55 protein-coding genes (1 of these 55 cut by a window edge) are annotated in these 55,105 nt (G+C 65.6%); 28 read left to right on the forward strand and 27 right to left on the reverse strand.

Annotation, left to right across the window (positions count from 1 at the left end; genetic code table 11):
• The 4 genes from AC3WJD_RS08810 to AC3WJD_RS08825 all read left to right on the forward strand — a co-directional run.
• The coding region (locus AC3WJD_RS08810) for a hypothetical protein (RefSeq protein WP_492746232.1) at positions 1-242 on the forward strand (242 nt) is incomplete at its 5' end.
• A 76-nt stretch (positions 243-318) separates the two neighbouring features.
• Positions 319-1,392: a DNA polymerase IV gene (dinB, locus tag AC3WJD_RS08815; RefSeq protein ID WP_492746233.1), complete on the forward strand. Its 1,074-nt coding sequence runs from the start codon at positions 319-321 to the stop codon at positions 1,390-1,392.
• Between the two features lie 110 nt (positions 1,393-1,502).
• Entirely contained in the window at positions 1,503-3,131 is a 1,629-nt protein-coding gene (locus tag AC3WJD_RS08820; RefSeq protein ID WP_492746234.1) for an NAD(P)/FAD-dependent oxidoreductase, read from the forward strand.
• 396 nt (positions 3,132-3,527) lie between these two features.
• Entirely contained in the window at positions 3,528-4,358 is an 831-nt protein-coding gene (locus AC3WJD_RS08825) for an alpha/beta fold hydrolase (protein ID WP_492746235.1), read from the forward strand.
• A gap of 57 nt (positions 4,359-4,415) precedes the next feature.
• Here the strand turns inward: AC3WJD_RS08825 and AC3WJD_RS08830 are convergent, their stop codons facing one another.
• The 3 genes from AC3WJD_RS08830 to AC3WJD_RS08840 all read right to left on the reverse strand — a co-directional run bounded on the left by AC3WJD_RS08830 (position 4,416) and on the right by AC3WJD_RS08840 (position 7,135).
• A complete protein-coding gene (locus AC3WJD_RS08830) occupies positions 4,416-5,072 on the reverse strand; it encodes a response regulator transcription factor (RefSeq protein ID WP_492746236.1) in 657 nt (218 codons plus the stop codon).
• Between the two features lie 37 nt (positions 5,073-5,109).
• Positions 5,110-5,475: a response regulator transcription factor gene (locus AC3WJD_RS08835; RefSeq protein WP_492746237.1), complete on the reverse strand. Its 366-nt coding sequence runs from the start codon at positions 5,473-5,475 to the stop codon at positions 5,110-5,112.
• Between the two features lie 73 nt (positions 5,476-5,548).
• The gene (locus AC3WJD_RS08840; protein ID WP_492746307.1) at positions 5,549-7,135 is read right to left on the reverse strand and encodes a sensor histidine kinase; all 1,587 of its coding nucleotides are present in this window, start codon (positions 7,133-7,135) and stop codon (positions 5,549-5,551) included.
• A gap of 346 nt (positions 7,136-7,481) precedes the next feature.
• On the opposite strand from AC3WJD_RS08840, the gene AC3WJD_RS08845 reads away from it, so the two are divergent.
• The 4 genes from AC3WJD_RS08845 (at position 7,482) to AC3WJD_RS08860 (ending at position 10,130) form a co-directional block, all read left to right on the forward strand.
• Complete coding sequence (locus tag AC3WJD_RS08845) at positions 7,482-8,288, forward strand: alpha/beta fold hydrolase (RefSeq protein ID WP_492746238.1); 807 nt, start codon at positions 7,482-7,484, stop codon at positions 8,286-8,288.
• On the forward strand, positions 8,285-9,004 hold the full coding sequence (locus tag AC3WJD_RS08850; protein WP_492746239.1) for a hypothetical protein: 720 nt from the start codon (positions 8,285-8,287) through the stop codon (positions 9,002-9,004). The genes AC3WJD_RS08845 and AC3WJD_RS08850 overlap by 4 nt, the downstream gene beginning before the upstream one ends.
• 109 nt (positions 9,005-9,113) lie before the next feature.
• On the forward strand, positions 9,114-9,281 hold the full coding sequence (locus tag AC3WJD_RS08855) for a hypothetical protein (RefSeq protein ID WP_492746240.1): 168 nt from the start codon (positions 9,114-9,116) through the stop codon (positions 9,279-9,281).
• A gap of 471 nt (positions 9,282-9,752) precedes the next feature.
• Positions 9,753-10,130: a winged helix-turn-helix transcriptional regulator gene (locus AC3WJD_RS08860; RefSeq protein WP_492746241.1), complete on the forward strand. Its 378-nt coding sequence runs from the start codon at positions 9,753-9,755 to the stop codon at positions 10,128-10,130.
• 59 nt (positions 10,131-10,189) lie between these two features.
• On the opposite strand, the gene AC3WJD_RS08865 is transcribed toward AC3WJD_RS08860, so the two are convergent.
• Positions 10,190-10,813, reverse strand: coding sequence for an FMN-dependent NADH-azoreductase (locus tag AC3WJD_RS08865; RefSeq protein ID WP_492746242.1), 624 nt, complete (start codon positions 10,811-10,813; stop codon positions 10,190-10,192).
• Between the two features lie 97 nt (positions 10,814-10,910).
• Here AC3WJD_RS08865 and AC3WJD_RS08870 point away from each other — a divergent pair, with 97 nt between their 5' ends.
• Positions 10,911-11,825, forward strand: a complete 915-nt coding sequence (locus tag AC3WJD_RS08870; protein WP_492746243.1) for a LysR family transcriptional regulator — start codon at positions 10,911-10,913, stop codon at positions 11,823-11,825.
• Between the two features lie 19 nt (positions 11,826-11,844).
• Here the strand turns inward: AC3WJD_RS08870 and AC3WJD_RS08875 are convergent, their stop codons facing one another.
• A complete protein-coding gene (locus AC3WJD_RS08875) occupies positions 11,845-12,378 on the reverse strand; it encodes a hypothetical protein (protein ID WP_492746244.1) in 534 nt (177 codons plus the stop codon).
• A 338-nt stretch (positions 12,379-12,716) separates the two neighbouring features.
• Here AC3WJD_RS08875 and paoA point away from each other — a divergent pair, with 338 nt between their 5' ends.
• The 3 genes from paoA to paoC are packed head-to-tail and all read left to right on the forward strand — an operon-like array spanning position 12,717 to position 16,510.
• Positions 12,717-13,349 carry an aldehyde dehydrogenase iron-sulfur subunit PaoA gene (paoA, locus tag AC3WJD_RS08880; protein WP_492746245.1) on the forward strand — a complete coding sequence of 211 codons (633 nt, stop codon included), beginning with the start codon at positions 12,717-12,719 and terminating at the stop codon, positions 13,347-13,349.
• The gene (locus tag AC3WJD_RS08885) at positions 13,346-14,296 is read left to right on the forward strand and encodes an FAD binding domain-containing protein (protein ID WP_492746246.1); all 951 of its coding nucleotides are present in this window, start codon (positions 13,346-13,348) and stop codon (positions 14,294-14,296) included. The genes paoA and AC3WJD_RS08885 overlap by 4 nt, the downstream gene beginning before the upstream one ends.
• A 3-nt stretch (positions 14,297-14,299) precedes the next feature.
• The gene (paoC, locus tag AC3WJD_RS08890; RefSeq protein ID WP_492746247.1) at positions 14,300-16,510 is read left to right on the forward strand and encodes an aldehyde oxidoreductase molybdenum-binding subunit PaoC; all 2,211 of its coding nucleotides are present in this window, start codon (positions 14,300-14,302) and stop codon (positions 16,508-16,510) included.
• Positions 16,511-16,525: 15 nt separating this feature from the next.
• On the opposite strand, the gene AC3WJD_RS08895 is transcribed toward paoC, so the two are convergent.
• A complete protein-coding gene (locus AC3WJD_RS08895) occupies positions 16,526-17,119 on the reverse strand; it encodes a nucleotidyltransferase family protein (protein WP_492746248.1) in 594 nt (197 codons plus the stop codon).
• Between the two features lie 48 nt (positions 17,120-17,167).
• Here AC3WJD_RS08895 and AC3WJD_RS08900 point away from each other — a divergent pair, with 48 nt between their 5' ends.
• Complete coding sequence (locus AC3WJD_RS08900; protein ID WP_492746249.1) at positions 17,168-18,160, forward strand: XdhC family protein; 993 nt, start codon at positions 17,168-17,170, stop codon at positions 18,158-18,160.
• Positions 18,161-18,212: 52 nt separating this feature from the next.
• Entirely contained in the window at positions 18,213-20,000 is a 1,788-nt protein-coding gene (locus AC3WJD_RS08905; RefSeq protein WP_492746250.1) for a monovalent cation:proton antiporter-2 (CPA2) family protein, read from the forward strand.
• 4 nt (positions 20,001-20,004) lie between these two features.
• Here AC3WJD_RS08905 and AC3WJD_RS08910 read toward each other — a convergent pair whose 3' ends face one another.
• The 3 genes from AC3WJD_RS08910 to AC3WJD_RS08920 form a co-directional block, all read right to left on the reverse strand.
• Positions 20,005-20,184, reverse strand: coding sequence for a hypothetical protein (locus AC3WJD_RS08910; protein WP_492746251.1), 180 nt, complete (start codon positions 20,182-20,184; stop codon positions 20,005-20,007).
• A gap of 160 nt (positions 20,185-20,344) precedes the next feature.
• Positions 20,345-21,295, reverse strand: coding sequence for a helix-turn-helix domain-containing protein (locus AC3WJD_RS08915; RefSeq protein WP_492746252.1), 951 nt, complete (start codon positions 21,293-21,295; stop codon positions 20,345-20,347).
• A gap of 149 nt (positions 21,296-21,444) precedes the next feature.
• Positions 21,445-22,293: an oxidoreductase gene (locus AC3WJD_RS08920; protein WP_492746253.1), complete on the reverse strand. Its 849-nt coding sequence runs from the start codon at positions 22,291-22,293 to the stop codon at positions 21,445-21,447.
• Between the two features lie 312 nt (positions 22,294-22,605).
• On the opposite strand from AC3WJD_RS08920, the gene AC3WJD_RS08925 reads away from it, so the two are divergent.
• From AC3WJD_RS08925 to AC3WJD_RS08935, 3 genes are all read left to right on the forward strand, one after another.
• Positions 22,606-23,418: an SDR family oxidoreductase gene (locus AC3WJD_RS08925; protein ID WP_492746254.1), complete on the forward strand. Its 813-nt coding sequence runs from the start codon at positions 22,606-22,608 to the stop codon at positions 23,416-23,418.
• A 67-nt stretch (positions 23,419-23,485) separates the two neighbouring features.
• Entirely contained in the window at positions 23,486-23,899 is a 414-nt protein-coding gene (locus AC3WJD_RS08930; protein ID WP_492746255.1) for a GlcG/HbpS family heme-binding protein, read from the forward strand.
• Positions 23,900-23,919: 20 nt separating this feature from the next.
• Complete coding sequence (locus AC3WJD_RS08935; protein ID WP_492746256.1) at positions 23,920-24,441, forward strand: nuclear transport factor 2 family protein; 522 nt, start codon at positions 23,920-23,922, stop codon at positions 24,439-24,441.
• A gap of 50 nt (positions 24,442-24,491) precedes the next feature.
• Here AC3WJD_RS08935 and AC3WJD_RS08940 read toward each other — a convergent pair whose 3' ends face one another.
• A complete protein-coding gene (locus tag AC3WJD_RS08940) occupies positions 24,492-25,076 on the reverse strand; it encodes an FMN-dependent NADH-azoreductase (RefSeq protein WP_492746257.1) in 585 nt (194 codons plus the stop codon).
• Positions 25,077-25,204: 128 nt separating this feature from the next.
• Between AC3WJD_RS08940 and AC3WJD_RS08945 the strand changes: the two genes are divergently transcribed.
• Together AC3WJD_RS08945 and AC3WJD_RS08950 are read left to right on the forward strand one after the other, a co-directional pair.
• Complete coding sequence (locus AC3WJD_RS08945; RefSeq protein ID WP_492746258.1) at positions 25,205-25,543, forward strand: winged helix-turn-helix transcriptional regulator; 339 nt, start codon at positions 25,205-25,207, stop codon at positions 25,541-25,543.
• A 38-nt stretch (positions 25,544-25,581) separates the two neighbouring features.
• Complete coding sequence (locus AC3WJD_RS08950) at positions 25,582-26,226, forward strand: glutathione S-transferase family protein (protein ID WP_492746259.1); 645 nt, start codon at positions 25,582-25,584, stop codon at positions 26,224-26,226.
• A 2-nt stretch (positions 26,227-26,228) separates the two neighbouring features.
• On the opposite strand, the gene AC3WJD_RS08955 is transcribed toward AC3WJD_RS08950, so the two are convergent.
• On the reverse strand, positions 26,229-27,101 hold the full coding sequence (locus AC3WJD_RS08955) for a LysR substrate-binding domain-containing protein (protein WP_492746260.1): 873 nt from the start codon (positions 27,099-27,101) through the stop codon (positions 26,229-26,231).
• A gap of 96 nt (positions 27,102-27,197) precedes the next feature.
• Here AC3WJD_RS08955 and bla point away from each other — a divergent pair, with 96 nt between their 5' ends.
• Positions 27,198-28,127 (forward strand): class A beta-lactamase, encoded by a 930-nt coding sequence (gene bla, locus AC3WJD_RS08960; protein WP_492746261.1) that lies wholly within the window; start codon positions 27,198-27,200, stop codon positions 28,125-28,127.
• Here bla and AC3WJD_RS08965 read toward each other — a convergent pair.
• A complete protein-coding gene (locus AC3WJD_RS08965; RefSeq protein WP_492746262.1) occupies positions 28,099-29,037 on the reverse strand; it encodes a LysR family transcriptional regulator in 939 nt (312 codons plus the stop codon). The genes bla and AC3WJD_RS08965 overlap by 29 nt on opposite strands.
• A 100-nt stretch (positions 29,038-29,137) precedes the next feature.
• On the opposite strand from AC3WJD_RS08965, the gene AC3WJD_RS08970 reads away from it, so the two are divergent.
• Positions 29,138-30,310: an MFS transporter gene (locus AC3WJD_RS08970; protein ID WP_492746263.1), complete on the forward strand. Its 1,173-nt coding sequence runs from the start codon at positions 29,138-29,140 to the stop codon at positions 30,308-30,310.
• Positions 30,311-30,313: 3 nt separating this feature from the next.
• Here the strand turns inward: AC3WJD_RS08970 and AC3WJD_RS08975 are convergent, their stop codons facing one another.
• Positions 30,314-30,778 carry an Lrp/AsnC family transcriptional regulator gene (locus AC3WJD_RS08975; RefSeq protein WP_492746264.1) on the reverse strand — a complete coding sequence of 155 codons (465 nt, stop codon included), beginning with the start codon at positions 30,776-30,778 and terminating at the stop codon, positions 30,314-30,316.
• A 120-nt stretch (positions 30,779-30,898) separates the two neighbouring features.
• Here AC3WJD_RS08975 and AC3WJD_RS08980 point away from each other — a divergent pair, with 120 nt between their 5' ends.
• Complete coding sequence (locus AC3WJD_RS08980) at positions 30,899-31,975, forward strand: Leu/Phe/Val dehydrogenase (protein WP_492746308.1); 1,077 nt, start codon at positions 30,899-30,901, stop codon at positions 31,973-31,975.
• A 1-nt stretch (position 31,976) separates the two neighbouring features.
• Positions 31,977-32,225, forward strand: a complete 249-nt coding sequence (locus AC3WJD_RS08985) for an ACT-like domain-containing protein (RefSeq protein ID WP_492746265.1) — start codon at positions 31,977-31,979, stop codon at positions 32,223-32,225.
• Between the two features lie 145 nt (positions 32,226-32,370).
• On the opposite strand, the gene AC3WJD_RS08990 is transcribed toward AC3WJD_RS08985, so the two are convergent.
• The gene (locus tag AC3WJD_RS08990) at positions 32,371-33,654 is read right to left on the reverse strand and encodes a sugar MFS transporter (protein ID WP_492746266.1); all 1,284 of its coding nucleotides are present in this window, start codon (positions 33,652-33,654) and stop codon (positions 32,371-32,373) included.
• Between the two features lie 202 nt (positions 33,655-33,856).
• Between AC3WJD_RS08990 and AC3WJD_RS08995 the strand changes: the two genes are divergently transcribed.
• Both AC3WJD_RS08995 and glk read left to right on the forward strand, forming a co-directional pair.
• Positions 33,857-35,911 carry a glycoside hydrolase family 97 protein gene (locus tag AC3WJD_RS08995; RefSeq protein ID WP_492746267.1) on the forward strand — a complete coding sequence of 685 codons (2,055 nt, stop codon included), beginning with the start codon at positions 33,857-33,859 and terminating at the stop codon, positions 35,909-35,911.
• Positions 35,912-35,996: 85 nt separating this feature from the next.
• On the forward strand, positions 35,997-36,968 hold the full coding sequence (gene glk / locus AC3WJD_RS09000) for a glucokinase (RefSeq protein WP_492746268.1): 972 nt from the start codon (positions 35,997-35,999) through the stop codon (positions 36,966-36,968).
• A 110-nt stretch (positions 36,969-37,078) separates the two neighbouring features.
• Here the strand turns inward: glk and AC3WJD_RS09005 are convergent, their stop codons facing one another.
• From AC3WJD_RS09005 to AC3WJD_RS09040, 8 genes are all read right to left on the reverse strand, one after another.
• The gene (locus AC3WJD_RS09005) at positions 37,079-39,061 is read right to left on the reverse strand and encodes an acetyl-CoA carboxylase biotin carboxylase subunit (RefSeq protein ID WP_492746269.1); all 1,983 of its coding nucleotides are present in this window, start codon (positions 39,059-39,061) and stop codon (positions 37,079-37,081) included.
• Between the two features lie 130 nt (positions 39,062-39,191).
• Complete coding sequence (gene bioB / locus AC3WJD_RS09010; protein WP_492746270.1) at positions 39,192-40,184, reverse strand: biotin synthase BioB; 993 nt, start codon at positions 40,182-40,184, stop codon at positions 39,192-39,194.
• Entirely contained in the window at positions 40,181-40,747 is a 567-nt protein-coding gene (locus tag AC3WJD_RS09015; RefSeq protein ID WP_492746271.1) for a hypothetical protein, read from the reverse strand. Before AC3WJD_RS09015 ends, bioB begins: the two co-directional genes overlap by 4 nt.
• Positions 40,744-42,891, reverse strand: a complete 2,148-nt coding sequence (gene scpA / locus AC3WJD_RS09020; RefSeq protein WP_492746272.1) for a methylmalonyl-CoA mutase — start codon at positions 42,889-42,891, stop codon at positions 40,744-40,746. The genes AC3WJD_RS09015 and scpA overlap by 4 nt, the downstream gene beginning before the upstream one ends.
• A gap of 101 nt (positions 42,892-42,992) precedes the next feature.
• Positions 42,993-43,784 (reverse strand): enoyl-CoA hydratase-related protein, encoded by a 792-nt coding sequence (locus AC3WJD_RS09025; RefSeq protein ID WP_492746273.1) that lies wholly within the window; start codon positions 43,782-43,784, stop codon positions 42,993-42,995.
• A gap of 197 nt (positions 43,785-43,981) precedes the next feature.
• A complete protein-coding gene (mce, locus tag AC3WJD_RS09030; protein ID WP_492746274.1) occupies positions 43,982-44,401 on the reverse strand; it encodes a methylmalonyl-CoA epimerase in 420 nt (139 codons plus the stop codon).
• 6 nt (positions 44,402-44,407) lie between these two features.
• Positions 44,408-44,641 carry a hypothetical protein gene (locus AC3WJD_RS09035; protein ID WP_492746275.1) on the reverse strand — a complete coding sequence of 78 codons (234 nt, stop codon included), beginning with the start codon at positions 44,639-44,641 and terminating at the stop codon, positions 44,408-44,410.
• A 14-nt stretch (positions 44,642-44,655) separates the two neighbouring features.
• Positions 44,656-46,182, reverse strand: coding sequence for an acyl-CoA carboxylase subunit beta (locus AC3WJD_RS09040; RefSeq protein WP_492746276.1), 1,527 nt, complete (start codon positions 46,180-46,182; stop codon positions 44,656-44,658).
• A gap of 135 nt (positions 46,183-46,317) precedes the next feature.
• On the opposite strand from AC3WJD_RS09040, the gene AC3WJD_RS09045 reads away from it, so the two are divergent.
• A complete protein-coding gene (locus tag AC3WJD_RS09045) occupies positions 46,318-47,709 on the forward strand; it encodes a helix-turn-helix domain-containing protein (protein ID WP_492746309.1) in 1,392 nt (463 codons plus the stop codon).
• A gap of 10 nt (positions 47,710-47,719) precedes the next feature.
• On the opposite strand, the gene AC3WJD_RS09050 is transcribed toward AC3WJD_RS09045, so the two are convergent.
• Both AC3WJD_RS09050 and AC3WJD_RS09055 read right to left on the reverse strand, forming a co-directional pair.
• Complete coding sequence (locus AC3WJD_RS09050; RefSeq protein WP_492746277.1) at positions 47,720-50,032, reverse strand: thiamine pyrophosphate-binding protein; 2,313 nt, start codon at positions 50,030-50,032, stop codon at positions 47,720-47,722.
• Between the two features lie 43 nt (positions 50,033-50,075).
• Positions 50,076-50,981 carry a DUF4440 domain-containing protein gene (locus AC3WJD_RS09055; RefSeq protein ID WP_492746278.1) on the reverse strand — a complete coding sequence of 302 codons (906 nt, stop codon included), beginning with the start codon at positions 50,979-50,981 and terminating at the stop codon, positions 50,076-50,078.
• A gap of 203 nt (positions 50,982-51,184) precedes the next feature.
• On the opposite strand from AC3WJD_RS09055, the gene AC3WJD_RS09060 reads away from it, so the two are divergent.
• Entirely contained in the window at positions 51,185-51,310 is a 126-nt protein-coding gene (locus tag AC3WJD_RS09060) for an entericidin A/B family lipoprotein (protein WP_492746279.1), read from the forward strand.
• Positions 51,311-51,323: 13 nt separating this feature from the next.
• Here AC3WJD_RS09060 and AC3WJD_RS09065 read toward each other — a convergent pair whose 3' ends face one another.
• Positions 51,324-52,001 (reverse strand): DUF938 domain-containing protein, encoded by a 678-nt coding sequence (locus AC3WJD_RS09065; RefSeq protein ID WP_492746280.1) that lies wholly within the window; start codon positions 51,999-52,001, stop codon positions 51,324-51,326.
• Positions 52,002-52,072: 71 nt separating this feature from the next.
• On the opposite strand from AC3WJD_RS09065, the gene AC3WJD_RS09070 reads away from it, so the two are divergent.
• On the forward strand, positions 52,073-52,543 hold the full coding sequence (locus tag AC3WJD_RS09070) for a methyltransferase family protein (RefSeq protein WP_492746281.1): 471 nt from the start codon (positions 52,073-52,075) through the stop codon (positions 52,541-52,543).
• A gap of 1 nt (position 52,544) precedes the next feature.
• Here the strand turns inward: AC3WJD_RS09070 and gcvPB are convergent, their stop codons facing one another.
• A complete protein-coding gene (gene gcvPB, locus AC3WJD_RS09075) occupies positions 52,545-54,110 on the reverse strand; it encodes an aminomethyl-transferring glycine dehydrogenase subunit GcvPB (protein WP_492746282.1) in 1,566 nt (521 codons plus the stop codon).
• A protein-coding gene (gcvPA, locus tag AC3WJD_RS09080) for an aminomethyl-transferring glycine dehydrogenase subunit GcvPA (RefSeq protein ID WP_492746283.1) crosses the window boundary here: on the reverse strand, positions 54,107-55,105 show its 3' portion. It continues 357 nt past the right edge of the window; only the last 999 of its 1,356 coding nucleotides appear in the window; the start codon falls outside the window, past its right edge; its stop codon occupies positions 54,107-54,109. The genes gcvPB and gcvPA overlap by 4 nt, the downstream gene beginning before the upstream one ends.

A 55,105-nucleotide genomic window follows, 5' to 3' on the forward strand; every position in this document is an offset into this window, starting at 1 on the left:
CCGACCCCGAAGACGACCATGCACCCGGCAAACGATCAACCAGAAAGGACTTGCGTTATAGCGCGCGATTAGACGACTTCATCTGGCTCAATTTCCTGTTGAGCTATGCGAGCCGGATACCGGATCCGACGCGTATGCATATCGGCCTCGTCTTCGTGCCGATCGTGCTCGCCGCGCTGGGACTGCGCATCGCCGCTCGCCTGGCCGCGCGCCGTTCGCCGAAGCAGGCGCAGACGGCGTGAAGGACTCAGCCAACCCATCGGCCATCGGGCGCCGCCGATTGAATGCGGCTGCGCGCTCGTCCAATGTCCCGGCGGCATGAACGAACGCAAGATCATCCACATCGACATGGACGCCTTCTTCGCCTCGGTGGAGCAGCGCGACGATCCGGCACTGCGCGGTCTGCCTGTGGCCGTGGGCGGCGTGGGTCCGCGCGGCGTTGTGGCCGCCGCCAGCTATGAAGCCCGCAAATTTGGCGTGCGCTCGGCGATGGCCTCGGTGACTGCCAGGCGCAAATGCCCGGAACTCGTGTTCGTGCCGCACCGCTTCGACGTCTATCGCGCGGTCTCGCGGCAAATTCGCGGCATCTTTGCCGACTATACCGACCTCATCGAGCCGCTGTCGCTCGACGAAGCCTATCTCGACGTCACGGAGGATCGGCGCGGCCTCGGCTCCGCTACCGCGATCGCGCAGGAGATCCGCGCCAGAATCCGCGAGGAAACGCAGCTCACCGCGTCCGCCGGGGTCTCATACAACAAGTTCATCGCCAAGCTCGCCTCCGACCAGAACAAGCCCGACGGCCTGTGCGTGATCCCGCCGAGCAAGGGCCCGGCATTTGTCGCGACCTTGCCCGTCAACAGGTTCCGCGGCGTCGGTCCGGTGACCGCGCGCAAGATGGAAACGCTCGGCATCCGGACGGGTGCGGACCTCCGCGCGCAGACCATCGAGTTCCTCGCGAGGCATTTCGGCAGCAGCGCAGAATATTTCCATCTGGCCTCTCGCGGCATCGACCACCGCGCGGTCGTGCCCGATCGTCCGCTGAAGTCGATCGGTGCGGAGACGACGTTCGAGCGCGATCTCGTCAGTGAAGCCGCGGTGATCGAGGCGCTTTCGGACATCATCGCGGCGCTGGAGCGGCGCCGGTCGCGCGCCGACACGTCGGGCAGAACGGTGACGTTGAAGGCGCGCTACGCCGACTTCCGGACGGTCACGCGTTCACGCACGCTGCCGCAGGCGCTCGGCGATGTTGACGCGATCGCCGGCGTCGCGCGCGGCCTCGTATCGGATCTGCCCGATCCGGCGGCGGGTATAAGATTGCTCGGCGTCACCCTTGCCAATCTCGTACAGCCTGAGGCAGGGGACGATGAGCAGCGCCCCCTGCCCTTTCACTAGCGGCACGTCCGCGGCTTGCGCCGCATTGGCCACCCGCCACCGCAAGGCCGATGGCGAATATGCGTAGCGCCAGCCTTGGCGCATGTCCCGTCAGCGACTAGGGCCATTTGATGCTTCGCCTCTCCGGACTCGCTCTCCCTCTCGACCATGAACCCGAGGCGCTGCCTCAGGCGATCTGCGCGCGGCTCGGTATCGCGCCAGCCGAACTTCGGGGCCACACCATCTATCGCCGCGGCAACGACGCGCGGCGCAGGAACGCGATCCAGCTCGTCTATACGCTCGATATCGAACTGGACGACGAGGCGATGGTGCTCGCGCGCTTTGCCGACGACAAGGACGTGCGGCCGACACCGGACATGCAGTATCGCTTCGTGGCGCAGGCCCCCGCCAGCTGGTCGGGCCTGCGGCCGGTGGTGATCGGCGCGGGACCGTGCGGGCTGTTCGCCGGGCTGATCCTCGCGCAGATGGGCTTCAAGCCCATCATCCTCGACCGCGGCAAGGTGGTGCGTGAGCGGACCAGGGACACCTGGGGGCTGTGGCGCCGCGCCGAGCTCAACCCCGATTCCAACGTCCAGTTCGGCGAGGGCGGCGCGGGCACATTCTCCGACGGCAAACTCTATTGCCGCGTCAAGGACCCGCGTTTCCTCGGCCGCAAGGTGCTCGAGGAGTTCGTCAAGGCGGGCGCGCCCGACGATATCCTCTGGGAAGCGCACCCGCATATCGGCACCTTTCGCCTCGTCACCATGGTCGAGAGCATGCGCCGGACGATCGAGGAGCTGGGCGGCGAATATCGCTGGCAGACGCGCGTCGACGATCTCGAGCTCGAACGACTGCCTGACGGCAGGCAGCGGCTGCGCGGCCTGCACCTGCATGACGGGAGTTTCCTCGAGGCCGATCACGTCGTGCTCGCGGTCGGGCACAGCGCACGCCCCACATTCGAGATGCTCCACCGGCGCGGCGTGCATATCGAGGCAAAGCCGTTCTCGATCGGCGTCCGCATAGAGCATCCGCAGAGCTGGGTCGATCAGGCGCGTTTCGGGAAATGCGCCGGGCATCCCGATCTGGGCGCCGCCGCCTACAGCCTCGCGCATCACTGCGCGAACGGACGGACGGTCTACAGTTTCTGCATGTGTCCCGGCGGGCGCGTGGTCGCCGCCACGTCGGAGGAAGGCCGCGTCGTCACCAACGGCATGAGCCAGTATTCGCGCGCCGAGTTCAATGCCAATTCGGGACTGGTCGTCGCGATCGATCCGGCGCGCGACTATCCCGAAGGTCCGCTTGCGGGCATCGCGCTTCAGCGGCACTGGGAGGATCTGGCCTTCATCGCGGGCGGTTCCTCCTATTGGGCGCCGGGGCAGAAGGTCGGCGACCTTCTCGCGGGCCGGCCTTCGACCGAATTGGGCGAGGTCATCCCCTCGTATAAGCCGGGCGTGACGATGACCGACCTGTCGCAATGCCTGCCGCCCTTCGTCATCGAGGCATTCCGTGAGGCACTGCCCGCCTTCGGCCGCCAGATCGCACGCTACGACCATCCCGATGCGGTGATGACGGGCGTCGAGACGCGCACATCCTCGCCGGTGCGCATTACGCGCGGACCGGACTTCCAGAGCCTCAATGTCGAACGGCTGTTCCCGGCGGGCGAGGGCGCGGGCTATGCAGGTGGTATCCTCTCGGCCGCGATCGACGGGATCAAGGCGGCCGAGGCGGTGGCGCGCAGCATCATGGCCGCGAGCCGCTAACTTTGCGCGGACAGGGCGGCATTGAATGCCGTCCGCCCGGTGCCATTTCGCGGAAAGGCCCGGACCGCCTCGCGGCGCCGCTGGCACACGTGCCCCCCGAGAATGGTGGCGCGATGCCGACCGCAGGCGAGGTGGAACTATACTTCGGTAGGATAGGCGATTGATCGGTCCTCTGCGATCTTCCGGCCGCTCACCGAGATCGGCGCCATTACAGGCTTAGTGTCGTTCCAAAGCTCACATCCGACGGAGTGCTTCATGGACTTGATCAGCGAAACGTTCAGTCTGACGCGGCGGCAGGTGCTCGATGGAGTCGTCATCGCCGGCGCTTTTGCAGGTGTATCCGGATTGGTCGGTAGTGCCGATCTGCTCGGAAAGGTCCCAGTAGGAGATTCACAAATGGGTACGATCAAGACCAAGGACGGAACGGAAATTTTCTACAAGGATTGGGGCCCGAAAAATGCCCAGCCCATCGTGTTCCACCACGGCTGGCCGTTGAGCGGCGATGACTGGGACACCCAGATGCTGTTTTTCCTGAGCCACGGTTACCGCGTCATCGCGCATGACCGTCGCGGTCACGGCCTCTCGACCCAGACCGATGTCGGGAGTGACATGGACACCTATGCCGCCGACGTTGCGGAGCTGGTCGAGGCACTGGATCTCAAGGGCGCGGTTCATATCGGCCATTCCACGGGTGGCGGCGAGGTCGCGCGTTATGTGGCGCGCGCCAAGCCCGGCCGGGTGTCGAAGGCGGTGCTGGTCGGCGCGGTCCCGCCCGTGATGGTGAAGTCGGACAAGAATCCCGGCGGCACCCCGGTCGAGGCGTTCGACGGCCTGCGTGCGGCGCTCGCAGCAAACCGTGCCCAGTTCTATCTCGACCTCGCGAGCGGCCCTTTCTACGGTTTCAACCGTCCGGGCGCCAAGGTCAGCGAGGGCACGATCCGCAACTGGTGGCGCCAGGGCATGATGGGCGCGGCCAAGGCGCACTATGACTGCATCAAGGTCTTCTCCGAGACCGACTTCACCGAAGACCTGAAATCGTTCAAGTTCCCGACGCTGATCATGCATGGCGACGACGACCAGATCGTGCCGATCGCCGATGCCGCGCTGCTATCGGCCAAGCTGGTGCCCGGCGCGGAGCTGAAGGTTTACAAGGGCTTTCCGCATGGCATGCTGACCACGCATGCAGATATCCTCAATCCGGACCTGCTCGCCTTCGTCCGCAAGTAACACCCGAAAGCGCCGGAGGTGCGGCCCCTAAACGGCTATCGCACCTTCGGCAATTGATCAGTCCGCCGCGCGGTAACGCGTGGCGGACGTATCGCGTACGCCCAGGCTCTCGGCCATGCGCACGAGATCGGCGAGCGACTGCGCCCCCATCTTGCGCATCAGGTTGCCGCGATGGATCTTCACCGTGATCTCGCTGACCCCAAGCTTGCCCGCGACCTGCTTGTTCATCAGTCCCGCAGTCACCAACGCCATCACGTCGCGCTCGCGCGGGGTGAGCTGTTCGTACCGCGTGCGGACGTCTTCCCCCTCGCGCAGCTCGGAACGGCGCTGGCGATCGCGCTCGACCGCCTCATTGACCGCCGCAAGAAATTCCTCCTCGGCGAAAGGCTTGGCGAGAAAGTCGACAGCGCCGGCCTTCATGCCGCGGACCGTCATCGGAATATCGCCATGGCCGGTGATGAGGATCACAGGGACGTGCACGTCGCTCTCCAGCAGCGCCTGCTGAAAATCGAGACCGTCCGCGCCCTGGAGCCGGATATCGAGCACGAGGCAGGCCGCCTGGTCCGCATCGGCACAGGCGAGATAATCCTCGGGCCCCTCGAATGTCAGCGCCGCAAAGCCCGCGGAGCGCAGCAGGCTGTCCAGTGAGCCGCGCACCGCAGCATCATCGTCGATGATGCAGATCAGTGCCGGTTTCTCGCCCGTCTCGGTCATCGCGCCTCTCCTCGCCTCCTTGGACACCCCATGTCCGTTATCGCAGCATCGCTTCCACCTGATCGAGCAGCATGTCGGGATCAACCGGCTTCGCCAGAAAGGCGGCGGCGCCCAGGCTCGCCGATTGCTGACGCGCCGCGCGGGTCGGATAGGCCGTCATGACGATGACCGGGAAATCGCGGCCGATGCGATTGAGTTCCTGTTGAAGCGCCAGTCCGTCGATCCCGGGCATGTGCAGGTCGGTGATCAGGCAGTCGATCGCCGCGCGATCGGGCGAGGCCAGAAATGTCTCGGCCGACGCAAAGCTGCGCACCTGCATGCCCGCCGAGCGCAGATAATTTTCGAGGCTCGACCGGACGTCTTCGTCGTCATCGACGATGCAGATGGTATGCGATTGTCTCAACGCCTAACTCCTGCCTGGGCGACATGCGACCGAGGCTTCGCATCGCATTGCACCTTTCCAGATACCGATACCATCATACGGAGGTAGCGATTGCCGCCGCAGCTTCGGCGGTACGGACCGCCTGCGTCGGCAAGGTGAAGGCGATCGTCGCGCCATGCCCAGGATTGTTGGCCGCAGCGATGCGTCCGCCCTGCGCCTCGATGATCGAGCGGCAGATCGACAGTCCCATGCCCATCCCATCGCTCTTGGTGGTGAAGAATGGCTCGAAGATGCGTGCCGGCTCGCCCGCAATACCGTCCCCGCTGTCCTCGACCGCCACGCGCACCATGCCATCCCCCTCGGGTGCGATCGCGATGCGCAATGCGCGCGGCCGGCCATCCACATGCTGCATCGCCTGGATGCCGTTCATCAGCAGATTGACGAGCACCTGCTGGATCTGCACGCGATCGCCAACCACCGCGGGGAGGTCGCCATCGCCGATGCGCTGCACCAATACATGCGCCGCGCCGGCCTCGCGTCCGATCAGCGCAACCGCTTCATCGACCAGTTGGTCCAGTCGCAGCGGCTCCATTTCGGGAGTTCCCTTGCGCGCCAGCGCACGGACGCGCGCGATCACATCGGCGGCGCGGGTACCGTTGGCCACGATCTGGTCGAGGCAATTGGCCACCTCGTCCGTCTCCGGCACTTCGCGTGAAAGCCAGCGCTTGCCTGACTTGCCATAGTTGATGATCGCCGACAGCGGCTGGTTGACCTCATGGGCGATCGAGGCGGCAAGCTGACCGAGCGTCGAGACCCGCGCGGCGTGGGCCAGCTCGGCTGAAGCCTGCTCGATCCGCGCGCGGGCCTCGTTACGCTCGGTCACGTCGAGCGCCATCATCAGCGCGCGCGACCAGAGTTCGCCTTCGCGCAGCAGACGAATGCGCAGCACGACCTGGATGGGGCGACCGTCGAGCGTAAGGTAGCGCACTTCCTTTTCGACCATTTCCGCGCCTTCGAGGAGGGCAGCGAATATTTCTGCGATAACCGCCGCGGTACCGGGCGCAGGGTCGCCAATGACACTGCGTCCGATCAGTTGCTCGCGGCCCGTGGCGCCGAACAGCGCTACAGCGGCCTGGTTGGCATCACCGATCACCGCCTTTTCGGCTGCATCGCGCACGACATCGGGATGCGCGGCAAGCCAGCCGCGCAGGCTGGATCCTTCGGGCACCGCGCCAAGCAGGTGCCGCCGCGTGGCCGACCAGTCCGATTCCCAGATCGCGAAGCCGGCCGCATCGAAGATCGTTCGATAACGCTGTTCGGACCGTCGCCGTTCGGCTTCGGTGCGCAGTTGCCCAAGCGAGAGCAGCGTCGTTGCCGTGATTGCGACCAGGCTGACGCCCACGCGCACATAGGCCGAATCAATCGGGTCTCCGAGATGATCGGCGGCAAAGGCAAGGAGGGTGAGCGCACCGCAGCCGAGCCCGGCGCCGATCACAGCCCGGCGGCCGCTGGCCTGCGCCACCAACAGCACGACGATGATATAGAGGACGGCGACCGCCCCTTGGAGCGGGCTGAGCAGGTCCGCCGCGAAGATCGCAAGGGCCACCACGCCGGCGCCCGTCGCGAGAGCGGGCCTCCGCTCCCAGAAATGCCCCGATGCTTCGCCCGCCGCGCGTGCCATGGTCACTGCCTTTTCCCGACGCCCCGTTGGCCGCCGCACCTAGTATAGATCGCCCCAATACTACCAACCAGTCCGGCGGGACGGACATAACCCTAAGTATGATTGGTCGGTGGGCGTTCCGGGCTTAATTTGCCTCTGCCCCCGAGAGACCGCGCTCCGGTCTCCCCCCATCCCAGCCGGAGCCGGCGAGGCCCGGGAAGCCACGATGCTTCCCGGGCCTCCATTTTTCGACAGACGTGCCGGCCACGCCGACGTCGTCGCGACCGCGGATAAAGCCTATGGATGGATGCGGCCCGCGCCCCTTGAGCGTAGAAGGGCTGCCTCACGAAGAGGAGTTGGCATCTTGATGCTCGATCGGCGCACCTTCTCGATAGCTGTGGCGGCGGGCGCCGCCGCTTCGCTCGTCTCGACGCGCGGCCGTGCCGCGACGCCCCCGCCCCCCGTCGCGCGCAATGCCGTTCTGGCGCATGGCCTGTTCGCGGACGGGTCGTGCTGGTCGGACGTCATCGCCCGGTTGCAGGCGACGGGCGTCAATACGGTCGCGGTTCAGAACCCGCTCACGAGGTTCCCGGAGGCAGTCGCCGCAGTCGAGCGCGTGCTGGCCCGGCAGGACGGCCCTACCGTTCTGGTCGGGCATTCCTTTGCGGGCATGCTCGTGACCGAGGCGGGCACGCATCCCAACGTCTCCGCGCTGGTCTATGTGGCGGCGCGTGCGCCCGACGCGGGCGAGGATTATGCCGCGCTCGCCGCCCGGTTCCCGACGCCGCCCGCCAGCGCCGGCATCGTCTACGATGGTGATGAAGGACTGTTGAGCGAGGCCGCATTCCTCCGCGACTTTGCGGGCGATCTGCCGGCGGCCAGAGCGAGGATACTCTATGCGGTGCAGCAACCCTTCCGAAAGGCCTTGCTCGCGGGCAGAGCGACGCAGGCGGCCTGGCGCTCCAAACCGAGTTTCTATGCCGTCTCGAGCGAGGATCGCACCATCAATCCCGATCTCCAGCGGTTCATGGCGAGACGCATGGGCGCCAGGACGGTCGAAGTGAAGGCGAGTCACCTCTCGCTCATCTCGCATCCCGACGCGATCGCGCGCCTCATCCTGGACGCCGCCGGCGCGCGTAATACCCAAGGCACTCGCAAGGAAACCTCACAATGAACGAACTGCTCGAAAAGATCATCGACGCGCATGGCGGCATGGATCGCTGGAACAGCTACACGACCATCGAGGCCACGATCGTGAGCGGCGGCGGCCTCTTCGCGCTGAAGGGTATCCCGCAGGATCCGGCACCACGCCGAATGATCGCCTCGCTTCACGAAGAACGCGCGTCGGTCATGCCCTTTGGCGCACCCGATCAGCGCAGTTCCTTCACCCCCGAACGGATCGCGATCGAGAAGCTCGATGGTACCGTGGTCGCCGAACGCTTGGCGCCCAGAGACTCGTTCGCTGGCCATCAGTTGGACACGCCGTGGGATCCGCTCCACCGCGGATATTTCAACGGCTACGCACTGTGGACCTATTTCACCACCCCCTTTCTGCTCGCAATGCCCGGCGTGCGCGTCGAGGAGCAGGAGCCGTGGGTCGAAGCCGATGAGACATGGCGCGTGCTGCGCGCCTGGTTTCCGGGATCGATCGAATCGCATTGCGCGATGCAGGATTTCTTCTTCGGAGAAGACTTTCTGCTGCGCCGCCACGACTATCGCGTGAACATCGCGGGCGGGTTCGAGGCGGCGCAGCTGACGTCGGATTATGTCGAGGCCGGCGGCATCCGGCTGCCGACGAAACGCCGCGCCTATGCGCGCGGCCCCGGTCGCAAACCGATCGAGGAACTGGCCCTCGTCCGGATCGATATCAGCGAAGTCCGGTTCGAGTAGCCGCTCACCCTGACCGGTCTCGGCAACGGTTTCGCCATTACGTTCGGGTCCGCTGGCAAACCGTCAATATCGAGGAACTTTGCGACGGTCTGGCATTTTTAGAGGCATGATGATGAAGCCATTCCTCGCCCGTCGTCAGGCGCGTGCGTTGCGCCTGAACCGCGAGGCTCATAATTGCATCCGCATTGCTGTTGCCGAGGCCGATGCCCATAGCGCCGCGCTGCTTATCGACGAGGCGCTGAAGCTGTCGCTCCGCGCCCGCGAGCTTGGACGCTGACCAGCTGAGACACACGCTGTTGGAGGGAGCTGTCGGCGGCAACAGGGGAACATGTGCCCGCCGACAGCCCAAATTGCAGTCTCGAAACAGGCCGTAGCGACCCCGTTGGTCTGCTCGAATGCGACTGCAAGCGCCGCCTCCCGTGCCTCGACACCCAGAACTATGCCTTTGGCAACGATGAAGCGCGGTCCTGCGATCCCGATACCCCCCAGCATGGCTCACAGATACCGCCCGGCATTCATTGACGTCAGCGTTCAGCCGCAAGGTTGCGACAATCGAACGCGATCCAGTGATTAGCGGCCCAAAGCTCGGGCCGCATCCGGGTGACACGTTAAATTATTGAAATATTGTAAAAATCGTGAAACACGATATGAAGCAACGCCACTGAGCTTGCCCGCAGGTACTCGGGTGCATCTTGCTAATGCGCCGTCACATGTCCGCCAAGAACGCATATTTTTGAGAGATAGTCACATGGACCTGACCTGCTCGGGGCAGTCGCACAGCGACTGTGAGAAAGTGCATGAACTGATCAGCCGGATCGGTGATCGCTGGACGTTGCGCGTTGTCGTTCTGCTTCGGGCAGAACCGTTGCGCTTCAACCAGATACGGCGGTCGATCGACAGCATTTCGCATCAGATGCTGTCACGAACGCTCAAGGCGCTTGAGCGCGACGGCATGATCACGCGCACGGTGCGCCACAGCGTGCCGCCGCAGGTCGAATACGCCTTGACCCCGCTCGGGTACTCGCTTGCGGAGGCCGGGCTGCAGCTCGGCAGCTGGGCAGCTGAGCATATCGCCGCGATCGACCGCAACCGCGCGCTATATGACGCGCTGGAAGAGACCGGGTGAATTACGTTCGCGAATCGGTGCGCCGGGCTTCTCCCCGGCGCACCGTTGGGCGCGATGGCTCAGGCGGCTGCTGCCAGCTGGGGCAGGCCGACGCCAGCCAGCTGTTCGGCCGCCGCGGCAATGACGCGCTCCGCTTCGCCCAGCGCGAGGCCCTCGGCGCGAACGAAGGTCACATCGGCAACCCCCATGAAGCCGAGCATCGCGCGCAGATGCGGTTCCTGCGCGTCGAACGGCGCAAACGGCCCCTCGGTGTACACACCGCCGCGCGTCTCGACGACGACGACGGGCTTGGGGCCCACCAGCCCCTTGGGGCCGTCCTCGCCATAAGCGAAGGTCGCGCCGGCGCGCAGCACATGGTCGAACCAGGCCTTGAGCGACGAGGGAATGCCGAAATTGTACATCGGTGCGCCGATGACCACCATGTCCGCATCCAGAAGCTCGGCGATGAGCTGATCCGCAAGCTCGCGCACCGGCTGCGCGGCTTCGGTTTCGGGCGCGGGGCGGCCGATGCCGGCCAACGTATCGGTCGTGACGTGCGCGATCGGCGCGCGACCGAGGTCATGTTCGACGACATCGAGTTCGGGCCGCGCCGCCTTTACCCGCGCAACGAGATCATCCACCAGCCGGTTGGAAACCGAGGCGTCACCGCCCGCGCTGCTTTTGATCACCAGAATGCTGCCCATCTTGAGTCTCCTTGACTGGCATTGATACGTGACGCCCAGATAGGACGCTGCTAGCGTTGCAAGAAGATAACCTTTCCGCATATTGGTGTTGCACAAAATGGAACGCTCGAACTTCGATCTCGATGATGTGCTGTGTTTTCTGCGGGTTATCGAGTCGGGCAGCTTTGCGCGTGCCGGCGACCGGCTGGGCGTCTCCAAATCGATCGTCAGCCGACGCATTGCACGGCTCGAGGAACGGCTTGGCGCACGACTGCTCACGCGCAACGCGCGCGGCGCGATTCCGACGCAGATCGGCGCCGAATATCATCATCGGCTGGCGGCGATATTGGGCGAACTCGAAGCCGCCAATGAGGCGGTCGGCCGCGCGGTGTCAGAGGTCGCGGGCGCGATCCGACTGGCCGCACCGATCAGCTTCGGCGTCGACCATCTCGCCCCCGTGCTCGCCGAATTCGCCAGGCTGCATCCGAAGGTCGAACTCGACATCGTGCTTGAAGATCGACGGATCGACCTGCTTGCCGAGCATTTCGACCTTGCGGTCCGTATCCTGTCGGATCCGCCCGACAGCAGCCTTGTCGCACGCCGGCTGGCGCCCGTCCGTGCGGTCGTTGTCGCCAGCCCGGCCTATCTCGATCGCCACGGCCGGCCCGCGCATCCTAACGATCTCGCCGCTCATGAGGTGCTTTTCTACGGCAACGTCGAAGCCGGCGCCGAGTGGCGGTTCAGGATCGCCGGGCGATGGCAGCGCGTGCGTGTCGCCAGCCGGGTGCGCGTCAACAACGGCGACGCGCTCCGCGAAATGGCGCGCGCCGGACTGGGCATCGCGGTCTTTCCCGCGTTCATTGCATCAAAGGCGCTCGACGACGGCAGCCTCGAAGTGCTGCTGCCCGACTGGCCGCTTCCCGAGGCCGGGCTTTACGCGGTCGTGCCCCCGGGGCGCGGGTCGATCGCGCGGGTTCGCGCGCTCGTCGATCATCTCGCGACGGCCTTTGGTCCCCAGCGCGGCACCGCCTGAAGCGACGCGAACAGCGATCTCAGGCACGCGCCGGCTTCGCTCCGCCAAGAATCGGCATCGCGCTCAGCAGAACGACCAGCGCCAGTAGCAATGCGACAAGCCAGTCGATGAAATAGCTCTGCAACGCGACGGTCGCTCCCAATCCCAGCGCGGCGACCAGCAGTGCGCCGATCCAGCGCGCATGTCCCGCCTTGCGCGGGCGCCCTGCCTCGATGAGCGCCTGAACAGCATCTGCCTGCGCTATCGAATACCCGCTCGCCAGAAAGGCGTCGAGATCCACCCGCGCGCCTTGCCAGCCGAGCACCGCGAAGCGTCGCAGCGACTCCAGCCGCGGATCGGCGAGTGCGTTGGGACGCCTGACGCCGAACAGCCATGCCACCAGGCGATCGCGGCGGCTGGGCGTGCGGAGGCTCGAAATCGGGTCGAAGCGCGCAACAGCGACGATCTGACGTTCGACGGTGGAAAGGCTTTCGGCGCGACGCGCGGGGGCCTCGACTTCGAGCCACTGACGAAGATCGCTGATGATGTCGGCTTCATGGGCGGTCTTGAGCACGGTCGGTCTCCTCTGCTTCTGTGGAGCCAGCCTAGGATTGGGAGACGCGACGCGCCGTCGGCGCCTTTCGACGATTGTCGCAAGATTGCGATAGCCGCACCGGTTGAGACCAGCACAGCTTCGCGTGCGCCAAATGCGCCACTAGGCCGATCGGGCATGTTTGATATAAGGTGCTGCAATCCGGTGCGGCCGATCGTGTGTCTGGGGGGGCTGGCTGTCCGGGGTGGCAAGTGTAATGCGTCGCGCCCTGTCAGCTCGCCGTCATATTGCTTTGCCACTTTGTGTATTCGCGGGCGACGACTGTCGTCCCGCAAGCAGGGAAAGGACCGGATCACGCCATGCAATCCCCAGACGATTTCGGAATGTCGCGCCGAGGCGTTCTCGTCGGCAGCGCGGCATCGGTGACGGCGGCCGCCGTGCATCCCGCCGAGGCCGCGGCGCCCAGACCCGCTCCCCCTCCGACCGCGAAGCTTTCCTTCACGGTCAACGGCAAGCCCCGCAAGCTGGAGCTCGACACGCGCACGACGCTGCTCGACGCGCTGCGCGAGCATCTGCAGCTGACGGGGACGAAGAAGGGCTGCGACCACGGCCAGTGCGGCGCCTGCACCGTCATCGTCAACGGAAAGCGGATCAATTCGTGCCTCAGCCTCGCTCTGATGCACGACGGCGACAGCATCACGACGATCGAGGGGCTGGGCACGCCCGAAAAGCTGCATCCGATGCAAGCGGCGTTCGTCGTGCATGACGGTTATCAGTGCGGTTATTGCACGCCCGGCCAGATCTGCTCGGCGGTGTCGGTGCTCGAGGAAATCAGGGCGGACATTCCCAGCCATGTCAGCGCCGACCTCACCGTCCCTGCGCAGATGACCGCGGTCGAGATGCGCGAGCGGATGAGCGGCAATATCTGCCGCTGCGGCGCCTATTCCAACATCATCGAGGCGATGACCGAGGTTGCGGGAGGCAAGGCATGAAATCCTTCACCTATGAACGCGCCAAGTCGCCCGCCGAAGCAGCCGCGGCCGCGGCGCGCACGTCGGGCGCCCGCTTCATCGCGGGCGGCACCAATCTGCTCGACCTGATGAAGCTCGAGATCGAGACGCCCGCGCACCTGATCGACGTCAACCGCCTCGCGCTCGACAAGATCGAAGCGACGAGCGACGGCGGGCTGCGCATCGGCGCGCTGGTGCGCAATACCGAGCTCGCCGCCGACAAGCGCGTGCGCCGCGACTATGGCCTGTTGTCGCGCGCCATCGTCGCGGGCGCTTCCGGCCAGTTGCGCAATCGCGCGACGACGGCGGGCAACCTGCTCCAGCGCACGCGCTGTCCCTATTTCTACGACACCAACCAGCCCTGCAACAAACGCCAGCCGGGCAGCGGCTGCGCCGCGATCGGCGGCGTCAACCGCACGCTGGCGGTGATCGGCGCAAGCGAGGCCTGCATCGCGACGCACCCCAGCGACATGGCGGTCGCGATGCGCGCGCTCGACGCCGGCGTCGAAACGGTGCGCCCCGACGGCAAAACCCGCACCATTGCGCTCTCGGATTTCTATCGCGCGCCCGGCGATACGCCGCACCTCGAGACCGTGCTCGAAGCGGGAGAGCTCATCACCGCGGTGACGCTGCCCAAGCCCGTCGGCGGGACGCACATCTATCACAAGGTTCGCGATCGTGCGTCCTACGCCTTCGCGCTGATCTCGGTCGGCGCGATCATCCAGCGCGACGGTACCGGCCGTGTCGCGCTGGGCGGCGTCGCACACAAGCCGTGGCGGGTGGACGCCGCCGAGGCCGAAATGCCGCGCGGCGCCAAGGCGGTCACATCCGCACTGCTCGCGGGCGCGAAGCCCAGCCACGAGAACGCATACAAGCTGCCGCTGGTCGAGCGCACGCTCGCCGGCGTTATGGCGCAAGCGAGGGCCTGAGCCATGAAATTCGACACTCCCGCCACCACCAACCCGATCGACCAGCTCAAGGTTGTCGGGAAGCCCACCAACCGCATCGACGGTCCGCTCAAGACGTCAGGCCTCGCACCCTATGCCTATGAGCGACACGATGTCGTGCCCAATCAGGCCTATGGCTATATCGTCGGCTCGGCGATCGCCAAGGGTCGGATCACCGCGATCGACCTGGCCGACGCCAAGGCCGCGCCCGGCGTCCTCGCGATCGTGACCGCGCAGGATGCGGGCAAGCTCGGCAAGGGCGACTTCAACACCGCCAAGCTGCTCGGCGGGCCCGAGATCGACCATTACCACCAGGCGATCGCCGTGGTGGTCGCCGAGACGTTCGAGCAGGCGCGCGCCGCAGCCGCGCTGGTCAAGGTCGACTATGCCCGCGGCAAGGGCCGCTTCGACCTGGCGGCCGCGAAGGACTCGGCGCCAGCGCCTCCGCCGGGCGGGTTCGGCGGCCCGCCCGACACAGCGGTCGGCGACTTCGCCGCCGCCTTCGCCGCCGCGCCGGTCAAGCTCGACGCCACATACACCACGCCCGACCAGTCGCACGCGATGATGGAGCCGCATGCGACCATCGCGGCCTGGGAAGGCGACAAGCTGACGCTGTGGACCTCCAACCAGATGATCAACTGGGGCAAGGGCGACGTCGCCAAGACGCTCGGCATCCCCAGGGAGAATGTGCGGCTGGACTCGCCCTATCTCGGCGGCGGGTTCGGCGGAAAGCTCTTCGTGCGCACCGATGCAATCATGGCGGCGCTGGGTGCCAGGGCGGCCAAGCGCCCGGTCAAGGTCGCGCTCGCGCGGCCGCTGATGGCCAACAACACCACCCATCGCCCGGCGACGATCCAGCGCATCCGGATCGGCGCGACGCGCGACGGAAAGATCACCGCGATCGGCCATGAGGGCTGGTCGGGCGACCTACCCGGCGGCGGACCGGAGACGGCGGTCAACCAGACCCGCCTGCTCTATGCCGGTGCCAACCGCATGACGGCGACGCGGCTCGCGGTGCTCGACCTGCCCGAGGGCAATGCAATGCGCGCGCCGGGCGAGGCACCCGGACTGATGGCGCTCGAGATCGCGATGGACGAGATGGCGGAAAAGCTGGGCATGGACCCGGTCGAGTTCCGCATCCTCAACGATACGCAAGTCGATCCCGAGCAGCCGGGGCGCCGCTTCTCGCAGCGCCGGCTGGTCGAGTGCCTGAGGACCGGCGCCGAACGCTTTGGCTGGGACAAGCGCAACTCCAAGCCAGGCACGCGGCGCGAAGGACGCTGGCTGATCGGCATGGGCGTCGCCGCCGCACTCCGCAACAACCTGCTGACCAAGTCGGCCGCGCGCGTGCGGCTCGATGGGAAAGGCGTGGTCACGGTCGAGACCGATATGACCGACATCGGCACCGGCACCTACACCATCATCGCCCAGACCGCTGCGGAGACGATGGGCCTGCCGCTCGACAAGGTGGTGGTGCGGCTCGGCGATTCCGATTTCCCGGTCTCATGCGGCTCGGGCGGGCAATGGGGCGCCAACAACTCGACCGCCGGCGTCTATGCCGCCTGCATGAAGCTGCGCGAGACAGTGACGCAGAAGCTTGGCTTCAACGCGACCGACGCGGTGTTCGCCGACGGCCAGGTCCGCTCGGGCAACCGTAGCGTGCCGCTCGGAGACGCGGCGCGAAGCGGCGAGATCGTCGCCGAGGACTTCATCGAATATGGCGACCTCGACAAGCAATATCAGCAGTCGACCTTCGGCGGCCATTTCGTTGAGGCCGCCGTCGACGCCGCGACGGGCGAGATGCGCATCCGCCGGATGCTAGCGGTCTGCGCTGCGGGGCGCATCCTCAATCCCAAGGCCGCGCGCAGCCAGGTGATCGGCGCGATGACGATGGGTGTCGGCGCCGCACTGATGGAGGAACTCGCGGTGGACAAGCGCTTCGGCTTCTTCGTGAACCACGATCTCGCGGGCTACGAGGTTCCCGTCCACGCCGACATCCCGCATCAGGAGGTGATCTTCCTCGACGAGGTTGATCCGATGTCGTCGCCGATGAAGGCCAAGGGCGTCGGCGAACTCGGCATTTGCGGGGTCGGCGCGGCGGTCGCCAATGCGATCTACAACGCAACCGGCGTGCGCGTGCGCAATTACCCGATCACGCTCGACAAGCTGCTCGATCGGCTACCGGCCATCGCGTGATCGCATGAACCGCGATCAGCCGGCCCGCCCTGGCGTCCCCGGCAGGTCCCCGGGCCTGTCGATGTCGGCGAGTTCGTCCGCGCCTGCCGGCACACGCACGGCCGATGCGAGCAGCGCGCGGCCACCCGCGTCGCCCTGCATGCGTTGCAGTGCGTCGAAGCGCGATCGCGCGAACAGCGCGGGCGGCATCGCTGCGCCCCCCGTTTCGGAGGCGATGACCGGCGCCTCGACCGGATCGAAGCGCACCAGCAGCGCGCGCAGATGGTCCAAGGTCACAAACGGCATATCCGCCAGGCAGACAAGCGCGGCGTCGACCCCGCCCCCAGCGGCGCGGCCGATGCCCAGCGCAAGCGAATGCGAAAGCCCCTTTTCCACCTCGGGGTTGGCGACGACCTCGAAGCCAAGCGCCTCAAATGGCGCGGCAAGTGCGCTATCAGCCCCGCTGCACACCGCGATCCGCTGCGCCGTCCCGAGCTCGGCGATCCGCCGCGCGGCATGGAGCGCAAGCGGCGCACCACGCACTTCCACAAGCAGCTTGTCCTCCCCCCCGAAGCGTTGCGATCGCCCGGCCGCGAGAAGGATCGCTGCGATGTTTCCGGCGTCGATCATATGCCATCCCTTTCTCCGCGCCCCGCGCGAGCGCGAGGCACCACGACCATGATAGCAAGCACGCCCGCCGAAATATTGCGCTTTGTCCTCGCGCGGACGGACGAGGGCCACGACACGGTTCTGGTGACATTGATCGGCATCGAGGGATCCTCGTCGCGCGCGCTCGGCGCGCAGATGGCGGTGGCCGCCGACGGCCGCTATGCCGGCTCGCTCTCGGGTGGCTGCATCGAGGCCGCGATCGTCTCCGAAGCGCTCGATGCGCTGGCGGGCGGCCAGGCAAAGGTCGTCCGCTTCGGCCTCGGTTCGCCCTATATCGACATACGCCTGCCCTGCGGCGGCGGCATCGACCTGCTGTTCAATCCACGCCCCGACCCGCGTGCCGTCAGCGAGGCGCTGGCGCAGCTGGATGCGCGCCGAGCAGCGGTGCTGCACGTCTCCCAATCCGGCGTCCGCTATGGCGAGCCGAAGGCCGAAATACCTTGTTCCGGCTGGTCGGGCGACAGTTTCGAGGTCGCTTATGCACCCCGCCTCAGGATCGTCGCGATCGGCCAGGGCGAGGATGTGACGGCCCTCGCGCGGCTCGCGCACGGCTTCCATGCCGACGTGACCGTGCTGACCCCCGATCGGCGCGCCATGACCGAACTGGTCGCGGCGGGCATCGACGCGATCGCGCTCGGCAAGCGCACCACCCTGCCTGTGGTCGCGACCGATCGCTGGACCGCGGTCGTCTTCCTCTTCCACGACCGCGACTGGGAAGAGGAACTGCTGCCCCAGGCGCTCGCGCTGCCCGGCTTCTATTATGGCGCGGTCGGAAGCCCGCGCACGCACGCCGCGCGGCTTGAAAGGCTGCACGACTCGGGCGTGCCCGAGCATCGCCGCCATGCGCTCCGCGGGCCGATCGGCCTGATCCCCGCGACGCGCGACCCGGCAACGCTCGCACTCTCGATCCTTTCCGAGATTGTCCAGGAATATGGTCGCGCCGCCGTTCCGGCCGCCGCCGCAATTCTGGAAGATCAACGCGCAGCCTGCGCCTTGCCTTAGCGCGCGCGCGCGAAGACAATGGCGGCGATGGCGCGCGACGGGGACACCAGCGATGGCGAGTGAAGCACAAGGCATCGATCTGCTGCCGATCGTGGCGCTGCTCGGATCGGCGACGATCGCCGCGCCTCTGTTCCAGCGGCTGAGGCTGGGCTCGGTGCTCGGCTATCTCGCCGCCGGCGTCGTGATCGGTCCTTTCGGCGTCGGCCTGATCACCGAGTCCGAACAGCTGCTCCACATCGCCGAACTCGGCGTCGTGATGTTCCTGTTCATCATTGGCCTCGAAATGCGCCCCTCGCGGCTCTGGGGGCTGCGCCGCGAGATTTTCGGGCTTGGGCTGACCCAGGTCGTCCTGTGTTCCTTGCTGCTCACCGGAGTCGGGGTCGCAACAGGATTTCCGGTGGCGCCTTCCTTCGTCGCGGGCGCCGGCTTCGTGCTGACCTCGACCGCGATCGTGATGCGGCTGCTTGAGGAACAGGGCCAGTTCTCGACCCCGCCGGGCCAACGCATCGTCGCGATCCTGCTGCTCGAGGATCTGGCGATCGTCCCGCTGCTCGCCGCGGTCGCCTTTCTCGCGCCGGTCGCACCGGGACAAGGCGACGGCGGCAGAGTCGATCTGGCGGCGGTTGCGATCGGAACGCTGTCGATCGTCGGCCTCGTGGTCGCGGGCCGCTACCTGCTCAATCCGATGTTCCGGCTTCTGGCAAATGTTCAGGGGCGCGAGGCGATGACCGCGGCGGCGCTGCTCGTCGTGCTCGGCGCGGCCTATGCGATGCAGCTGGGCGGGCTTTCGATGGCGATGGGCGCCTTCATCGCCGGCGTGCTGCTCTCCGAATCGATCTTTCGCCACCAGCTCGAGGCCGATGTCGATCCCTTCCGCGGCATCCTGCTCGGCCTCTTCTTCCTCGCGGTCGGCATGTCGCTCGATCTCGCGGTGGTGGCTGCCAACTGGTCGATGATCCTCTTCTACGTCGCCGCCTATATGGCGGTGAAGGCGCTCGCCATCTATGGCATCGCCCGCCTGTTCCGCGCGGCGCACGCCGAGGCGGTTCATCGTGCGGTGCTGATGGCGCAGGGCGGCGAGTTCGCCTTCGTCCTCTACGCCGCGGCGCGATCGGCGGGCATCATTACCGGCGAGCAGAATGCGATCCTGACCGCGATCATCATCCTGTCGATGGCGCTGACGCAGCTCGCGATGGCGTCGCTGCGGCACCTCAGCGGAAAGACCCCGCCCGCGGAGCCCGAAAGCGACATCCCCCTGGGACTGCATGCCGGCGCGCTCATCATCGGCTTCGGTCGGGTCGGCCAGATCGCGAGCCAGTTCCTGCTCGCGCGCGGACATGAAGTGTCGATCATCGATACCGATATCGAGATGATCGATGCCGCGCGGCAATATGACTTCAAGGTCTATTATGGCGACGGTACGCGGCTCGATATCCTCCACGCCGCGGGTGCCGAAAAGGCTGGCATCGTGCTCGTCTGCGTCGACGGCGCGCAGGCGGGGACGCGCATCGTCGAGCTGTTCAAGGCGCATTTCCCGCACGTGCGCGTGCTGGCGCGCGCCAGCGACCGCGTCCACGCGCTCGAGCTCGTCCGCGCGCATGTCGATTACCAGATCCGGGAAACCTTCGAATCCGCGCTCGTTCTGGGGCAGAAGGCGCTGGAGATATTGGGCGCTCCCGCGGCGGATATCAGCGCCTTCACCCAGCGCATACGCGAGCGCGACAAGCAGCGGATGAAAATGGAAATGGGCGGCGATCAACTCGCCGTTCGTGCGCTTTTCAGCGGCCGCGCCGAGAAGGCGGCGATCGATCTGGGGGATCGTCCGACGCGGCGGGAATGATTGCTTACAGCCGCCGCGAGACAAGTACGCACATCATGACGACGAGCGCGAGACCCGCACCCCGGAGCCCGTAGCGGGTCACGAGCGTGATGACGATCTCGGCCTTGGCGCGGGTCAGCAGCAAACAGCTGATCAGCGTCACGATCCAGTTCGCCTGCTGTCCTGCGATAAGCCGGGCTGTCACTTGTCTTCTCCCGCGATGCCGAATTGACATTGCGGTTGTACGAAGCCGGCGCGGGTGCCGCCGTCCGGCGCTTTTCGCCGCTGTCGCGGAATTGCGGTGCTGTGCTCAGATGGCGTGAAGGTTCAGGAAAATGGCCGCCGGAACGATCGTCGGCCGTGGCCTAGAGCCGGCGACGATACTCGGTCGGCGTTACCCCGGTCAGCTTGCGGAATGCCGCGGCAAAGGACGAGGGCGTCTGGTATCCAACGGTTAGCGCAATGTCGGTGACGGGCAGTGCGGGATCGGACAGCAGCTGGCGCGCACGAGCGATGCGCTGGCCCACCAGCCATTCGTGCGGCGTTCGCCCCGTTGCCTGCCGGAAGGCCGTGCAGAAATGAAAGCGGCTCAGGTTGACCTGCGCCGCGAGCTCGTCGAGGCCGATCTCCTCCTCCAGATGCTCGCGCATATAGCTGGTGACCTTCTTCACCTGCCACTCGGCCAGTCCGCGGCGCGGCGCCTCGATGGTCAGCGCGCCGAAGGAGGAATGCCCTCGCACCAGCTGAGTGCAGAGCAGGTCGAGCGCCTGTTCGACGAAGAGCCGCGATGACGGTTCCTCGACATCGGCCTCGCGCGCGAGCATTTCCATTACGCGCCCGGCTACGGGATCAGTGAAGCCGACGCGCCCGATCAGCTCGATCGACTTTCCGTCGGTGAGCTGTTCGGCCACCGATTGTAGCCGCTCGTCGGGCAGATAGACATGGCTGACCTCTATGGGCCCCGCAATGTCCCACCGGCCGTCATGCCCGCCCGGGATCAGCGTGATCGTGCCCGCGCGCGTGCGCGACGCGATGCGCTCGCCATCGGTGCGCCAGACGATGTCCTGCTCGTCATTGCCATAATAGGTCATGATGACATGCGTGGAGAGGCCCGGCAGCGTGTCGTGCAGCTCGCCGTGCGCCCAGCGTCGGGTCAGCCGTGTCTGCCCGCGCAGCACCTGATCGGCCATTGCGGGCGGCTTGTCGAGGATACGTCCGATTTCGCGTGCGGCGGCAGGTTCGCCCGTCGTCGACGTGTCATCGACCGCGACTTCGAAGACGCGTCCGTTCGCGAAAGTGGCGCGCAATCCATCCAAGACAGGAGCCTTTTTCAAAGACAAGCCGCACGGTGCGTGCGCGGGACTATATGGGAAGCGGCCGTCCCGCGCCAGCGCGTTGGTCGCGTGGAACGCCGCCAAAAGGAGCCGGGAGGCCCGCCGATCTCGGGCCTCCCGGCTTGCGGGGCTCAGGCCGCAGCGGTGGCTTCGGTCGCGAAATCGGTCGAGATCGAAACCGCGCGCCACGCGTCGAGAATGGCCGCGTCGGACTGATGCTTGGCCTCGATCGCGGCGACGGTGTCGCTGCCGAGCGGCAGCCGGACCGGCGGATTCTCGGCATCGGCGAACTTGACGAGCACCTCGGCGAGCTTGTCGGGATCGCCCGGCTGGCCGTGGTTGAGATCGACCGCAACCGAGCGGACCGCGCCCGCGGTGCCGTTATAGTCGTCGATGCGGTTGAGGCTGACCGTAAGCGAGCTTGAATCAAGGAAGTCGGTCCGGAAATAGCCGGGCTCGACCACCGTGACATGGATACCCAGCGGCGCGAGTTCGTGGTGCAGTGCCTCGGACAATCCTTCGACAGCGAACTTGGTCGAGCAATAGACCCCGAAGCCCGGACCCGCACGATATCCGCCGATCGACGAGATGTTGAGGATGCGCCCCGAGCGCTGGTCGCGCATATAGGGGAGCACCGCGCGGGTGACCGCCAGCAGGCCGAAGACGTTGGTGCGATAGAGCGCCTCGACTTCGGCGGACGTCGCTTCCTCGACGGCGCCAAGCAGGCCAAAGCCCGCATTGTTGAGCAGCACATCGATGCGGCCGAAGCGCTCGAAAGCACTCGCTGCGGCGGCGCGGGCCTGGACTTCGTCGGTGACGTCGAGCGGGACCGCAAGCAGGTTGGGATGGTCGCCAAGCGCCTTGATGACGGTAGCGGCGCTGCGCGCGGTGGCGACGACATTGTCGCCCTGCGCAAGCGCAAGCCGTGCGATCCGCAAACCAAAGCCACGCGACGCGCCAGTAATGAACCAGGTCTTCATGTGTGTCCTTCCTCATGCTTGGTTGACGAGGTCAGACTATGATCGGGGGCCAGTGGGCGCCGTCGCACGATTTCGCCCACTATCGCAATCTTGCGACAGCGGTGGATCGCGTCGCGATTCACCACAGCAACGACATGGACTCCCGCGTACGCGCGAGCGCCGCAATGCCCTGATTGTACAAAATAAATTTAGCCACTCCTCGATCGCAATATCGCGACAATCGCCGCAACGGCTCGACGGCGTGGCCTCCCGCTCAGGGCTAACTCTCTCTCATCGGACGCAATCGAGCGTCCATCACATGGGAGAATTGAAATGACCAAGACGATCCTCATCACGGGTGCTGCTGGCGGCTTCGGCAAGGGCGCCGCCATCGGGATGGCCAAGAACGGCCACAACATCATCGCGACCGTCCATGTCTCCTCGCAGGTAACCCCGCTGCGCGAAGAAGTCGCAGCGCTCGGCCTCAGCGACAAGATCTGCGTCGAACGCCTCGACCTCACCGATCCCTATGACATCAAGCAGGCGCTGAAGTGGGATTTCGACATCCTGTGGAACAATGCCGGCATGGGCGAAGCGGGCCCCGTCTGGGAAATTCCGCTCGACCTCGTCCGGAAGAATTTCGAGGTCAACGTCTTCCTGCCGCTGCAGCTGACGCAGGGCGTCGTCCAGCGCTGGGTCCGCGAGGGCAAGGCCGAGGGCAAGAAGGTCGTCTTCACCTCGTCGATGGGTGGCCTCTTCACCCCGGCGAACTGGGGCACCTATGTCTCGACCAAGCATGCGCTGGAATCGGTCGCCGAAGCGCTCCAGCAGGAACTGGCCGCCTATGGCATCAAGATCCAGACGATCAATCCCGGCGCCTATTACACCGGCTATAACGAGACGATGGCGGACAACCCGTTCCGCTGGCTCGACGATGAGGTGAACTTCACCAGGCGCGCCGATCTGCGGAAGGGCTTCGACGACTTCTTCGCCACCCCCGAAGGCAAGATGGACGCGCAGGAGATGATCGACCGCATGATCGAGGTCGTCCCCGCCGACGAAGGCAAGTTCCGCAACGTCATGCCCAAGGCCATCGAGGACATGCTCAAGCAGCACCAGCTCGACGCCTGGGAAAACCGGATCTGAACCCCTCCCCCTGACCGGCCGCGGCCTCCCCTTCCGCGGCCGGTTCTTCGTTCGAAAGGAATTTCGCATGAGCATCACCCAGGCCCAAGCCGACACCGCCATCGCCGCCGCGCGCAACGCGGCCGAGGCGATCGGCGTGCCGATGAACATCGCGGTCTATGACAATGGCGCGAACATGAAGGCCTTCGCCCGCATGGACGGCGCCTTCCTCGGTTCCGCCGACATCGCGATGAACAAGGCCCGCACCGCGGCGCTCTTCGGCTTCAACACCGAGGCGCTCTACGACTTCGTCAAGCCGGGCGGCACCTCGCCGGGATTCGATCGCACCAATGGCGGGCTGATCGTCTTCGCGGGCGGCATCCCCGTCCATGACGCGGACGGCCGGCTGATCGGCGCGGTCGGCGTCTCGGGCGGCGCCGTCGATCAGGACTTCGAGGTAGCGCGCGCCGCTGTGGCCGCCGCCGAAGCACAGCTTCGCTGAATCAGGAAAGGAACCGGATCATGAACATAATCAAATCACCCTTCCGTCTGTTTGGTCTTGCCGCTGCAGGCGCCGCAGCGATGCTGCTGGCGCAGGCCGCCGCGGCCCAGGAAACGTCACGAGCTGCGGAAGACCGCAACCGCGCGCTGGTCCAGAGCAGCTTCGACGCATGGCGGGATGGCACGGGAAGCCCCTATGACCTGCTCGCCGAAGATGCTGAGTGGACGATCACGGGCAATTCTGCAGCGTCGAAAACCTATCCCGGTCGCGAGGCGTTCATGAGCGAGGTCATTCGCCCGTTCAATGCCCGCATGAGCAGCCGGCTCGTTCCGTCGATGCGGAAACTCTATGCCGAAGGCGATACCGTCATCGCCTTCTTCGACGCCCGCGGCACCGCGCGTGACGGTGAAACCTACGCCAACACCTATGCGTGGTTCCTCGAGATGCGCGACGGCAAGATCGTCAAGGCGAACGCCTTCTTCGACAGCGTCGCGTTCAACGATTTCTGGACTCGGGTGAAGCCTGAAGCGCCCAGGCCCTGATCTCGCGAGAAAAATGCCGGCATCTCGCGTGCGAGTGCCGGCATTTTGCATCAAGCGGCCGGCTGAAGCCCGGTCGACAGCTGTTCGTCGAGCTGGGCAAAGGCGCGCGCCAGCGCGGATTCGCGCTGTTCACTGCCAAGCGCGAGACCTTCAGCAACGACGAACTCGGCGTCACCAAGCCCGATGAAGCCGAGCACCGCGCGCAGATAGGTTTCGGCGTGCTCGACGCTCGCCGCCGGGCTGCCTTCGCCATAAAGTCCGCCGCGCGACAGCGCGACCGTCACACGCTTGCCGCCGGCAAGCCCCGTGACGCCTTCGGGGCCATAGCTGAACGTCTTTCCTGCGATGGCGATATGGTCGATCCAGGCCTTGAGCTGGCTGGGAATGCCAAAATTGTACATCGGCACGCCGATCACCACGATATCGGCGTTGAGGAATTCGTCGAGCACGCCTTGCGCGTGCGCGGACGAAAGGCCCTCAAGCGTGATGTGCGCAAGCGGCTCGGCAGCAAGGTCTCGATATGTCACGTTGATGTCCGGATGAGCTGCCTTGAGGCGCGCCACGGCGGCTGCGCTGATCGTCCGGCTGGCCGAACCGTCGGCCTGGATACTTGAATCTATGTGAAGAAGGTTCATCTGGGTTGCTCGCTTCGTGTTTCAGGTCCGAGCTAGCTATGGATCCGCCCCCAACGGGCCAAGAACGCATATTTTTGAGGTCTAGTCATATGGAATTGACCGGCAGCCAGCCTTCGCATGGCGAATGCATGAAGGTGGGGGAAATTATCGGCCGGATCGGCGATCGATGGACCTTGCCCGTCGTCGTCACGCTGCGCGAACAACCGCTCCGTTTCAACCAGCTGCGCCGCGCCATATCGGGCATTTCGCAACAGATGCTCACCCGCACACTCAAGACGCTCGAACGCGACGGCATGGTCACGCGCACCGTCCGTCCCAGCGTTCCGCCCCAGGTCGAATATGCGCTGACGGAGCTCGGCCATTCGCTCGCCGACGCGGCGCTGCCGCTGGGGAGCTGGGCCGCTCAGCACCTGCCCGAGATCGACGGCCACCGCATGCGATACGACAAGAGCGCAGAACTCGGCTAGCTTCACCACCCCTCCCCGATTCTGGTGACGATGGACGCATGACCGACACGCCCACATCCGCCCGTCCCACGCTCTATGGCGCTCCCGGCTGGGGCTCGACGCTGGTCGAGGCAATGCTTGCGCTGGCAGGCGTCGAATATGACTTCGTCGATGTCGAGGGCTTCGACGAACCCGGCCCGATGCGCGACCGCATCCTCGCGCTCAATCCCCTCGCCCAGATCCCCGTGCTGGTGCCCGAGGATGGCGTGGTGATGACCGAAAGCGCGGCGATCGCGCTGTGGCTGTCCGAGCGCTTTCCCGAAAGTGGGCTCGCGCCGCTGCCCGGATCGACCGAACGCGCGCGCTTCCTGCGCTATCTCGTCTGGCTGGTCACCAATGTCTACGCGACCTTCACCTATGCCGATTATCCCGAGCGCTGGGCGCCGGGCGACGCCGACACGCTCAAGGACACCGTGATCGACTATCGCAAGCGGCTCTGGCGCTGGTTCGAGGGTGAAGCGCAAGGCCCCTGGGTGCTGGGCCAAGGGATGAGCGCGCTCGACATCTATGTCGCGATCATGATCCGCTGGCGACCATATCGCGCATGGTTCGAGGTCGAGGCGCCCGGCCTCACCGCCATTGCCGACCGCGCCGCCGCGCACCCCGCGATCGCCCCTGTCCTCGCGCGCAACTTCCCGGCCTGACCTCAGCCACGCGCGGCGGCTTCGCCCAGCCAGTCGCGGAACCGCTCCATCGCCGGTGTCAGCGCGCGCGTCTTCAATCGCGTGAGCCAATAACCCCCCCTCACCACCTCGGCTTCCAGCGGCCGCACCAGCCGCCCCTCGCCCAGTTGCCGCGCGAACATGTCGACCGGGAGCAGCGCGACCCCTCCCCCCGCCTCGGCGGCGAGCGCCATCGCAAGCGAGCTGTCGAACACCGGACCGCGGATCGTCGGCAGCGCCGCCCCCGCCTCGCTGAACCACAGCGTCCATTCGTCGAGGCGGTAGGAGCGCAGCAGCGTCTCGCGCGCCAGATCCGCGGGCGCCGTGATCCGCGCGGCCACGGCCGGACTGCACAGCGGCGCGAAGGGCGCGTCGAACAGCCGCTCGGCCTCGGTGCCGTGCCACGCGCCGTCGCCGAAGCGGATCGCAAAGTCGAGCCCCTCGCCTGCCAGATCGACGCGGTTGTTGTTGGTGAGCAGCCGCAGGTCGATCCCCGGATTGGCGTCATGGAAACCCTGCAGCCGCGGCATCAGCCAACCCACCGCGAAGGTGCCGACCACGCCCACCGTAAGCACCTGGTGGAACCGTCCGTCGGCGAAGCGATCGAGCATGTCGCCGATCCGCGCGAAGGATTCCGCGACAACGGGCACGAGCGCCGCGCCCTCGTCGGTCAGGGCGAGCCCGCGCGGCAGTCTGCGGAATAGCGTCACGCCTAGCCGCTCCTCCAGTCGCTTCACATGATGGCTGACCGCGGCCTGCGTGACGTAAAGCTCCAGCGCCGCGCGCGTGAAGCTCAGATGGCGCGCCGATGCCTCGAAGGCGCGTAGCGCGTTGAGCGGCAGATGCGGCTTGTCCACGATAAGATCCAAAATTTATTATGGTCAGAGCCGATTTATCGTCGTTTGCGGCCCGCCTGCCAAGCCGGCATTGTCGCCGCGAAGGGAGATGACGCGATGATCGAAAGACGGCGGGCGCTCTGGATGCTCGGCGGCGGCGCGGTTGCGCTGGCAACGCTGGGGTCGTCCACACTCAGGGCAGGAGTTTCATCCAAAGACAATGGCTTTGCGGCAGACGGTTTTCGTCGCCGCATCGCTGGGATTGAAGCAGACAATGGTGGCAGGCTGGGTGTCGCGATCCTCGATACCGCCAACGGCGCTCGCTTCGGCTGGCGCGGCGACGAGCGTTTCCCGATGTGCAGCACCTTCAAATTTATATTGGCGGCGGCCACGCTCGCGCGCTGCGACCGGGGGCAGGAAAGGCTCGACCAGCGCATCACCTACAAGGCCGCCGATCTCGTCGCCCACTCCCCCGTTACGAAGCAACATGCCGACGGGCCCGGCCTGACCGTCGCGCAACTGTGCGAAGCGACGATGACGACGAGCGACAATACCGCCGCCAATCTGCTGCTCACGGCGCTGGGCGGGCTCAAGGCGTTCAACGCCTTCGCGCGCAGCCTCGGCGACACGCACACGCGGATCGACCGTATCGAGCCCTGGCTCAACGAGGCGATGCCCGGCGATCTGCGCGATACGACCACACCGCTCGCCATGCTTGGCAATCTCCACCGGCTGTTGCTCCGATCGCCGCTCACGCCCGCCTCGCGCGACCTGCTGACCGCCTGGCTCGTCGCCAACAAGACCGGGGATACGCGGCTGCGGGCTGGCGTGCCCGCCGACTGGCGCGTGGGCGACAAGACCGGCGCGGGCGAACGCGGCACCGTCAACGATATCGGCATCCTCTGGCCTGCGAACCGCGCGCCGATCCTCGTCGCCAGCTACCTCACGGGCAGCCCCAAACCTTTCGAAACCAACAACGCCGTCCACGCCGATGTCGCGCGAGCCATCGCCGAGGTGGTCAGACCGGCCGTTCGAGCGGATCGGTGAAGCGCGCGCCGAAGCGGACCTGTTCGACAAGAAAATCGAGGAAGACGCGAACCCGCGCGGGCAGCTGGCCGCGCTGGCCGACATAGACGGCGTGGACGTCCTCGCGGTCGCCGGGATTATAGGCCTCGAGGATCGGCACCAGCCGGCCCGCATCGATATCGGTCTGGATATGGAAGCGTCCGTGCCGTGCGATCCCCGCGCCCGCGAGCGCGAGCCGGTGCGAGGACTCGCCGTCGCCTACCAGTATATTGCCGCGCGCGGGCACGGTGCGCACGGCGCCGTCGACCAGAAAGGGCCAGCCCTCGAAGCTGCGCGCGAAGTTGAAGCCGATCCGGTTGTGCCGCTCCAGCTCGTCGGGCGTCCGCGGTATGCCGTGGCGCGCCAGATAGTCGGGGGCGGCCACCACCGCCGCACCGCTCTCGCCGAGCTTGCGCGCGATAAGCTGCGACGAGCGCAGCGGGCCGACCCTGATCGCGACATCGGTGCGCTGTTCGTACAGGTCGATCACCTGGTCGGTCAGCGAGATATCGAGCGTCACCTCGGGGTAGCGTTCGGCAAAACGCGGGACGAGCGGCAGCAGATAGGCGAAACCGAAGGGCAGGTTCGAATTCACGCGTACGCGGCCGCGCGGTGCGCTCCCCGCCGATGCCTCGCGCTCGGCCTCGTCGATGTCCGCGAGCACCTGCACCGCGCGATCGTAGAACGCCACACCCTCGGCGGTCAGGCGGAGCTGCCGCGTCGAGCGGTTGACCAGCCGCACCCCCAGCCGTGCCTCGAGCCGCGCAACCAGCTTGCTCACCGCTGAGGGCGTCATGCCCAGTGTGCGCGCGGCGGCAGAGAATCCCGTCTCTTCGACGACGCGCGTGAACACCTCCATTTCGCCCGAGCGGTTGGTGTCCTGCCTCGCCATGATGAATTGACCTCACAAATGATTTTCCTTCCAGCCTTCTAATTCATCACCGACGCGCGCGCTATCTCCGCGGGCCAAACCGCTCTGCAGGGGAAGTTCCATGCCCATTGCCGTCTATGCCCTCACCGCCGGAGCCTTTGGCATCGGCACCACCGAATTCGTGATAATGGGGCTGTTGCTCCAGATTTCCGCCGATCTCGGCGTCTCCATCTCCGCCGCCGGCCTGCTCATTTCGGGCTATGCGCTCGGCGTGTTCGTCGGCGCGCCGCTGCTGACGCTCGCCACGCGCAGCCTGCCGCGCAAGACCGTGTTGATCGCGCTGATGCTGATCTTCACCGCGGGCAATATCGCCTGTGCGGTGGCGCCAGACTATACAACGCTGATGGCTGCGCGCGTCCTGACCTCGCTCGCGCACGGCACCTTTTTCGGCGTCGGTTCGGTCGTCGCGACGGGACTCGTCGCCCCCGAGCGACGCGCTTCGGCGATTGCGATCATGTTCACCGGCCTCACCGCCGCGACGCTGCTCGGCGTCCCCTTCGGCGCCTGGCTCGGCCTCGCTGCAGGCTGGCGCGCGACGTTCTGGGTCGTCGCCGCGATCGGCGTGGTCGCGACGCTGATCCTCGCGCTCTTCGTCCCGCGCGCCGATGCGCGCCACGAAGCCGCGCCGCTGCGCGAGGAGTTCGCGGTGCTTGCGCGCCCGCAGGTACTGCTCGGCCTTGGCATGACCGTGCTCGGCTTTGCGGGTGTCTTCGCGGTATTCACCTATATCCAGCCCATCCTGACCCGGATCACCGGCTTTTCGGAAGGCGCGGTCTCGCCGATCCTGCTCGTCTTCGGCGGGGGGCTTGCAATCGGCAATCTGCTCGGCGGCCGCTTCGCCGACAAAAGGCTGATGCCGTCGGTGATCACGACGCTCGCGGCGCTGGTGGGCGTGCTCGCGCTGATGAGCTTCGCGATCCATGGACAGGTTGCCGCGATCGTCTTCACCGGCCTGCTCGGCATCGCTGCCTTCGCCACCGTCGCCCCGCTCCAGATGCGCGTGCTCGAACAGGCGGGCGGCGCGGGTCAGGGCCTCGCCTCGAGCCTCAATATCGCCGCCTTCAACCTCGGCAACGCGCTTGGTGCCTGGACGGGGGGCGCCACGATCGATCATGGCCCCGGCCTTGGCGCGGTTACCTGGGTCGCCGCCGCGATCACGCTTGGCGGCCTCGCGATCGCGCTCGTCAGCGCCCGGCTCGACCGGCGCGCGCCCGCGCTCCTCCCCGCGGCCTGATGGTCAGAGCGGCAATTCGGTGGTCGCCTTGATCTCGGACAGCGCGACCACCGAATTCACTTCCTGCACACCCGGCACGCGCGACAGCTTCTCGAAGAAGAAGCGCTCATAGGCGTTAATGTCCTCGGCGACGATGCGCAGCAGGAAGTCGACCGGGCCCATCAGCACGAAGCATTCGAGCACTTCGGGAAAGCCGCGGATCGCTTCGGAGAATTCGTCGAGATGCGTGCGCCCGTGTGCCGACAGCTTGACCTGCGCGAAGATTTGCGCGTTGAGCCCGACCTTTTTGCGATCAAGCAGCGCCACCTCGCTGCGGATATACCCCGCCTCGCGCAGCCGCTGCACTCGCCGCCAGCACGGTGACTGCGACATGCCAATGCGCTCGGCAATCTCGGCGGTCGACAGCGTCGTGTCGCGCTGCATGATGGCGAGAATCTTGCGATCGAAGGCGTCAAGAGCGTCTTGCATTAATCATTCCATTTATCGCGGTAATGAGCATAAATTTAGCTACTATTATCCAATATTGGCAAACTTAGGCAAATTTTTTGACATATTTCATGATAATCCTTCCGTCGAAGGAGTAGCATGATGACGCAGTTCCACCCCATAGGCGACACGCCCCCCGAAGAAATCCGTCTCGTCGAGGACGCGAAGGGCGCGCTCATTGGCGTGATCGTGCTCCATTCGACCGTGCTTGGCCCGGCCGCAGGTGGCTGTCGGCTCTGGAACTACGCCAGCAGCGAGGCGCTGACGATCGACGCGATCCGGCTCGCGCGCGGCATGACCTACAAGAATGCGATGGCGGGCCTGCCCTTTGGCGGCGGCAAGGCGGTACTCCAGCGTCCCGAGGGTGCCTTCGATCGCGACGCACTGTTCGCCCGTTTCGCTCAGGCGGTCCAAAGCCTCGACGGCGACTATGTCACCGCCGAAGATGTCGGCACGGGTGTCGCGGACATGGAGCGTGTCCGCGCAGGCACCGCGCATGTTGCGGGGCTCAATGCCGAGCCCGGCATGGCGGGTGGCGACCCTTCTCCCTGGACCGCGCTTGGCGTGCTCGAGGCGATGCGTGTCGCGGTCCGTGCACGGCTTGATCGCGACCTGGCCGATGTGACGGTGGCAGTGCAGGGCACGGGCAATGTCGGGGGACATCTCTGTCGTCTGCTGGCTGCCGAGGGCGCCAGACTGATTGTCGCCGACGCGGACGAACATCGCGCGCGGGCGCTCGCGGCCGAGGTAGGTGCGCGCGTCTTTCCCGCCGCCGCGATCCTCGAGGCCGATGCCGACGTCTTTGCCCCCTGCGCACTCGGCGCGGTGCTCGACCCGACGACAATCCCGCGGCTGCGCGCCGCGGTCGTCGCGGGCGCCGCGAACAACCAGCTGGCGACCGAACAGGACGGCGCGCTGCTCCACGCACGCGACATCCTTTACGCACCCGATTATGTCGCCAATGCGGGCGGGATCATCAACGTCGCTGCCGAATATCTGGGGGAAACTGCGGATCAGGTCGAGAGTCGCGTGCGCGCGATCGGGCCACGGATGGCGGCGCTGTTCGAACGCGCCGTGCGCGAGTGCCTGCCGACCAACATCGTCGCCGATCGCATGGCGCGCCAGATCATCAGCCAGGCGTCGGGCGCCAAATATGCCAGCCTCGACGAGGCGGCCTGAAATGACGCCCGCCACCCGCGCCAATTTCGCGATCCGCGCAGCCGCGGATCCGCAGACCGTGCCGCGCCTGCTCAACTATTTCGCGCAGCTTGGGCTGATCCCTGCGGGGATTGCGATGGCGGAGGATGATGACGGCCTCACGGTCGAGATCACGCAGCAGCATCTGCCGCTGGCCAATGCGCACATCATCGCCGAGAAGATGCGCGCATCGTGCCTCGTCGAGACCGTCTCGTTGACCTTTTCCGCGTGAGCCTTGATTCAGGTGGAAGCGCCTAGACCTTGATCGTTTCAGGCTGAATCAGCCTGAAACGTGAATCAAGGTCTCAACAGTTTGAATAGAGCCTGATTCACGCTTTCGGCGGAAGCGCGCAGCGCTTCCACCTCAAGCGACCGGCCTAGCCCTGATTCAGCACCGGGTTGCGCAGGCAATAGCGTGCGAAGAGTGCGATACCGAGATAGCAGGCTGCGGGCATCGCAAGCGCAATCGCCAGCGTCGCGCCGTCGGCGATCACGCCCGTCAGCAGCGGCACGATCGCGCCGCCGACGATCGCGGTGCTCATCAGCCCCGAGCCGTCGGGCACGCGCTCGCCGAGCCCCTCGCAGGCCAGCGAGAAGATCGTCGGGAACATGATCGAGTTCATCAGCCCGATCGCCAGCAACGCCCAGCCCGCGACGATGCCCGTCGAGAATCCCGAGATCGCCAGCAGCGTGCACGCGCCGAGCGCGGCGCAGGCGAGTACGAGGCCGGGCGAGAAGCGCTGCAGCAGCCAGGAACCGATGAAGCGCCCGACCATCGCGCCGCCCCAGTAGAAGGCGACCAGCTCGCCCGCGCTGCGCTCGGACAGCGCCAGCACGTGCGGCTGGACGAGATAGGCAACGATCAGGCTGCCGATCGCGACCTCTGCGCCGACATAGAGGAAGATGCCGAGCGCCCCGAAGGCGACGCGCGGACGCTTGAGCAGGTCGAACGACTGGAACAGGCGCATCGGCTCCTGCGGCATTTCGGGCATGCGATTGCGCCGCGACCAGACCGCGAACGCGACGATGACGAGCGCGACGGCGAGACCGATATAGGTGTGCGTGATCACCTGGCTTTCCTGCGCACGAAAAGCCGCGACGCCTGCCGCGTCGAGTGCGCTTTCATCGACCTTTTCGAGCGAACCGAGGATCAGCCGCGCGCCGACGAACGGAAACACGGTGGTGCCCAGCGAGTTGAACGCCTGCGCAAAGGTCAGCCGGCTATGCGCGGTTTCGGGCTTGCCGAGCACCGAGATCAGCGGATTGGCCACGACCTGGACGATCGTGATTCCCGCCGCGAGCACGAAAAGCGCGAGCAGGAAGGGCACGAACAGCCCGGACCACGACGCCGGAATGAAGATCAGGCAGCCCGCAGTCATCGTCAGCAGGCCCAGCGAGGCCGCGCGCATATAGCCCAGCTTCTTCACCAGCATCGCGCCGGGGATCGAGACCACGAAATAGGCGGTGAAGAAGGCGAACTGGATCAGCATCGCCTCGGTATGGCTCAGCTCGAACAGGTGCTTGAGCTTGGGAATCAGGATGTCGTTGAGGCTGGTGATCCCGCCGAAGATGAAGAAGAGCGCAAACACGAACCAACGCAAATCCGCGGGCGCATCCGCGTATGATAGCGCTGTCTTATCTGCCGTCGAGGCCAGTGCCATATCTTCAATCCTCTCGCTTTTATCGGAACCGGACCACCAGGGCGGCGGTAGCCGCGCGCAGTAATGCCGATAAGACTCGATAATTTGCAAGAGGGACGTCGATGTCGGCGATCCGAATGTGGCACATCGGCATCGCGCGCGCGCCCTATGCAATTTTTTCCAGTGCGCTATGTCCGCTCAAAATTCGCCGGGAGTCACAGGCATGTTGAGGCGCGTTCCACAGATTTTCGCAGGGCTGGCGATGTTCATTGCGAGCCCCGCCTTTGCGGAAAAGGTGGCCGAACTCGCCTCGCCCGGCGCGGTGCTCAAGGTCGAAGTGTCGATCGATCGCGAAGGTCGTCCGAGCTACGCGGTCTCGCGATATGGCAACGCTGTCATAAGCGATTCGCGCCTCGGCTTCCTCCTCACCGACAAGGCCAAGCTCGAGCGCTATTTCACGCTTGCCGCGAAAGCGACGCGAAGCGCGGACGACACCTGGGAGCAGCCCTGGGGCGAGAACCGCTTCGTCCGCAACCGCTTCAACGAGTTGCGCGTGACGCTGCAGGAAAAGGTCCGCGACAAACGCAAGCTCGATGTCGTTTTCCGCATCTATGACGACGGCATCGGCTTTCGCTACGAATTCCCCGACCAGCCGCAGCTCAAGCAGGTCAACATCAGCGACGAGCTGACCGAGTTCGCGGTCGCCGAGCCCGCCACGGCCTGGTGGATCCCCGCCCTTGAATGGAACCGCGAGGAATATCTCTACAACCGCACCCCCGCCAGCGAGGTCGGCACCGCGCAGACCCCGATGACGCTGCGCACCGAATCGGGCCTGCACATCGCGTTCCACGAGGCCGCGCTGGTCGATTATTCGGGCATGAACCTCACCAAGATGGAGGGGCAGCGCTTTCGTGCCGACCTGACGCCGGGCACCGATGGCGCGAAGGTGAAGCGCACCGCGCCCTTCACCACGCCCTGGCGTACGATGCAGATCGCCGACAGCGCCGCCGGGCTCTATGCCTCCAACCTGATCCTCAACCTCAACGAACCCAACAAGCTGGGCGATGTCAGCTGGGTCAAGCCCTCCAAATATGTCGGCATCTGGTGGGAGATGCACCTCGACACCAAAAGCTGGAACTCCGGGCCCAAGCACGGCGCCACGACCGAGCACACCAGGCGCTATATCGACTTCGCGGCGGAGCACGGCTTTCGCGGCGTGCTGGTCGAGGGCTGGAACACGGGCTGGGAAAAGGACTGGTTCGCCAACGGCTATAACTTCAGCTTCACCCAGGCCTATCCCGATTTCGACATCGAAAACCTCGCCGCCTATGCGAAGCAGAAAGGCGTCCGCCTGATCGGCCATCACGAGACCTCGGGCAATGCCGCGCATTATGAGAACCAGCTGGACGCCGCTTTCGACCTCTATCAGCGGCTCGGCATCGACGCGGTCAAGACGGGCTATGTCGCCGACGCCGGCCAGGCCAAGGTCAAGGGCGAGGATGGCAAGATCCGCTACGCCTGGCACGAGGGGCAGGCGATGGCGCAGCACCACCTGAAAGTCATCACCGAAGCCGCGAAGCGCCACATCGCGATCGACGCGCACGAGCCGTTCAAGGATACCGGCTGGCGTCGCACCTGGCCCAACACCGTCTCACGCGAAGGCGCGCGCGGCATGGAGTACAATGCCTGGGGCACGCCCCCCAACCCGCCCGAGCACGAAGCCAACCTCGTCTTCACGCGCATGCTCGCGGGCCCGATGGACTTCACCCCAGGTGTCCTCAGCCTTCAGGGCCGCGGCCAGAAGCTCCAGTCGACCATGGCGAAGCAGCTCGCGCTCTACGTCGTGCTGTACAGCCCGATCCAGATGGCGGCGGACACGATCGAGAATTACGAAAAGCACCTGGACGCCTTCCAGTTCATCAAGGACGTCCCCGTCGACTGGTCGGAAACCCGTGTGCTGGGCGGCGAGGTCGGCGATTTCGTCACCTTCGCGCGCAAGGACCGCAATTCGCACGACTGGTATCTCGGCAGCGTCACCGACGAGGAGCCGCGCAAGCTGACGGTGAAGCTCGATTTCCTCGATCCGAAGCGCCGCTATATCGCGCAGATCTATCGCGACGGCCCCGGCGCCGACTGGAAGACCGACGGCAGCCCGATCGTGATCGAACAGCGTGCGGTCAAGGCCGGCGACACGCTCGATCTTGCGCTCGCGCCGGGCGGCGGTCAGGCAATCCGCTTCATCGCCTCGAGCGGACTGAAGCCGGTGCAGAAAAAGTGATGCGCGGCGCCGCGTCCAATGCAAGGCCGCGGCGCCAGCTTCGACCACCCTTGCTTTTCCCCCTTCCCACGAACAGAAGCACGCCATGACCGAAATCGTTGCCGTTGACATCGGGGGCACGCATGCCCGTTTCGCCCTCGCCGAAGTGGAGGACGGCCATGTCGTCCATCTCGGCGAACCCGTCACCCTGAAGACCGCCGAACATGCCAGCCTTCAGCTCGCCTGGGAGCATTTCGCGTCCGAGGTCGGCCGTCCGCTCCCCGACAAGGCCGGGATCGCGGTCGCGAGTCCGGTGGGCGGCGAGGTGATCAAGCTCACCAACAATCCCTGGATCATCCGGCCTTCGCTGATCGGCGAGAAGCTGGGGGTCGAGAGCTATGCGCTCGTCAACGATTTCGGCGCGGTCGGCCACGCGGTGGCGCAGATGGGCTCCGAGTATTTCCGGCACCTCAGCGGTCCCGAAAAGCCCCTGCCTGACAACGGTGTCGTATCGATCGTGGGCCCCGGCACGGGTCTTGGCGTCGCGCATGTCCTGCGGCGTGAGGGCCGCTATTTCGTCAGCGAGACCGAGGGCGGGCACACCGATTTCGCGCCGCTCGACAATATCGAGGACGCGATTCTCCAGCGTCTGCGCAAGCGCTATCGCCGCGTGTCGGTCGAGCGCATCGTCTCGGGCCCCGGGCTCGTCAATGTCTATGAGGCGCTCGCCGATATCGAGGGTAAGCCGGTGCATGTGCCCGACGACAAGGCGCTGTGGACGACCGCGCTCGAGGGCAGCGACAGCCTTGCCAGCGCTGCGCTCGACCGTTTCTGCCAATGCCTTGGCGCGGTCGCGGGCGACATCGCGCTCGCGCAGGGCGCGCAGGGCGTCGTCATCGCGGGCGGGCTCGGCCTCAGGATCGCCGACAATATCCATCGCTCCGGCTTTGCCGAGCGTTTCGTCGCCAAAGGTCGCTTCGAGGCGATGATGGCCGCGATCCCGGTGAAGCTGATCACGCATCCGCAGCCGGGACTTTACGGGGCGGCCGCGGCCTGGGCTGAAAGGCATCGGGGCTAGCCCACACTGCCGAAGGCAACTCACTGTGTCATCCCCGCGAAAGCGGGGATCCAGCTTCTTCTTCCTGCATCGTCTGGATTCCCGCTTTCGCGGGAATGACACTCAAATACTCACTCCATCTCGAGGATCACCGCATCCACGGCAAGGCTGTCGCCTGCCCTGGCGCTCACGCTCTTCACCACGCCCGCCTTTTCGGCGCGCAGGATGTTCTCCATCTTCATGGCTTCCACCACTGCGAGCGGCTGGCCTGCCTCGACCTTGTCACCCTCGCCCACGTTGAGCGAAACGAGCAGGCCGGGCATCGGGCAGAGCAGGAATTTGGAAAGGTCGGGCGGGATCTTCTCGATCATGTGCGCTGCGTGCCGCGCGATGCGCGCGGGCAGCACGCGGATGTCATGGCTCTTGCCGCGCGTGGTCAGCCGGAAGCCCGAACGGATGCCCGCAATCCGCACTGCAAGCGGCTGCCCGTCGACTTCGGCCTCGATGATCCGGTCGCCGGGCGTATAGCTCAGGTCGAGGTCGAGCAGTTCGCCGTCGACACGCACCTCGTCATAGTCGATCGCGACATCCATAAGCGCATCGCCGAGCTTGGCCTGCCATAGCGAGGGCGGTTGCAGCCGGTCGCCAAGCTGGCCCGAAATGCGCCGCGCGCGATCGGCATGTGCGGTGGCTGCGAAGGCTGCGATCGCGGCGAGGCTGCGCTGGAGCTTCGCATCCGCGGGTGCGCCCGTGAAGCCGTCGGGATATTCCTCGGCGATGAAGCCCGTGGTGATGTCGCCCGAGCGGAAGCGCTCATGCTGCATCAGCGCGGAGACGAAATCGATATTGTGCCCCGGCCCCTCGATCTCGAAACGGTCGAGCGCCTCGATCTGCTTGTCGATAGCCTCGAGCCGCGTGGGCGCCCAGGTGATGAGCTTGGCGATCATCGGGTCATAGAACATCGAGACTTCGCCGCCCTCGATCACGCCGTCGTCGACGCGCACCCCGTCGCCGGTCTCAGGGGGATTGTAGCGCACGAGGCGCCCGGTTGAAGGCAGGAAGCCGCGATACGGATCCTCGGCATAGACGCGGTTCTCGATCGACCAGCCGTTGATCTTCACCTCGTCCTGCGTGAACGCCAGTTTCTCGCCATTGGCGACGCGGATCATCTGCTCGACGAGGTCGAAGCCCGTGATCTCCTCGGTGACGGGATGCTCCACCTGCAGGCGGGTATTCATTTCTAGGAAATAGAAGCCGTCGCCCGTCTTGTCCGCGCCCGAGACGATCAGTTCGACGGTGCCCGCGCTGAAATAGCCCACCGCACGCGCGAGCGCGACGCACTGCTCGCCCATCTTCCTGCGCATCTCAGGGGACACGAAGGGTGACGGCGCTTCCTCGACCACCTTCTGGTGGCGGCGCTGGATCGAGCATTCGCGCTCGTTGAGGTAAACGATATTGCCGTGCTGATCGCCGAGCACCTGGATCTCGATATGGCGCGGGCTCTCGATGAACTTCTCGATGAAGACGCGGTCGTCGCCGAACGAGGCAAGTCCTTCGCGCTTGGTCGCCTCGAAGCCCTCGCGCACGTCCTGCTCGCTCCAGGCAAGCCGCATGCCCTTGCCGCCGCCGCCAGCCGACGCCTTCATCATCACGGGGTAGCCGATCTCGTTGGAGATCTTCACCGCATGCTCGGTGTCGTCGATCACGCCGACAAAGCCGGGGACGACGTTGACGCCCGCTTCCTTGGCAAGCTTCTTGGACTCGATCTTGTCGCCCATCGCCGCGATAGCATTCGCCGGCGGGCCGACGAAGATGATGCCTTCCGCGTCCAGCGCCTTGCGAAAGCTCTCGCGCTCCGAAAGGAAGCCATAGCCCGGATGCACCGCATCGGCGCCGGTCGCCTTGCACGCCTCGATGATCCTGTCGGCGATCAGATAGGACTGGGCGGCGGGCGGCGGGCCGATATGGACCGCCTCGTCTGCCATCAGCACATGCGGGGCGCGCGCGTCGGCGTCCGAATAGACCGCCACGGTCTTGATGCCCATCTTCCGCGCGGTGCGGATGATGCGACACGCGATCTCGCCGCGATTGGCGATCAGGATTTTGGTTATCATTCCAGTCCCTTCAAAACCACTCAATCGTCACCCTGAACTTGTTTCAGGGGCCATGAACACCGTCCCGTCAGAATCTGCATCGCCCGCGTTCATGGATGCTGAAACAAGTTCAGCATGACGGTGCTGTCTCTTACTCCGCTGCTTCCAGATGCCCATGCGGCTGCGCGGCCATTGGAACCATGCCCAGTTTCGCGAGCAGCACGGCATCCTTGTCGTCGCCCGCATTGGCCGCGGTCAGCAGCTTGTCGCCGGTGAATATCGAATTGGCACCCGCCATGAAGCACAAAGCCTGGCACGCCTCGCTCATGCTCTCGCGACCCGCCGACAGGCGCACCATCGAATGCGGCATGGTGACACGCGCGACCGCAACGGTGCGGACGAACTCTATCTCGTCGAGCTTGCCCATCGGCGTATCCGCCAGCATGTCACCGAGCACCGTGCCCTTCACGGGCACAAGCTGATTGATCGGTACGCTCTCAGGATGCGGCATCGTCGCGAGCGCGTGGATAAAGCCGATCCGGTCGCTGCGCGTCTCGCCCATGCCGACAATGCCGCCGCAGCACACGTTGATGCCCGCCGAACGCACGTTCTCCAGCGTCTCGATCCGGTCCTCGAAGGTCCGCGTCGTGATGACGTTGGCGTAGTTCTCGGGGGAAGTGTCGATATTGTGGTTGTAGTAATCGAGGCCCGCATCGGCGAGCTGCCTGGCCTGTCCCTCGGTCAGCATGCCCAGCGTCATGCAGGTTTCCATGCCCATCTGCCGAACGCCCTTCACCATCTCGACCAGCTTGGGCATGTCGCGGTCCTTGGGATTGCGCCAGGCGGCCCCCATGCAGAAGCGGCCCGAACCATGATCCCTGGCCTGCGCCGCCGCCTGCAGCACCGCCTGCACATCCATCAGCTTGGTCGCCTTCAGGCCGCTCTCGGCCTCGGTCGACTGGCTGCAATAGCCGCAATCCTCGGGGCAGCCGCCCGTCTTGATCGAGAGCAGCGTCGAAAGCTGCACCTCGTTGCGCGGAAAACTGGCGCGATGGACCGTCTGCGCCTCGAACAGCAGGTCATTGAAGGGCAGGTCAAAGAGACCCGCGATTTCCTCGCGGGTCCAGTCGGTACGCACGGTCATTCAGTTCCATTCCAGACTTGAAGCGAAAGCGATATCTGATGCGGCTTGAGCGGCGCGCCGAAGATATAGAGCAGGCGGACGGGCTGCTTCTTCACGGTCCAGCTCCAGCTGTAATAGCCCTCGGCGGACTTGCGCGCGGGCCGCGTCCTTGCCTTTGTTTCGCGTTCGATCGTTCTTTCGATCAATTGCGCCACATATTCACGGTCGACGGCATCGGGCGCCACGGCGTCGAAATTGCACTGCGGCACCGCGGGTTCGGTCTTGCCCGGCGTCGCAAACGCATAGTTCACATACACACTGTCGGTGCGCCACAACTGCCGTTTCCTGGTATCCGCAGTCGTCACGCGAACATAGGGGTCGGACGAATTGTTCAAGGCGGTCCGGAACTTGCCCGCATCGGGAAAGCCCGGAAGGCAGATCGCGGCGAATTTCTGGATCGCCTCGGCCGGCTGGATTTTGTCCAGCGTGATCGATTGATAAGGCGACGCTTCGTTGGCAAGCGCGGCCGGCGCTGTTCCGGCCAGCGAAGCAAATGCGGCGAAGATCAAGGCATGAGCGTTCATTCGGCAGCCTCCTCCAGCCCCCCCGGGGGCATGTTGTGACCAAGCAGGCGCAGCACATCGGCTGCGCTGTCGACCACGTTGGAGCCCGGACCATAAATCCCTGCGACGCCGGCCGCACGCAGAAAGTCATAATCCTGTGCGGGGATGACGCCGCCCGCGACAACCTTGATGTCGCTGCGGCCCGCGTCGCGGAGCAGCTTGATCAGTTCGGGGATCAGCGTCTTGTGACCCGCGGCGAGACTTGAGGCGCCGACCACGTCGACATCCTTTTCGAGCGCGAGTTCGAGCGTTTCCTGCGGTGTCTGGAACAGCGGCCCGCTCACCACGTCGAAACCCATATCGGCATAGGCCGATGCGATCACATTCGCGCCGCGGTCATGCCCGTCCTGCCCCATCTTGGCGACGAGCATCCGCGGCTTGCGCCCCTTGCGGCGCGTGACGGCCTCGACGCCATCAATGACGCGCGCCCAGCGATCATCATCCGAATAGGCGCCGCCATAGACGCCTGTCACGGGCGTCGGCACCGTGCCGTAGCGGCCGAACACATCCTCCATCGCCTTGCTGATCTCGCCCAGCGTCGCGCGCTGGCGCGCCGCCTCGACCGCGAGGCCCAGCAGGTTCTCCTCGCCCGCGGCGCCTTTCCGCAGCGCATCGAGCGCCGCCTGGCATTTCGCCTCGTCGCGGCTCGCCTTCATGCTGTTGATGCGCGCGATCTGCGCCTCGCGCACCGCATGGTTGTCGACATCGAGGATGTCGATGTGATCCTCGTCCTTCAGCCGGTATTTGTTGACCCCGACGATCACATCCTCGCCGCGGTCGACGCGCGCCTGCCGCGCGGCGGCGGCTTCCTCGATCATCGCCTTCGGCCAGCCCGCAGCAACCGCCTTGGCCATCCCGCCCTCGGCCTCGACGCGTTCGATGATCTCCCACGCCTTTTCGTAGAGCTCCTGCGTCAGCGCCTCGACATAATAGCTGCCCCCAAGCGGATCGACGACATTGCACATGCCCGTCTCTTCCTGGATGACAATTTGGGTGTTCCGCGCGATCCGGGCGGAGAAGTCGGTGGGCAGCGCGATCGCCTCGTCGAGCGCGTTGGTGTGGAGCGACTGGGTGCCCCCCAGCATCGCCGCCATCGCCTCGATCGTGGTGCGCATGACGTTATTGTAGGGGTCCTGCTCGGTCAGCGACACGCCCGAGGTCTGGCAATGCGTCCTGAGCATCTTCGAGCGCTCGTCCTTCGCGCCCAGTTCGGTCATCACGCGGTGCCACAGCTTGCGTGCGGCGCGGAGCTTCGCCACCTCCATGAAGAAGTTCATGCCGATCGCGAAGAAGAAGCTCAGGCGCCCCGCGAACTTGTCGAGATCAAGGCCCGATGCCATCGCGGCGCGCGCATATTCCTTGCCGTCGGCGATGGTGAAGGCGAGCTCCTGGAGCTGCGTCGCCCCCGCCTCCTGCATGTGATAGCCCGAGATCGAGATCGAGTTGAACTTCGGCATGTGCGCCGAGGTGTAGCCGATGATGTCCGAGATGATCCGCATGCTCGGTTCGGGCGGGTAGATATAGGTGTTGCGGACCATGAACTCCTTCAGGATGTCGTTCTGGATCGTGCCGTCCAGCTTTTCCTGCGGGACGCCCTGCTCCTCGCCCGCGACGATGAAGAAGGCGAGGACCGGGATCACCGCGCCGTTCATCGTCATCGACACCGACATTTCGCCGAGCGGAATGTCATTGAACAACATCTTCATGTCCTCAACACTGTCGATCGCGACGCCCGCCTTGCCGACATCGCCCGTCACGCGCGGATGATCGCTGTCATAGCCGCGATGCGTGGCAAGGTCGAAGGCGACCGAAAGTCCCTTCTGTCCGGCGGCGAGGTTGCGGCGATAGAAGGCGTTCGATTCCTCGGCAGTCGAAAAGCCCGCATATTGCCGGATCGTCCAGGGACGGCCGGCATACATCGACGCACGCACGCCGCGCGTGAAAGGACCGAAGCCGGGCAGGCCCGTCTCGATGTCCTCAACGTCCGCCGCGGTGTAAAGTGGCTTCACCTCGATGCCCTCGGGCGTATGCCAGGTCAGGTCCTTGCCCTTGACCTCCTTGGCCGCGAGCGTTTCCCAATCGGCGATGGTCGGCTTGTCAGTCATCACTTGGATCCATAACCCGTTCGTGTCGAGCGAAGTCGAGACATGCCTGCTCGGTGCTGAACGTCCTCGACTTCGCTCGGGACGAACGGCCGGCTTTGCGATCACTTCCCCTTGAACTCCGCCTTGCGCTTCTGGAGGAACGCAATCGTCCCCTCGCGGGCGTCCTCGCTGTCGCCAGCAACGCTCTGCCGCTCGGCCTCAGCCGCCATCGCCGCTGCGTAATCCTGCTCGAGCGCGTCCGCGATGCCCTTGCGCATCAGCCCGAGCGCCATGGTCGGGCCCGCAGCAAGCCGCTTCGCAAGAAGCTGTGCTTCCTCGATCAGCACCGCGTCGTCGACCGCCTTGTAGATCAGTCCCCAGCTCTCCGCCTTTTCCGCCGGGATGCGCTCGCCGAGCAGCATCATCTCGGTCGCGCGCGCCTTGCCGACGAGCCGCGAGAGCATCCAGCTCGCGCCGCCATCGGGCACCAGCCCGATATTGACGAATGCCTGAAGGAAATAGCCCGACTTGGCGGCAAGCACGAAATCGCCCGCCAGCGCCAACGAACAGCCGATACCCGCCGCCGCGCCATTGACCGCAGTGACGATAGGCACCGGCGCCCGCGACAGCGCGAGCATGGTGGGATTGTAGCTTGCGGTCAGCGCCGTCCTGGCGCGTGCGCCACCCGAAATCGATTGATCGCCGTCGCGCCCGGCAAGGTCGGCGCCCGAGCAGAACGCCCGACCCTCGCCCGTGATCACCAGCGCGCGAACGCCCGCCGCCTCCACGCCGCCGAGCACGTCGCGGATTTCATCGAACATCTTAGGAGGCGCGGCATTGAGCCGCTCCGGCCGATTGAGCGTGATCGTCCCAACGGCGTCTGCAACATCGAACCTGATCGTTTCGTAGGTCAAAGCGCGTCCTTCCCAACTGCCCTCTCCCTTGATGGGAGAGGGATGCGAAGACTTGGCAGCTTGCTGCCTAGTCGTAGCCGGGTGAGGGTGACCCCGGCACGCGCGCCGGCTTCGACCATCACCCTCATCCAACTCCGCCTGGCCGGTTCCACCGGCAAGGCTCCGTATCCTTCTCCCATCAAGGGAGAAGGAGGAACTCAATGCACGTCCTTCGGCGTTTCCATCAGTTCGACCAGCACACCACCCATATCCTTGGGGTGGACGAAAATGACCGGTGTGCCATGCGCACCGATGCGCGGCTCCCCGAGGACCTTGGCGCCCTTGGCCTCCATCTCGGCCTTGGCGGCATGGATGTCTGCCACTTCAAAACAGACATGATGCTGCCCGCCCAGCGGATTCTTCTCGAGGAACTTCAGGATCGGTGAATTCTCGCCCAGCGGCTCGATCAGCTCGATCTGGCTGTTGGGCGTATCGACGAAGCACACGCGCACGCCCTGCGGCGGCAGGTCGAAGGGCTCATGGATCTTCGTCGCACCCATCAGGTCGCGATAGAGCGCGATCGACTTCTCGATCGAGGGAGTCGCGACCCCGACATGGTTCAATCTTCCAAGATTCATTTCAAATCACCATTTGAACATTTCTAAACCGAAATAGAACAAGAAGCAGGCGACTAAGCCGCCGAGAAACTTCCCGCCAACCGCCATCCAGAACTCGAAGGGCTCTTCATTTCGATCTGCCCTACTGCTCATCCAAGAAAAGCGAGCGGAACCGACCTTCAAATCGTTAAGTCCCCACACAACATTTCCGACGCCTACGACAACAACCATGCCAAGCCAAAAATAAGCGAACAAATCCAAAAGGGTTCTCCCGATCACAGCGGAATATTGTCATGCTTCTTCCACGGGTTCTCGAGCTGCTTGTTCCTGAGCTTCCGCAGCCCTAGCGCGATGCGCTTGCGCGTCGAGTGCGGGGCGATCACCTCGTCGATGAAGCCCTTCGAAGCCGCGACGAATGGGTTGGCGAAGCGCGCTTCATATTCAGCGGTGCGCGCGGCAATCTCTTCAGGGGTCTTACCGCGAAAGATGATCTCGACCGCGCCCTTGGCGCCCATCACCGCGATCTCGGCGGTTGGCCAGGCGTAGTTGAAGTCGCCGCGCAGATGCTTTGACGCCATGACGTCATAGGCCCCGCCATAGGCCTTGCGGGTGATCACGGTGATCTTGGGCACCGTCGCCTCGGCATAGGCGAAGAGCAGCTTGGCGCCGTGCTTGATGATGCCGTTCAGTTCCTGTTGCGTCCCCGGCAGGAAGCCTGGCACGTCGACAAAGGTGATGATCGGAATGTCGAACGCGTCGCAGAAGCGCACGAAGCGCCCCGCCTTTTTCGACGAATTGATGTCGAGACAGCCCGCGAGCACCATCGGCTGGTTGGCGACGATGCCGACGGTACGCCCCTCGATCCGCCCGAAACCGATGATGATATTGCCGGCATGCGCGGGCTGAAGCTCGAAGAAATCGCCCTCGTCGACCGTCTTCCGGATCAGCTCGTGCATGTCATAGGGCTGGTTTGCATTCGCCGGGACCAGCGTGTCGAGGCTTTCCTCGAACCGGTCATAGGGATCGGCGGTCGGTCGCTCGGGCACTTCCTCGCGGTTGGAGAGCGGCAGATAGTCGATAAAGGTCCGCGCCGCCCATAGAGCTTCGATATCATTCTCGAACGCGACATCGGCGACACCGGATTTGGTGGTGTGCGTGACCGCGCCGCCAAGCTCCTCCTGCGTCACCACCTCGTTGGTGACCGTCTTCACGACATCGGGGCCCGTCACGAACATGTACGAGCTGTCCTTCACCATGAAGATGAAGTCGGTCATCGCGGGCGAATAGACCGCGCCGCCCGCGCATGGCCCCATGATGAGGCTGAGCTGCGGCACCACGCCCGATGCGAGTACGTTGCGCTGGAACACCTCGGCATAGCCGCCAAGCGATGCGACGCCCTCCTGGATGCGCGCGCCGCCGGAATCGTTGAGCCCGATCACGGGCGCGCCGACCTTCAGCGCCATGTCCATGATCTTGCAGATCTTCTGCGCGTGACGCTCGGACAGCGAGCCGCCGAAGACCGTGAAATCCTGGCTGAAGACATAGACGAGGCGACCGTTGATCGTCCCCGAGCCCGTCACCACGCCATCGCCGGGGATCACCTGCTCGGTCATGCCGAAATCGACGCAGTTATGCTCGACATACATGTCGAGCTCCTCGAACGAGCCCTCGTCGAGCAGCACATCGATTCGCTCCCGCGCGGTCAGCTTGCCCTTGGCGTGCTGCGCATCGATACGGTTCTGTCCGCCGCCAAGCCGCGCCGCCGCGCGCTTTGCTTCGAGCTGTTCGACAATTGCCTGCATGGGATTCCTCACCTGTACCGAACCTGCGCTCTTTCAAGCTTCGCATGGTGATGCAAATGTGAATTTGCAAAGTTGCGAATGATAGAATTGCGAAGTAGGCTGACATCGCCTTCGCAGGAATGACGGAGTTGGGCCATACGCAAACGACTCTTCGCTGGCGAGCGCCTCCGCGCACTGCGCCAGCGCGCAGGTCTGGGTCAGGCAGCCATGGCGCAGCGCCTCGGCATCTCGGTCAGCTATCTCAGCCAGCTCGAAAATGACGACCGGCCAATGACCTCGGCGGTGCTCGTAGCCCTTGGCCGGCACTACCCGCTCGAGGCCTTCGCGACCGACGACACGGCGCACCGTTTCGATCAGCTTCGTGCCGCACTCGAAGACCCGCTCTTCGCCGAAGCCCCGCTGCCCCCCGAAGCCATCGAGAAGCTTGCCGAGCAGCAGCCCCATTTCGCAGACCGCTTCGTCGCGCTCCACGCTGCCTATCGTCATGCCGGCGAACGGCTGCAGATGGTCGAGGAGACGATGTCGAGCGGGGTGTCGGGCGGTGCCACCCGCCTCCCCTGGGAGGAGATCCGCGACTGGTTTCACGAGGCGGGCAATTATGTTGACCTGCTCGACCGGCGCTGCGAGGGGCTGGCGGCGCTGATCGGCCCCGGCGAACCCGCGATGATCGGGCGGCTGCGTACCGCCCACGGCATCGGCATCGACACTGTCAGCGACGCTGCGGCCGCGCCGTTGCGCGCGCTCGACCGCGCGAAGCACCGCCTCGCCCTGTCCCCCGCGCTTCCGCCCGAAAGCCGGCGCTTCTTCCTCGCGCACCAGCTCGTCGCGCTCGAGTTCGAGGAGGACATTGCCGCCATCGCGGACAATGCCGCGCTCAGCACCGCGGAGGCGCGGCGCCTGCTCGCGGTTGGACTGGCGAACTATGCCGCCGGCGCACTGCTGATGCCCTATGAGGATTTCCGCACCGCCGCGCGCGCGCTGCGCCACGATATAGACCGGCTCTGCCAGCGCTTCTCGGTCAGTTTCGAGCAGGCCTGTCATCGCCTCTCGACGCTCCAGCGTCCCGCGGCGCGCGGCATCCCCTTTTTCTTCTGCCGCGTCGACATGGCAGGCAACATCACCAAGCGCCATTCGGCGACACGCCTCCAGTTCGCGCGTTTCGGCGGCGCCTGCCCCCTGTGGATCGTGCACGAGGCGGTGGCGATACCCGACCGCATCCTCGTCCAGCTCGCCGAGACCCCCGATGGCGTGCGCTATGTCCAAATGGCCAAGGGGCTGGTCAAGCCTTCGGGCAGCTATGCGCGCACCCCGCGTCGCTATGCGGTCGCGCTCGGCTGCGAGGTCGAGCATGCGCGCGATTTCATCTATGCCGATGGCCTCGACGTGGTCGGCGCGGCGACCCCAATCGGCATTTCCTGCCGGCTATGCCCGCGCCCCGATTGCGACCAGCGCGCCTTTCCGCCCGCCGACCGCGCGATCCGCATCGACCCGGACCGGCGCGACGTCGTGCCCTACCGCGTCGGCTGAGCTTGCCGGGTCAGGCCAGCAGCCCCGCCATCGCCTCGGTCACCGCATCGGCATCGAGCCGGTATGCGCGATAGAGATCGGGCAGGTCGCCCGTCTGGCCGAAGCGGTCGGTGCCCAGCGGCACGACACGCTGGCCGCGGACCCCGCCCAGCCATGAAAGCGCGGCGGGCGATCCGTCCAGCAGCGTCACCAGCCCCGCGCCCGGGGGCAGCGCGGAGAGCAGTGTCTCGACATGCGAAGGCGCCCGCTTGCTGCCGTTCCAGCGTACCGCCTCGGCCGCCGACCAGTCACGGTGGAGCAGGTCGGGCGAGGTGATTGCGAGGAGGCCAAGACCCGGCATCTCCTCTGCCATCGCCGTCCACGCTGCTAGCGCCTCGGGCGCGACCGCGCCGCAATAGACGATCGCTGCCTCGGCGTTGGCTGCCGGGCGCTCGAGCCAGTATCCGCCCTTGATCGCATCGGCCTTCCAGCCGTCATCCGCGCGCGCGACCTGATCGATGCTGCGCGTGGTGAGGCGCAGATAGATGCTCTCGCCGTCTGCCGCCTGCATCAGGCGGAAGCCCTCCGCCATCAGCAGCGCGAGTTCGTCGACGAAGGCGGGTTCGTAATGGCGAAGCCCCGGCTGTCCCATGGCGATCAGCGGCGGGTTGATCGACTGGTGCGCGCCGCCTTCGGGCCCGAGTGTCACCCCTGAAGGCGTTGCCACCAGCATGAAGCGCGCGTCCTGGTAACAGGCATAGTTGAGCGCATCGAGCCCGCGCGCGATGAAGGGATCATAGACCGTGCCGACGGGGATCAGCCGCTCGCCGAACACGTCACCCGCCAGACCCAGCGCCGCGAGCATCAGGAACAGATTGTTCTCGGCGATACCCAGCTCGATATGCTGACCCGCACTGCTTCCGCCCCATTTCTGCGCGGAAGGGATGCGTGCCTTCTGGAACACGTCCTCCAGTTCCTGACGGCGAAAGAGCCCCCGCTGGTTCACCCACGCGCCGAGATTGGTCGAGACGGTGACGTCGGGCGAGGTCGTGACGATGCGCCGCGCGAACTCGGATCCGCCCTTGGCGAGCTCAAGCAGGATCTTGCCGAACGCTGCCTGTGTCGACTGCTCCTCGCCCGTGGGCGCCGCAATCGCGGGGACCTCCACGGTCGGAGCCTTGCCGCGCTTTGCGCGCGCCAGCGGCGATTGCTCGGCCAGCGCGCGTGCTGCTGTGGCGGCATTGTCGCCGAGCCCCGCCCAGGGCTCCCACTCAGCGCCCGCCGCAATGCCGAGCTCGTCGCGCAACCCCTCGATCTGCGAGGGGTTCATCAGGCCCGCATGATTGTCCTTGTGGCCCGCAAAGGGCAGCCCGTAACCCTTAACGGTATAGGCGATGAACACCGTCGGGATGTCATCCTGGCAGGCATCGAACGCCTCGACGAGGCATTGAATGCAATGCCCGCCAAGATTGGTCATCAGCCGCGCCAGCGCGGCATCGTCGCGCCGGTCGAGCAGCGCCTTCATGCCCGGCATCTCGCCCAGATCGCGCAGCAGTCGCTCGCGCCATGCCGCTCCGCCCTGATAGGTCAGCGCGGCGAACTCGGCATTGGGCGTGGTGTCGATCCACTCGCGCAGCGCCTCGCCGCCCTCTTCGGCAAACGCAGCCTGCTGCAGCTTGCCGTGCTTCAGCGTCATCACGCGCCAGCCGCAGGTTTCGAAGATGTCGTCGAAACGACGAAACATGCGGTCAGCGGTCGTCGCGTCGAGCGACTGGCGGTTATAGTCGACGATCCACCAGCAGTTGCGGATCTGGTGCTTATAGGCCTCGATCAGGCATTCGTAGATATTACCCTCGTCCAGTTCGGCATCGCCCATGAGCGCGATCATCCGGCCCGCGTCCGCCTCGGCCAGACCGCCATGCGCGATCAGATAGTCCTGCACGAGGCTGGCGAAGGCGGTGATCGCCACGCCCAGCCCCACCGAACCCGTCGAGAAGTCGACCGGAATCCGGTCCTTGGTCCGGCTTGGATAGCTCTGCGCGCCGCCCAGCCCGCGAAACGCCTGAAGCTGCTCAAGCGACTGGTTGCCGAGCAGATAGTGGATCGCGTGGAGCACCGGCCCCGCATGCGGCTTCACCGCGACCTTGTCGTTGGGGCCGAGCGCATGGAAATACAGCGCGGACATGATCGTCGAGATCGAGGCGCAGCTCGCCTGATGCCCGCCGACCTTCATTCCGTCGCGGCTCTCGCGGACATGATTGGCGTTGTGGATCGTCCAGGCGGACAGCCAGCGAAGGCGCGTGTCGAGATTCTCGAGCGCATCGATTTCGGGTGTGGATTGCATCGCGCCGCTTTCCCGCCAGCGAGATTGAAATGCAAGTGCACCTTTACTCCGCAACGTAGCGCCAGGGTTCAGTGGTATCGTCGCGGCGCCAGATCGTGAAAAATGCAAAGGCTTCGGCGGCATCGGCGTCGTGCGCGCGGATCGTGCCCCAGCTCAGGCCAAGGTCGCCGCTCGACGCAACGCGCACGCCGTCGGAGGACCATTCGATCGGGCTCCCGGGGCGCGGCGCGCCGAACAGCTCGCGCCCGATACTGTCCGAACCGATCGTGAATCCGGCCTTTCGCCCCATGTTCATCGAATCGGCGGTTCCGTTCTTCGCAAAGGCCTCTGCCAGCCCCATCGATTGCGCCTCGTCGGAGAAACCCTTTTCAGCGGCTGCCAGCCCGGCGGCGTGCCGTCGTTCGCCAGCGGGATCGAAGGCAACGGCATGCCCCGGCAGGAGCGGCGCCATCGTCTCTCCAGCCACCGCGCCCTCCGGCCGGCGCGTATATTTATAGCCGGCAGCGCGCCACCCGTCCGAGCCCTTGATCCAGTAGGCGAGATATTTGAGCGGCGTCGTCCGGCCATCGGCGCCGTGGCGGGTCATGAAGCCAAAGGAAAATCCGTGTCGTCCGTCGGCGGAAATGCCGCCACGCACCGGGCGCCAGTCAATGCTCGCGCCCGCCATCGCCGAATCCGCGGCAATGGCCGCAATCGCGGCGTGCTTGCCGCGAAACAGCCGGCCGCTTTCGGTGGTGTAGATGACATCAGCGTCGAACATCGCACCGAAGCCTGCCAGGACGCCCTGATCGACTGCGGCCGCGGCAAAGGCGCGATCAGCGGCGAGCAATTCATCGACATCGGCCCGTCGATGTCCGGTCGCGTCCGGTTCGCCGGCACAGGCCGCCGAAAACCCGTGAGGCAGCGCCACTGCCATGCAGAACGACAGCGCAATGGACAGAATCTTCATTCTAGTCGGTCCCGCGATTTTCGGCACATCCGCGCCTTCTCGCTTCGACCTACGCCCGAACGCGCCCCGCACATCGGTTTTTGCGACCAGGGACCAAGATCGGGCGACCAACGCTACATCGCGCGGGGGGCGCTTTTCGTATTCGACCGCCGAGCGGAATCGGCTATGCGGTCGTCGAAACAGTCCGCATCGAGGTAACCCGCATGAAAAAGACCGTCGCCATCGCCATTCTTGCCATCACCGCGATGGCGCTCAGTGCCTGCGCCACCGTCAAGGGCCTTGGCCGCGATATCGAGTCCGTCGGAGAAGCCGGCGACCGCGCCATGTAAGCGCAGTCCGCCTTCAGCCGCGCTTTCGGAAGATCAGCGAAAGGTTGTTGGCGGGCATTTCCACCAGCCGCTCGAACGCCAGCCCGTGCCCGGCGCCGAGCGCGATCATATCATCCACATGCCGCAGCCCCCATTCGGGATTGCGCGCCTTGAGAGACAGGTCGAACGCCTCGTTGCTTTCGGCGGTTGGAACGTTCGCCCTCCGATACGGGCCATAGAGATAGAGGGGTGCACCCGGCGCGAGGCGCGCGGACGCACCGCTCATAAGACCCTGTGTTGCGACCCAAGGGCTGATATGAACCATGTTGATGCACAGGATCGCGTCGACCCGGCCGGTCGGCCAGTCGGATGCCGCGGCATCGAGATCGAGCGGCGGGCGGACATTGGCGAGCCCGCTTTCCGCCACCCATGCTGCAATTGAATGCCGCCCGTCAGAGTCGGGATCGCTGGGCTGCCACGTCAGCGCGGGAAAGGCGCGCGCGAAATGGATCGCATGCTCGCCCGTGCCGCTCGCGATCTCGAGCACGGTACCGCGCGCGGGCAGCACGCCGCGCAGCACTTCGACGATGAAGTCGCGGTTGCGCAGCGTCGCGGGCGCATGCCGCTTGGCCTCGCCCTCCAGATCGCCGGGCATATAGGGCGGGACATGGCCCGCCCCGCCGTTCGGCGAGGATCCCGACCCGCCACTCATGCGCGCACTCTGTCCGTCATCGGTACCCTGCCATATAGTGACGATCCGGGCAGCCTGGCGGGAGGACGCGCATGGTGACGACGAAGGATGAGGCGGGGATACGCTTTCCGCCGCCACTGGTTTATCTGGGCTTCCTGTTCCTCGGTCTCGCGGCGGGCAAGTGGCTGGGGTTGCCCGGCTTCGGCATCGCCCCTTTCCATCCCTATATTGGCGGCGCGCTGCTCGCCGCCGGCCTTGCGATCATTACGCTGGCCGCGATCGGCTTTCGCAGGGTCGGAACGAATCCCGAGCCCTGGAAGCCGACCACCGCGATCGTCGAGACCGGACTCTACCGCCATACGCGAAATCCCATGTATCTCGCGATGGCGATCGGCCATGCCGGCATCGCGCTGATGTTCGACAGCGTCGCCGCGCTCCTTGCGCTGCCGATAGCCCTGATCGTCATCCAAACGCAGGTGATTGCCCGCGAAGAACGCTATCTCGAAGCGAAATTCGGGGACGGTTATCGTCATTACAAGGCTCGCGTTCGCCGCTGGCTGTAGGTCATTCGGCCGCCTGGGCGATTTCCGTGTCCTTCCACACAAGCACGGGCTTGCGCGCGGCGAGCGTCTCGTCGAGGCGGCGGCGCGGGGCGAAGTGCGGCGCGCCCTTCAGCGCCTCGTCGCCCGCCTTGGCGCGCTCGGCCACCGAGCGCAGCGCGCCGATGAACTGATCGAGCGCCGCCTTGCTCTCGGTTTCGGTGGGCTCGACGAGCATCGAGCCGTGAACGACGAGCGGGAAATACATCGTCATCGGATGATAGCCCTCATCGATCAGCGCCTTGGCGACGTCGAGCGTGGTGAAGCCCTCGGCAAAGCCATCGTCGGAGAACAGCGCTTCGTGCATGCATGGTCCGCTGTGTCCAAAGGGCGCGTCGAGAACGTCCTCAAGGCTGCGCAGCACATAGTTGGCGTTGAGTACCGCGTCCTCGGCGACCTGGCGCAGACCGTCGGCGCCATGGCTGAGGATATAGCTGAGGGCACGCGTGAACATGCCCATCTGGCCGTTGAACGCGGTCATCCGGCCAAAGCTCTGCGCGTGATGCTGTTCGGCGGTCTCCTCCTCGACCAAGCGATAGCCCTCGCCATTCTTCTCGACGAAGGGCAGCGGCGCAAAGGGCGCGAGCGCTTCGGAGAACACCACCGGGCCCGCACCCGGACCGCCACCGCCATGCGGGGTGGAGAAGGTCTTGTGTAGGTTGATGTGCATCGCGTCGATGCCGAGGTCGCCGGGTCGCACGCGACCGACGATCGCGTTGAAGTTGGCGCCGTCGCAATAGACCAGCGCGCCCGCCGCGTGCACTGCGTCCGAGATCGCCTTCATGTCGCGCTCGAACAGGCCGCAGGTATTGGGATTGGTGATCATCACCGCAGCGACGTCGGGCCCGAGCCGTGCCTTCAGGGCTTCCAGATCGACGCGGCCATCGGCGGTCGCGGGGATATCCTCGACTTTGTACCCGCAGAATGCCGCGGTCGCGGGGTTGGTGCCGTGCGCGCTTTCGGGGACGAGGATGACCTGACGCGCGTCACCGCGCGCCTGGAGCGCCGAGCGGATTGCGAGCAGGCCGCACAGCTCGCCATGCGCACCCGCCTTGGGGCTCATCGCGACCGCGGGCATGCCGGTCAGCGTGCACAGCCAGTGGGCCAGCTCGTGGATGAGCTGGAGCCCGCCCTGCACGGTGTCGACCGGCTGGAGCGGGTGGATATCGGCAAAGCCCGGCAGCCGTGCCAGCTTCTCGTTGAGCCGCGGATTGTGCTTCATCGTGCACGAGCCGAGCGGGAAGAGGCCGAGGTCTATCGCGTAATTCTGGCGGCTGAGGCGCGTATAGTGGCGCACCGTCTCGGGCTCGGACAGGCCCGGAAGGCCGATTGTGCGGTTGCGCTCGAGCCCGCCGAGACGGCTCGCGACCGCAGGCGTCTTTTCAAGGTCGACGCCGGTGGTGTGCGTGTCGCCGATCTCGAAGATCAGGGCTTCCTCGAGCATCAGCGCGCGGTTGCCGGTGAAGGTCCTGCCGGCGGCTTCGGCGGCGGTTTCGGGGCGCGTCGGGCGGCCTTCGCGGTTCATGCTCATGCCAGCACCTCCTCAAGCGCGGATGCAAGGGTTTCGACGTCCTCCGCCGTGGTGGTTTCGGTGACGGCCACCACCAGTCCGTTCTCGAGCGCCTTGACGCCCGGATAAAGTCTGCCGAGCGAAACGCCCGCCAGCACCCGCTGGTCGAGCGCGCGGACGACCGGGCGCGCTTCCTTCGAGAGCTTCAGCGTGAACTCGTTGAAGAAGCTGTCGTTGACGACTTCGACGCCGGACACCTTGGCCAGTCGCTCGGCAGCCTTCACCGCGAGCGCGTGGTTGAGCGTCGCCAGATCCCGCAACCCCTTCTCCCCCAGCAGCGTCATGTGGATCGAGAAGGCGAGCGCGCAAAGCCCCGAATTGGTGCAGATGTTGGACGTCGCCTTTTCGCGGCGGATATGCTGCTCGCGCGTCGAAAGCGTCAGCACGAAGCCGCGCTTGCCCTCCGCATCGACGGTCTCGCCACAAAGCCGGCCGGGCATCTGGCGCACGAAACGTTCCTGGCACGCGAACAGGCCGACATAGGGCCCGCCGAACTGGAGACCGACGCCGATCGACTGGCCTTCGCCAACGACGATGTCGGCGCCCATTTCTCCCGGCGACTTCAAGGCACCCAGCGCCACGGGCTCGGTGACGACCGCGACGAGCAGTGCGCCATTCTCATGCGCCTTGGCGGCGATCGGCGCGAGATCGGTGATGCGGCCGAGAATGTCGGGATACTGCACGACAACGCACGACGTATCCTTGTCGATCGTGGCAAGCAGGCGCTCGGCATCGGTCTCCGCGGTCAGTTCTGGCACCACGGTCTCGAGCACGTCGCCGGTGAACTTGGCCATGGTATTCGCGACCGATACATAATGCGGGTGAAGCCCGGCCGACAGGATCGCCTTGCCGCGTTTGGTGACGCGGCGCGCCATAACTATCGCCTCCCAGCACGCGGTCGAGCCATCATACATCGAGGCGTTCGCGACGTCGCAACCATAAAGGCGCGCGACCTG

The sequence above is a fragment of the Sphingobium sp. FW306-1B-F04DB genome (genome assembly GCF_058781925.1).

Excerpts from the sequence above, each read along its gene's own strand:
- dinB (WP_492746233.1), top strand. The coding sequence starts at position 319 with ATGAACGAACGCAAGATCATCCACATCGACATGGACGCCTTCTTCGCC.
- AC3WJD_RS08820 (WP_492746234.1), top strand. The coding sequence starts at position 1,503 with ATGCTTCGCCTCTCCGGACTCGCTCTCCCTCTCGACCATGAACCCGAG.
- AC3WJD_RS08825 (WP_492746235.1), top strand. The coding sequence starts at position 3,528 with ATGGGTACGATCAAGACCAAGGACGGAACGGAAATTTTCTACAAGGAT.
- AC3WJD_RS08830 (WP_492746236.1), bottom strand. The coding sequence starts at position 5,072 with ATGACCGAGACGGGCGAGAAACCGGCACTGATCTGCATCATCGACGAT.
- AC3WJD_RS08840 (WP_492746307.1), bottom strand. The coding sequence starts at position 7,135 with ATGGCACGCGCGGCGGGCGAAGCATCGGGGCATTTCTGGGAGCGGAGG.
- AC3WJD_RS08845 (WP_492746238.1), top strand. The coding sequence starts at position 7,482 with ATGCTCGATCGGCGCACCTTCTCGATAGCTGTGGCGGCGGGCGCCGCC.
- AC3WJD_RS08850 (WP_492746239.1), top strand. The coding sequence starts at position 8,285 with ATGAACGAACTGCTCGAAAAGATCATCGACGCGCATGGCGGCATGGAT.
- AC3WJD_RS08855 (WP_492746240.1), top strand. The coding sequence starts at position 9,114 with ATGATGAAGCCATTCCTCGCCCGTCGTCAGGCGCGTGCGTTGCGCCTG.
- AC3WJD_RS08860 (WP_492746241.1), top strand. The coding sequence starts at position 9,753 with ATGGACCTGACCTGCTCGGGGCAGTCGCACAGCGACTGTGAGAAAGTG.
- AC3WJD_RS08865 (WP_492746242.1), bottom strand. The coding sequence starts at position 10,813 with ATGGGCAGCATTCTGGTGATCAAAAGCAGCGCGGGCGGTGACGCCTCG.
- AC3WJD_RS08870 (WP_492746243.1), top strand. The coding sequence starts at position 10,911 with ATGGAACGCTCGAACTTCGATCTCGATGATGTGCTGTGTTTTCTGCGG.
- paoA (WP_492746245.1), top strand. The coding sequence starts at position 12,717 with ATGCAATCCCCAGACGATTTCGGAATGTCGCGCCGAGGCGTTCTCGTC.
- AC3WJD_RS08885 (WP_492746246.1), top strand. The coding sequence starts at position 13,346 with ATGAAATCCTTCACCTATGAACGCGCCAAGTCGCCCGCCGAAGCAGCC.
- paoC (WP_492746247.1), top strand. The coding sequence starts at position 14,300 with ATGAAATTCGACACTCCCGCCACCACCAACCCGATCGACCAGCTCAAG.
- AC3WJD_RS08895 (WP_492746248.1), bottom strand. The coding sequence starts at position 17,119 with ATGATCGACGCCGGAAACATCGCAGCGATCCTTCTCGCGGCCGGGCGA.
- AC3WJD_RS08900 (WP_492746249.1), top strand. The coding sequence starts at position 17,168 with ATGATAGCAAGCACGCCCGCCGAAATATTGCGCTTTGTCCTCGCGCGG.
- AC3WJD_RS08905 (WP_492746250.1), top strand. The coding sequence starts at position 18,213 with ATGGCGAGTGAAGCACAAGGCATCGATCTGCTGCCGATCGTGGCGCTG.
- AC3WJD_RS08920 (WP_492746253.1), bottom strand. The coding sequence starts at position 22,293 with ATGAAGACCTGGTTCATTACTGGCGCGTCGCGTGGCTTTGGTTTGCGG.
- AC3WJD_RS08925 (WP_492746254.1), top strand. The coding sequence starts at position 22,606 with ATGACCAAGACGATCCTCATCACGGGTGCTGCTGGCGGCTTCGGCAAG.
- AC3WJD_RS08930 (WP_492746255.1), top strand. The coding sequence starts at position 23,486 with ATGAGCATCACCCAGGCCCAAGCCGACACCGCCATCGCCGCCGCGCGC.
- AC3WJD_RS08935 (WP_492746256.1), top strand. The coding sequence starts at position 23,920 with ATGAACATAATCAAATCACCCTTCCGTCTGTTTGGTCTTGCCGCTGCA.
- AC3WJD_RS08940 (WP_492746257.1), bottom strand. The coding sequence starts at position 25,076 with ATGAACCTTCTTCACATAGATTCAAGTATCCAGGCCGACGGTTCGGCC.
- AC3WJD_RS08945 (WP_492746258.1), top strand. The coding sequence starts at position 25,205 with ATGAAGGTGGGGGAAATTATCGGCCGGATCGGCGATCGATGGACCTTG.
- AC3WJD_RS08950 (WP_492746259.1), top strand. The coding sequence starts at position 25,582 with ATGACCGACACGCCCACATCCGCCCGTCCCACGCTCTATGGCGCTCCC.
- bla (WP_492746261.1), top strand. The coding sequence starts at position 27,198 with ATGATCGAAAGACGGCGGGCGCTCTGGATGCTCGGCGGCGGCGCGGTT.
- AC3WJD_RS08965 (WP_492746262.1), bottom strand. The coding sequence starts at position 29,037 with ATGGCGAGGCAGGACACCAACCGCTCGGGCGAAATGGAGGTGTTCACG.
- AC3WJD_RS08970 (WP_492746263.1), top strand. The coding sequence starts at position 29,138 with ATGCCCATTGCCGTCTATGCCCTCACCGCCGGAGCCTTTGGCATCGGC.
- AC3WJD_RS08975 (WP_492746264.1), bottom strand. The coding sequence starts at position 30,778 with ATGCAAGACGCTCTTGACGCCTTCGATCGCAAGATTCTCGCCATCATG.
- AC3WJD_RS08980 (WP_492746308.1), top strand. The coding sequence starts at position 30,899 with ATGACGCAGTTCCACCCCATAGGCGACACGCCCCCCGAAGAAATCCGT.
- AC3WJD_RS08985 (WP_492746265.1), top strand. The coding sequence starts at position 31,977 with ATGACGCCCGCCACCCGCGCCAATTTCGCGATCCGCGCAGCCGCGGAT.
- AC3WJD_RS08990 (WP_492746266.1), bottom strand. The coding sequence starts at position 33,654 with ATGGCACTGGCCTCGACGGCAGATAAGACAGCGCTATCATACGCGGAT.
- AC3WJD_RS08995 (WP_492746267.1), top strand. The coding sequence starts at position 33,857 with ATGTTGAGGCGCGTTCCACAGATTTTCGCAGGGCTGGCGATGTTCATT.
- glk (WP_492746268.1), top strand. The coding sequence starts at position 35,997 with ATGACCGAAATCGTTGCCGTTGACATCGGGGGCACGCATGCCCGTTTC.
- AC3WJD_RS09005 (WP_492746269.1), bottom strand. The coding sequence starts at position 39,061 with ATGATAACCAAAATCCTGATCGCCAATCGCGGCGAGATCGCGTGTCGC.
- bioB (WP_492746270.1), bottom strand. The coding sequence starts at position 40,184 with ATGACCGTGCGTACCGACTGGACCCGCGAGGAAATCGCGGGTCTCTTT.
- AC3WJD_RS09015 (WP_492746271.1), bottom strand. The coding sequence starts at position 40,747 with ATGAACGCTCATGCCTTGATCTTCGCCGCATTTGCTTCGCTGGCCGGA.
- scpA (WP_492746272.1), bottom strand. The coding sequence starts at position 42,891 with ATGACTGACAAGCCGACCATCGCCGATTGGGAAACGCTCGCGGCCAAG.
- mce (WP_492746274.1), bottom strand. The coding sequence starts at position 44,401 with ATGAATCTTGGAAGATTGAACCATGTCGGGGTCGCGACTCCCTCGATC.
- AC3WJD_RS09040 (WP_492746276.1), bottom strand. The coding sequence starts at position 46,182 with ATGCAGGCAATTGTCGAACAGCTCGAAGCAAAGCGCGCGGCGGCGCGG.
- AC3WJD_RS09050 (WP_492746277.1), bottom strand. The coding sequence starts at position 50,032 with ATGCAATCCACACCCGAAATCGATGCGCTCGAGAATCTCGACACGCGC.
- AC3WJD_RS09055 (WP_492746278.1), bottom strand. The coding sequence starts at position 50,981 with ATGAAGATTCTGTCCATTGCGCTGTCGTTCTGCATGGCAGTGGCGCTG.
- AC3WJD_RS09060 (WP_492746279.1), top strand. The coding sequence starts at position 51,185 with ATGAAAAAGACCGTCGCCATCGCCATTCTTGCCATCACCGCGATGGCG.
- AC3WJD_RS09065 (WP_492746280.1), bottom strand. The coding sequence starts at position 52,001 with ATGAGTGGCGGGTCGGGATCCTCGCCGAACGGCGGGGCGGGCCATGTC.
- AC3WJD_RS09070 (WP_492746281.1), top strand. The coding sequence starts at position 52,073 with ATGGTGACGACGAAGGATGAGGCGGGGATACGCTTTCCGCCGCCACTG.
- gcvPB (WP_492746282.1), bottom strand. The coding sequence starts at position 54,110 with ATGAGCATGAACCGCGAAGGCCGCCCGACGCGCCCCGAAACCGCCGCC.